This is a genomic window from Scytonema sp. HK-05, from assembly GCF_963872035.1.
GTDB lineage: Bacteria > Cyanobacteriota > Cyanobacteriia > Cyanobacteriales > Nostocaceae > Kalymmatonema.
This window is the reverse complement of record NZ_CAWMYC010000110.1, coordinates 1-57,671: the sequence shown is the minus strand read 5'-3', so window position 1 is coordinate 57,671 and position 57,671 is coordinate 1. Positions and strand designations below refer to the sequence as shown.

Genomic DNA, 57,671 nt, shown 5'->3' with positions numbered 1-57,671 from the left:
CAAGATTAACCTTGTTATCTAAGTATAATGTGGTATAATCACTAAGACAGACTTTATCAATAATCTGCTCTCCAGTAAAGGTTTTCACACATCTTTTGAGCCATATTTTTGCTAAAATGTCAGTATGTCTTTATACTTCTTTTTAAGAAGAAAAAGATTAGGATGATATTAAGAGTTCTATAGTCAAGCATGGTCAGTTGGCGTTGCTTTGTTGCTTATAGCTTTTTAACGACTGTATTTCTATCTGGCTGTGGTGAGTGGGCAAAATCAGCTGGACAAAATAGTAGGCAAGTGATCAAGGAAACTAATGTTGCCCAGTTGATTACAGAAGCAAACGATACTCAAAAGGCAGAAAACTATTTCACTAAAGGGAATAGTTTGTTCAACTTGCATCGCTACGAGGAAGCAATAGCAGCATACGACAAAGCGATATCGGTTAAATCTGAGAGTGCTGAAGCATGGATTAACAGAGGTAATGTATTAACTGCTTTGCAACGGTACCAGGAGGCTTTAGAATCGTACGACGAAGCAATTGCCATCAAAACAGATAAACATGAAGCCTGGTTTAACAAAGGTAATGTCCTAACAAAATTGCAACGCTACCAAGAAGCGATAGTATCTTACGACAAAGCAATTGCCATTAAACCAGACAAGCTTGAAGCTTGGATAAACAAAGGCATAGCCTTAACAAAGTTGCAACGCTATCAGGAAGCTTTAGCATCCTACGATAAGGCGATCGCCATTCAACCAAACAAGCATGAAGCTTACTACAACAAAGCTTGTACCTATGCATTACAGAATAATACAAAATTAGCAGTTGAGAACCTACAAAAGGCGATTCAGCTTTTTCCTGGTAAGTACGACAAGTTAGCAAAAACAGACTCAGATTTTGCCAAAATTCGTAGTCATAAGAAATTTCAGGAATTGATACAATAGTTTCTAACCTTTTAAACTACATTAGGGTGCGTTATGGCAAAGCTAACGCGCCCTAATTCTTGAAAATTTACTTTTTAAAATTGTTAGTGTTACCCTTAGTTCAAGTATAGATTTTAAATATGAAAAAACTGTTAATTACTGGCGCAAGTGGTTTTTTAGGATGGCACCTTTGCCAGATAGCAAAACAAGAATGGGAAGTTTATGGAACCTACTTTTCTCATTATTTGGAAATTCCAGGCATAAAAATGCTGAAAGTTGATTTGACAGATTTTTCAGAACTGAAACAAATATTTGATGCTGTTCAACCAGATGCGGTGATTCATACCGCCGCAATATCCCAACCAAATTTTTGTCAAACTCATCCGGATGAATCACACGCAATCAATGTGACAGCATCCTGCAATATTGCCGGGCTTTGTACGGATTCTTCTATTTCTTGCGCTTTTACATCAACCGACTTGGTTTTTGATGGCTTAAATGCTCCCTATCAAGAAACAGATCCTGTATGTCCTGTTAATATTTATGGTGAGCAAAAAGTCATGGCTGAGGAAGGTATGCTAAAGCGTTATCCCATGACTGCTATCTGCCGTATGCCGTTAATGTTTGGTAAGGAAACACCCACAGCAACAAGCTTTATACAACCATTTATTCAAACTCTTAAAAAGCGAAAAGAATTAAATTTATTTATAGATGAATTTAGGACACCTGTCAGTGGAAAAACTGCAGCAAAAGGGTTGTTATTAGCATTGGAAAAAGTGAACGGACGCATTCACTTAGGAGGGAAAGAAAGAATATCGCGCTATGATTTTGGTCGCTTATTAGTTGAGGTTTTTCAACTTCCCTCCGATGGATTAAAAGCCTGCCGACAAAAAGATGTAAAAATGGCAGCACCTAGACCATCTGATGTTTCTTTAGATAGTTCTAAAGCTTTTTCTTTAGGTTATCATCCTCTATGTTTGCGAGAAGAATTAGAAGATTGCAGAATATTTCGTTAAACCATATCTTGCACATCGCCGCCTAAAGGATTAGAGCCTTGAGCTAGCAACGCGCTCGCATTTGTTGAATACTTACTCTCCCAGTTTCCCAAAAGCCGTATTGCCTTGATTTGGGATGGAGCGAGCTATGATCGTTCGGTTGAATTTCGAGCATACCTAAATTCCGTAAATCAGGGTTTGGATGTTCAGGAGTGGAAAATTACTTGTATTCGCTTTGCCGCAAATGATCCAGAACAAAACCCGGTAGAAGATATTTGGTTGTACGCCAAAAAGTTTGTTAGAGAGTTCTATCATCTGTGTAAATACGAGTGCTGCGGTTAAGAGATTATTTGAACTCATAACTCACCATCAAATCTTCGATTTCCCCAAAATGTTTATGTACGATTGATTTTCACGAATGATTTAGGATTGCTATAGATGTAGCGATACCAAATCCGATCACTCACCCCATTCTAAAGTAATCTCTATATTTGCCGTATTAGAACCCTTTACCAGTAAAGCTGTAAGTTTACCAGATTCAATGCCAATATCTACACCAAACTTTACTCTGGCTCTATCTGGCTTCACCTTGTGTAATGCTTCCGCAATTTCTTTGGTCAACGATTCAATCGCGGTGGTGACTTCCTCAAAAGGTCGCGTTTGAAAATTTATTTTGCGATCGCCTATTTGTGTAGCTTCAACTCTGACACTTGTACCATCAGCAAGTTCTACTGCAATAATTTTGGTTTGGAGTTCCATGTGTGTTTGACTCGATTACTCTGCTTTTATAGCATTCCATCCTTAGTCATAAAAATCATCAAGAATACAAAAAACATACAAGCCGAAGTTCCACTTTGTTACGCAAACGCGAACCTAGGAGATAGCGAAGGTGAAAGAGAGAAGAAAGTAAATAACTCTTATTCTTCAATTTCTCTCATCCTCCTTCTCTTAACCACCTCCGACATTCATTGCTGCTAAAACAGCTTTCTGGGTAACATCTTTGTACACTGTCTCTAAATACTTCATCACCACATCAGCAGCAGTTAAAGAAGTTAAATTTTCCTCTTCTTTTGCTAAGGGAATTGACCCCAACACATCTAAAACTGTTTCGTTTGTTGATGGTACAATGACTACCAAAGAAGACTCCAATGGCTCATTATATTGCCAAAAAGAGTTCATTGTTACAGAAAATTGTTTCTCTGGGGTTGACTCTTGTACCTGAGATGGTTCATCTAGAGACGTTGCATCCAATGTGTTTACATTGCTAGCACTGCGTAACTGACGTAAATCACTAATTATTTGCTCTTTTGTGCGTCCCCGTAATTGAAATAAAACAAATGGGTCTTCACTAAAGCGATCGCCTAACTGATAGTAAATTGCAGCAACATGTTTGCAGGGATTAGCCTTATCAGGACAAGAGCATTTACTGTGAACATCAGACAAGGTAAAAGGAAATAGGGAAAGACCATTACTAGTGAAAACGTCTTCCATATTTTGCGGCATTTCCCCTGCCAATAACTTTGCAGCAAAAATTGACTTTTGCGACATAGTTTCAATCACATAACCCCACTGTTCCTCGCTAAATGGGTCAAGGGACAAGGAAACTTTGTATGGTTCTGGATCCGAACCTTGCACCCTAGCCAAGACTTTTGCGCCTTTAAACTCGATGCTGAGGACATTTCCCTGACGCGCATAGTTTCTCCCACGTTCCAGACGTTTTTTAAAACGATAGGAATCTAACAAATCAAGCCACCGTTGTGACCACCATTCTCGACTCGCTTCAAGGGTGTAACTTGTCATTGTGTTTCCTCATCTGTGACTGCATAAAACCTCACCCCCCTACCCCCCTCTCCGCCAGCAGAGAGGGGGACATTACCTCCCCTGCTTGCTTGCGACAAGTTAGAAGTATTTACTCCCCTCCTCGCTTGCGACAAGTTAGGGCTATTTTCTCCCCTCCTCGCTTGCGGGGAGGGGTAGGGGGTGGGGTTCCTAATCATTCTGCATCCTCATCTATCACTGCACTACGGTCAAGTATTAACAAGTTGCGGAGTTGGTTTGTATCCAGTTCAGTCAACCAATTTTCGCCCGCACCAACAACTTGTTCAGCAAGTTGTTTCTTGCTTTCAATCATGTCGTGAATTTTTTCTTCCAAAGTGCCAGTGCAAACAAATTTATGGACTTGGACATTGCGGGTTTGACCAATCCGAAATACTCTATCTGTTGCTTGATTTTCGACTGCTGGGTTCCACCATCTATCAAAGTGAAAAACGTGATTTGCCCGTGTTAAATTCAGTCCAACACCACCCGCTTTCAGCGACAGAATCATAATTGGTGGTCCTTGGGGATCGTGTTGGAAACGGTCTACCATTTCCTCACGTTGTTTTTTCTGAGTACTGCCATATAAAAACAACGTTTCTCGCCCTATCTGTTTTTCCAGATATGGTTTTAACAGCTTACCCCACTCGGCAAACTGGGTGAAAATTAAAGCGCGATCGCCACCTGCGATCGCTGTCTCCAACATTTCTTGCAACCGTTGCAGTTTTCCAGAATGATGTTGTTCCAATGTGTCTTGCTTCAGATAATGCGATGGGTGGTTGCAAATTTGTTTTAACTTTATCAATAAAGCTAAAATCATTCCCCGGCGTTGTAAACCTTCGGCTTCTTCAATTTCAGCCAGAGACTCTTCCACCACTTTTTGATAAAGTGCTGCTTGATCAGTAGTCAGACCACAAAATACAGTCATTTCTTGCTTTTCTGGCAAGTCTTGAATAATTTCGCGGTCACTTTTCAGGCGGCGCAGAATAAAAGGTTGAACTAATGAACGCAACTGATTTAACGAAGCTGCATCACCATACTTTTCAATTGGTATGGCAAACCGTCGCTGGAAAAATTGCCTATTTCCCAAATACCCTGGATTAAGAAAATCCAAAATAGACCAGAGTTCTTGGAGTCTATTTTCTACTGGTGTTCCTGTCAAAGCAATGCGAAATGTAGATTCTATTTGCCGTACTGCCTGTGACTGCTTTGCCTCCGGATTTTTCACATTTTGCGCTTCATCTAACACAATAACTTGCCAAGAAACGCCCTGCAATGACTTGACATCACGCTGAACTAGGGAGTAACTCGTGATGACTATATCATGCTTATTTGCTGCTTCCAAAAATGCCTTACCTTTGGCCCGTTTGTCCCCGTGATATTGGAAAACTTTCAGTGTTGGAGCAAATTTTTTGACTTCCCGTTCCCAGTTTCCTAACACTGAAGTTGGGCAAACAAGCAAAGTTGGTTTTTCCAGTGTTTCCTGTTCTTTTAGGTGTAGAAGGAAGGCGATGAATTGAATCGTTTTTCCCAATCCCATGTCGTCCGCGAGACAAGCGCCCAAGCCCCAACGTTCCAAAAAGGCAAGCCACGCCACCCCACGTTCTTGATAAGGTCGTAACTGTCCTTGGAAACTGGCCGGTGTAGGCAGAGGTTCGACTGCTTTGTTGTTCGTCAATGTCGTGACTAACTCTTGCAATGCCCCAGACGCCTCAAAGCTGACCACGGGTAATTTTTCAATCGTCTGGGTATCCCCTGTACTGATGCGTAAAGCATCTTCCAAAGAAAGCGCCATTTGGTCTTTGCGAGAAGCAAAAAATGCTTGCGCTGTCTTGATGTCTTGAGGTCGCAATTCCACCCACTCGTTGTTAATTTCTACTAATGGGCTATTCAACGCCACCAGCTTGTCAAATTCTGCTTTGGAAAGAGTCTGCCCACCAATTGCTAATTCCCACTTGAAATTCAACAGACTCTGCAAACCCAAGCGTTCTAGCTTTTTCTTCTGCGTTTGCGCTGTGACTTTTAAACCCAAACGGTTCGCCCATCCTTCACGGTTCGACAAACTGGCAGGCAAAACGACGCCTAAACCGCTATCTTCAAACCGCCACGCCACAGACTTGATAAACTCGTAAGCTTGAACTGGGTTGAGACGGCAAGATTCAGGATATTGGGTTTCTAAGCTGAGTTGAATTGGTGGATACAATCGCGAAGCCAATCCCAAACCCCGCAAAAATGTCTCTTGCGGTTGTTCAATTGTGCGATTTTGATAAACCAATTTTTCCAGAGGATGCTTCCAAATCGTTGTCGCATTTACTAGAAAATTTGGGTCATCAGCTGCTTGGAGGAAATAAGCCAAAGTCCAATCTGTCTCGCCTGACTCCGGGGAACGCAGCACAAAACAGGTACGAAACTGGTTTTTCGCCCCCATTTGGTATTGCAAGGGCATAGTCCAAGCTTTCAGCGCCGCCTCCAGTCGTTCCACCCCAAACGGATCGCTGCTGACTGTGTTTGACGCAGCCGTCAAAGAATGTAACCACTCTCGCACCGCAGACGGTAAAGACGCCATTACTCTAGGTTCTACCAAAGTTTGGGAACCCACCATCACTCGTACTTGGGCATCTATCGTACTGTGAAGAAATCCCAGCAGCAATTCTTGCGGTTCGGGCGGGAGGTTTATATGAGGGTATGAGGAGGATATTGCTTCCTGATCTCCCTCATCTGCCCCACCTCGCCCACCTCCTTGGTAAGTCCGACAAGCCAGTGGCATCAATTGGGAAAATTTTTCCAGGCGAGTTCCGTCTTGGGCGCTGTCTAGAAGTGCTTGCCATTTGGCGACGACGGAATTATCTAGTTGTCGTTGAATGACAGGCAAAAACTTACTACGGGAAATTAAATCTAAACTCCAGCGGGCAACCTGCACCCAAAAGCGTAAATCTCCCCCCAAAAAGCTATTTTCCCCGTTGGGAACATTGAGTGGTAGAGAAGTGAGAAATTTTATTGCCTCTTGAGGGTTGAGACAAAAACCTTCAATCAGCCACGGTTGCAAGTACTGTGCAGTTTCTTCTTCTAAACCTAATGCGGCAGAATGTGCTGGGAATATTGATGCTGCTTCCTCATAAGTATTCTCTAAAATATGAGTTGGTAAGGCAATGATTTGCGAGTGCGTTGGCAAACTTACTTCACCAGCACTGGGAGTTTTGCGTGTTTTGCGATTTCGTAGAGAAGTTGTCTGCAACGTCTCTACATCTTGTTTTTGCAGGCTTCTAGCGATTGAAATATTACGCGAACCCAGCCATTCAACTAATTCTAATGGTGTCATCGCCAATGGATGTGGCAGTATATGTGATGCACCCTTACTAGAATTTGTCCCAAGAGTTCGCCAAGTCTCCCCCCAAATAAATAAACAATTACCCTGATTTTGTGTTAACCAACTACCATGTAAAATTGCCATTTGACAACAACTTAGATTTTCGCTTTTTTAAGGTCTAGAATTCTTTTTTTGCGTTGCTGAACCGCGAGTATAAATTTTGTGTTGCGTAAAGACGAGCCAGGGCTGCAGGAGGAGCCAGCACTGCAGGCGGGTTTCCCGCCGTAGGTGACTGGCGTTGGTTTCCAACTGTCACGGCGACTGGTGAGTCCAGTCCTCTTGGCGCAGCCTGCCCGCAGGGCTTAGGCGGGTCTCCCGCCGTAAGGAACTGGCGTTGGCGCAGCCTCTCCGGAGGAGATACCCGAAGGGCGTCGCAAAGATTGTATTTTTTAGATTTTTGCAGTGGTTTGTTTCATACCTAAATTTAGCAACGCTTTTCTTTTAATATCGCAAATTACTTGTTTTGGTAGATTTTGTATTCTTTAAAATTATTTATAGATATTTATAGACAAGTCTTTCATATAGATAACATTTAGAAAAAACTGAATAAATATTAGTAAAGCTGATTAAGTGCAATACACTAGCCAAAAAATCTTGGATTTTTGTTGTAGAGACGCGAAACTTGCTCGCTCGTCAGGAGACGCTGTTTGGACGTCTTCTCATTAGAGTAGAGCTTTGCAAACGTGTCTTTACATACCAGGTTAGTGTAGGCATATTTGCAACGCTGGTTTCATTGTACAACCTAGACTGCGTAGGCAAAGAATTAAGGAATTCCTAGGCATTGGCGATGTTTTTGAGAAACAATGTAGGGGTATGAGGAATAAGCCTACCGCGCCCGGTACGCCTGTAGGAAAATAAATTTTCCTGCTTCCCCTTACTCGCTTGCCCTCTTATACCTGCCTCAAGAGGCTAGATTTAGGTGCGTAAGTTATAGTTGTTTATCTTTGTATGGAACTGACGTCAGCCATAGAGCATAAATGTTAGGATTGCCACAGAGAGAGAATAGCGTGCATAGAAGGAAAAAAAACTGAATGGGAGAATTTGAGAAGTCAATATCCTTTGACGGACGGGATATTCGACTGAAAGTTGGTCATCTAGCTCCCCAGGCTGGTGGCTCAGTGTTGATAGAATCTGGGGACACAGCAGTTTTAGTGACGGCTACGCGTTCAGAAGCCAGAGAAGGCATTGATTTTCTTCCCTTAACAGTAGATTACGAAGAAAGACTGTATGCGGCAGGTAGAATTCCCGGAGGGATCATGCGGCGGGAAGGTCGTCCGCCAGAAAGAGCAATTCTTACCAGCCGTCTCATTGACCGTCCCCTCCGTCCTTTGTTCCCGTCGTGGTTGCGAGATGACCTGCAAGTCATTGCCTTGACGTTGTCAATGGATGAACTGGTACCACCTGATGTGCTAGCAGTGACTGGTGCTTCGATCGCCACTTTGATCGCTAAGATACCATTTAATGGACCAATGGCGGCAGTGCGTGTGGGTCTTGTGGGAGATGATTTTATCATTAACCCTACCTATGCAGAAATTGAAGCAGGAGACCTGGATCTGATAGTTGCTGGATCACCAGAAGGTGTGATCATGGTGGAAGCAGGTGCCAATCAACTGTCAGAAAGAGACATTATCGAAGCGATTGATTTTGGCTACGAAGCTGTACAGGACTTAATTAAGGCGCAGCAAGATTTGCTCGTAGAAATGGGTCTGGAAATTGTCGTGCAGGAGCCACCAGAGGTAGACCCGACGCTGGAAAATTATATACGCGATCGCGCTGCCGAGGGAATTAAGAAAATTCTGTCGCAATTTGATCTGGACAAAACAGCACGAGATACAGCTTTAGATGCCATAAAGGAGTCAATTCAAACAGCGATCGCCGAACTTCCAGAAGAAGACACCGTTCGCGTTGCCGCATCTGCAAACAGTAAGGCTGTTGGTAATACCTTCAAAGAACTTACCAAAAAGTTCATGCGCCGTCAAATCATCGAAGATAACGTTCGCGTTGACGGTCGCAAGCTTGATGAAGTACGTCCCGTATCTTCTCAAGTCAGCGTCGTGCCTAAGCGAGTCCACGGCAGTGGTTTATTTAACCGGGGACTGACTCAGGTGCTAACCGCTTGTACTCTGGGCACACCGGGAGATGCCCAAACATTAAATGATGACTTGCAACAGGATCAACACAAGCGCTACATGCACCATTACAACTTCCCACCGTTCTCCGTCGGGGAAACCAAACCCTTACGTGCGCCAGGACGACGGGAAATCGGTCACGGGGCGCTTGCAGAAAGAGCTTTATTACCTGTGCTACCCTCAAGAGAACAGTTTCCCTACGTTATTCGGGTGGTATCAGAAGTTCTTTCTTCCAATGGTTCTACCTCAATGGGTTCGGTGTGCGCTTCCACGCTAGCGTTGATGGATGCAGGCGTACCCATTTCCAAACCTGTCAGCGGTGCCGCAATGGGTTTGATTAAGGAAGGCGACGAAGTCCGAGTCCTAACTGACATTCAGGGGATTGAAGACTTTTTGGGTGACATGGACTTCAAAGTCGCCGGGACGGATAAAGGGATTACCGCCCTGCAAATGGATATGAAAATTCCAGGTTTGCCTTTGGATATTATCTCCCAAGCCGTCCACCAAGCTAAAGAAGCACGGTTGCACATTCTGGAGAAAATGCTCCAGACAATTGCTCAACCGCGTGAGGAAATGTCACCTTATGCCCCACGTCTGTTAACCATTAAGATTGATTCAGACATGATTGGTCTGGTCATTGGACCAGGTGGTAAGACGATTAAGGGCATCACTGAGGAAACAGGTGCAAAAATTGACATCGAAGACGATGGAACGGTGACGATTTCTGCCGTGGATGAAAGCAAGGCGAAAAAAGCGCGTAACATCATCCAAGGCATGACACGAAAGCTCAACGAAGGTGATGTCTACGTAGGTCGGGTGACGCGAATCATACCGATTGGTGCGTTTGTGGAATTTTTACCTGGCAAAGAAGGGATGATCCACATTTCGCAACTTGCTGACTATCGTGTTGGCAAAGTTGAGGATGAAGTCGCAGTCGGTGATGAAGTGATTGTCAAAGTCCGCGAAATTGACAACAAAGGCAGGATTAATCTCACCCGCCTAGGTATTCATCCAGAACAGGCGGCTGCAGCGCGAGAAGCTGCGGCTGTGAATCGGTAATATCTAAATCAGGATTTAGATTTACCGATTGTGGATGAATCGCAAATCTAAAATCTAGATAGCCGCACGAGTGAACTTGCGGCTAAATTGCAAATCCAAAATCTAGACAGCCGCACGAGTGAACTTGCGGCTACATGGATCAAGCCCGCTTGCGCGGGCTTTAGAATTTCTCATATATCTTAGCCGTAGGAGTGTCAAGCGAACACCCAAATACTCCCATTGGTCTATTTGAGGTATTTTGAGGAAATGTAAAGCTATAAAAAGTTAGCTTTCATTTTAAACTTGACACACAGCATTGTGAGTGCTAAACGTTTACCAGAAACTACCGCCCATGTGAGGATTACCCGTCAATCCTGGCAACAGGGCTTTCTTGAAGGTGAAGTCAGAGCAGGTGACTTTGAATGGCAGTTCCAATGGCATTTCCGCCAGGGAGAACTGTCTGTCAAGCCTTCTCAAGGGCGAGCTTTAATCAAAGAACCTCTCGGTCGCTTTTTAGAGCAACGAGACTACCAGCTTGAACCGGGAGGAGACTACGCTTTTACTATTCGGGCACAACTGTAAGAAATAAGATAGAAGACACAACAGAGAAGACAGAATGGTTGCTTGAGTCTTCTTTCTTCACTTTTCCCTGTTGTTTCTTCACTCTTGATTCCTAACTACTGATTCAGTTAAACGATTGAGGTATCTTTCAATTAACAGGATAGCTACAATGTCATCTATTGGTCGTGGTGGTTGCCGAAAGCCCTGTGGTATCAGCTTGGCCAATCCTTTAGGAGGATACATTTGCCAGTAGCGATCGCGTGCCTCTAAGCTAGTGTAGCGCTCATCCACTAAAATAACGTTCAGCGGATCTGTTAATTGATCATACAATTGCTGTTTCCAGCGTTTTGCCGTGGTTTGGTCACCCATCACCAGTAAGGAAATGGGAAATTTTTGACGCAGCGACACAATAGCGGCGATCGCCTCACTTGCCGATACGACTTGGTGATGGTACAATTGTCTATCCAGTCCCATCACAGCTAAACCACACTTATCACGACCTGGGTCGAAACCCAAGATAGCTGGTTGAGTTGGCAAGAATTCACGCAAAGTCATAATAAAAAGTTAAAAGTCAAAAGTCAAAAGTCAATAGCTTTTGGACTATAAACGTTTGACTAGAAATTATTAAAAATTAACAATTAGCAACATAGCTCAATAACATTGGTACTTAAGCATTTTTCATTTATCCTTAGTTTTTTAAGTGCTAAAAATAATCTGTCCGTTTTGGATTGCCACTAGTTTAACTTTCAATGGTCCGGCTGTATATGTGTCCTCTGCGGCAATAGCCTTGATATCTATTGGCTGGTTGTACCGTCTCAACTGGGCGATAAAGCGAATGAAAGTCCCATCAATTTGAATACTTTCTAAAATCCCAGCGTTACGGGCACGAAATTGCGAAGCAGAAATGAGCTGTTCCAGCCGTTGCCGTAGTTGATAGGATGTCATGGTGTTGGGATCTGCGCTCGTGGTTGCTATAACCTCACCTCCGGTAAAAACGACTTGATTGCGCGCTGCATCAGCAAAAAATCCAATCTGCTTCTCTCCTTTAACATAATTGCCTGCAGAAAAAATTCGCACTACGTATTCTCGACCATCATCAATCTGCTTGCTCAATTGCTCTACCTGCTCTTGTGTCACTTGGAGCAGCTGCGAATTTGTCGGATTGGTTCCAGGCTGAGTTAATTCGATGCTAGCGTTTCGGTTAGCTTCTTGTAAAAGTTGAATGATTGCCTGACGTGCTGCAACAGGCTGCGAGACACGAACAACGCCTCCGGCAAGAACTTGACCACGAAATAGTGCTAGTTTCCCTAAACGCAGGTCACGGTAAGACTGGTAGTATTTTTCCAGCCTTGCCACTTCCTGTTCCAGAGAGTATTGTTGTGTTTCCAATTCTTGCAGGCGAGATTCCCGTTGAGTAATCACTTGCTCTCGGGCTACAATTTCTGCATTGCGTTTTTGAATGAGTTGATCCAGTGCGGTGATTTTTTTATCACGTTCTTCAATCGCTTGCTGTCGGTTGGCTAGCTCGCGATCGCGTTTCGCAATCGCTGTTTTGGCTTGCTCAATTGCTTTTTTCGCTTCAGCATAAAGTCGTTGGCGTTCTACTTTTCTTTGTTCTATTTCCACCAACAGCTTTTTTTTCTCGTCAGCAACGCTTTGAAGTTCCCCTATGGCTTGTTTATAGCGACTGACTGCTTGATTAAGCTGGTTTTGTGTGCCTTGAAGTTGAGCTTGAGTCTGAGCTTGTTGGCTTATGGTACGGTTCAGTTGAGCTTGTGTTGCCTGTTGTTTGGCGTTTGCTTCCTGCAAGGACTGATTCGTCTGCTGCAAGCGTTCTTCTTGAGCCTTTTGTTCTTTTCGAGCTTGCTCTAGCTCTCCTTTAGTGTCTTCTAGCTGTTTTGCTGTTGTGTTCAGTTGTTCGCGCCTGCGCCTGAGGTCTTTTTGAATATCCTCTAGCTCGAACACTCCTGTGCGCAAACCATCGTCAATAGCAAATAAAATTGCTAGGGTAGATGCCGAGATCAAAGTTCCTGTCAAAATCGTTACCAGTACTGCGGTGTTTTTAGGACGCAGCTTGAACAGTGAGAGCCGCGCTTTGCCAACTCTTGTACCAATGCGATCGCCTACGGTGGCAATCACGCCTCCCACAATTAAAATTGCCAAAATTAGGATGTACCCGGTGGTCATCTTCAGCTACCGACGAAATCCTTCCAGATACAGCCTACTACTTCCAGTCATTATCTGTGGGAAATTGGGAAAAAGGCAACCATTGAGTTCACTCAATTTTCACCTATCCTTATTCCAATCCAAGAAAGGTCTGAGTTTTGAGCCCTAAGTTTTGAGTTCTTTTTTCTGACTTTTTTATCTTACTCATAACTCAGGACTCCCAACTCAAAACTTTTTTAGGTGAATTGCCGACTTAAGGTAACAGGCTTATGAACAGTAATCTTTTTCTTGTGTATGGAAATCATCTTTTTCTCGCGCAAGTCACCTAGTAGCCTAGTGACGGTAACGCGGGTTGAACCAATGGCTTCAGCGATCGCTTGATGAGATAGCTTCAGATCAACTGTGATTCCATCTGCACAAGGAACGCCAAAATCACGACAAAGAATTAACAAAAAACTCACCAACCTAGAACCCATATCTCTGTGAGCGAGTGTTTCTATCATCATTTCTGTCTGTAAAATCCGCGAAGATAGTCCTCGCAGCATTAACATTGACAATTCTGGGTTTTCCTTGAGCGCTTGTTCCACCTGTTCAATTGGTGCTGACAGCAATTCTACAGATGTAAAAGCAACCGCATGGTAAAACCTATCTGACTTGTTTCCTGTCAGCAAGGATAAGACGCCGAAAACACTATTTTCCCGCAGCAGTGCTACGGTTATTTCTTCTCCTGCTTCATACACCCTGGAGAGTTTTACGGCACCTTTTAATAGAAAATACACTCGTTCGGCAGGATCGCCGGGGAAAAAGATGGTTTTATTACGTTCAAATGTTTCCACAACCGGCGGAAACGCTCCGGTTGCCATCTGACGAAAAACATTTGCTAGGGCTTTATCTTGTGTCACTATCATCTCCCTTCCCCTACCCAATGCCGGAAAAACTAAAACCGATTCCCTAAGAATACACCTGAAAAATCAATCACACATTGTCAACGTTTTTGTACTTTCCTATACTTATCATCTTTGCCTTACAGTTATTTGTTCATCATAATACATAATTTTTAGTCTTTAGATCTAGTCCTTTTTAATAGTTAATTACAAAACTTCTTTTCAAAAGTTTTATGAAGTAAAAAAAATAGACATAGTAATTCTATTGAAGGTATGAAAAGGTTCTTGAGAGTAGTATCTGGCAGATAGGGAGAAAAATCCTATTGACTACCTAATACCTACTATCTACTACCTACTTTCAACCAGCTACTGCAAGACGAGACAATCATTAATAACCGCTATATGTTGACCATGTCTTAAAAAATAAGTGTGAATTGTGTTGTATCAAAAGTTTACTGAAAAATCATGTTTGCAAATAGTACCCAAAACAAAGAGAAATTGGTGTCAGATTCTAGTATGCTCAAGCATGAATGTTCACATTAAGAATTTCTATGCTGGATCTCACCGGAAAAAATGCCTTAGTAACGGGAATCGCAAACAACCGCTCGATCGCCTGGGGGATAGCCCAACAACTACACAAAGCAGGAGCTAACCTAGGCATTACATATTTGCCAGATGAGAAAGGCAAAATGGAGAAAAAAGTCGCAGAACTGGTAGAACCGCTAAACCCTAGTTTGTTTCTTCCTTGTAATGTCCAGAACGACGAGGAGATTAAATCTACCTTCGATACGATTAGCGCTAAATGGGGATCTTTAGATATTCTTATCCATTGCCTTGCCTATGCCAACAAAGATGATCTAAGTGGAGATTTTAGCCAAACCTCCCGTTCTGGCTTCAATCTAGCTTTAGAGGTTAGTACCTACTCCCTAGTGCAACTCGCCGGATATGCTAAACCTTTGATGACACAGGGAGGAAGTATCGTCACTCTCACCTACCTAGGAGGTGTACGGGCAATTCCCAACTATAATGTGATGGGAGTTGCCAAAGCAGGGTTGGAAGCGAGTGTGCGATACCTGGCAGCTGAGATGGGTCCTGTAAATATCAGAGTGAATGCCATCTCTGCCGGTCCGATTCGGACTTTAGCCTCTAGTGCTGTAGGAGGCATTTTGGATATGATTCATCATGTGGAGCAGATTGCTCCTCTAAGACGCACCGTCACTCAGCAAGAAGTGGGCAATGCGGCGACTTTCCTATGTAGTGACCTGGCAAGTGGAATCACAGGGCAAGTCCTGTACGTGGATGCAGGATATGAAATCATGGGAATGTAAAGTTAGTATTGCTATTTGTTAACTGATAATCACTATTTGTCTATTTACCATTAGCGATTAGGTGTTAGCAAATGGCTCTGACCCATTACTCTATAGTAAGCATAAGCTAGGTTCTGTATGCAAATAAGCGATGCCTCGGCTAAGGACTCCGTCCTACGCCAAATTCTCCCCTCACACAACGAAGCGCCTCCCAATGGCGCTCGTATTGCCGAAATTAGCCGCACGACAAGCGAAACAGATGTGTATGTCAGAGTTAACCTCGATGGTACAGGTGTTTGCAATGCAGCAACCGGCATTTTCTTTTTAGATCATATGCTGCATCAAATCAGCTCCCACGGATTATTTGATTTGGAGATCAAGGCGACGGGGGATTTGCACATTGATGACCACCATACCAACGAAGATGTAGGTATTACCTTGGGTCAAGCTATTAGCAAGGCACTTGGCGATAAGAAAGGTATTGTCCGCTTTGGTCATTTCTTTGCACCTCTTGATGAAGCACTCATTCAGGTGGCGTTGGATTTTTCTGGACGTCCCCACCTGAGCTACGGCTTGCAAATTCCCACTCAGCGGGTGGGAACTTATGACACCCAGCTAGTACGCGAATTCTTTGTCGCTTTAGTGAACCACAGCCAAATGACACTGCACATTCGCCAATTGGATGGCATGAATTCCCATCACATTATTGAAGCAACGTTTAAGGCATTTGCCAGAGCAATGCGGATGGCAGTAGAAATCGATAAGCGTCGTGCAGGTATGATTCCTAGTTCTAAGGGAATGCTGTGAACAAGCAGGGGAAGCAGGGGGAGATGAGGGAGCACATCCTCCTCATCCCGCTCATCCTCCACAAAGAGGACATTAGTCAATAAGGTGTTATTATTGTCAGTCAACTGGGTAATTTATCATTACATCGTATTTTTGCTGTAGCCCTAAGCACAACATGATGTCTGTTGCAGACGCCCCCGACTCTCAAATAAATACCACAGGCATTCCGCCTGTTGTCCTAACTTCTGAGTTGCGAAAAGTCTATCGTACTGGCTTTTTTTTGAATCAAAAAGTCGTATCCCTCAAAAGCTGTTCTTTGAAAGTTTATAAGGGAGAAACTTTTGGGTTACTCGGACCGAATGGTGCTGGAAAAACGACGCTGTTGAAATTGTTGCTGGGGATTATTCGCCCAACATCAGGACGGGGATTGCTTTTGGGCAGACCATTGGGCGATCGCACTGTTAAAGAACGTATCGGCTACCTCAGCGAAAATCCTTGTTTGTATGACTACCTCACTGCTTGGGAATTTTTACAGCTGGCAGCTGGACTGTTTCAAATTCCTAAAAAAGTGCAACGTCAACGCATTCCTCAACTGTTGGAATTGGTGGGGTTATCCCAAGCAGACGCCCGCAAAAAGCTGCTTCGTCGCTATTCTAAAGGAATGCTACAGCGTGTTGGTATGGCACAGGCACTCATCAATGACCCAGAACTAGTGTTTCTTGATGAACCTATGTCCGGTCTTGACCCTGTGGGGCGTTACCAAATGCGCGAAATTATCGTGACGCTTAAAGCTTCAGGTAAGACGGTTTTTTTTAACAGCCATATTCTTAGTGAAGTTGAGCAACTTTGCGATCGCATCGCTATCCTTGCTCAAGGAGAATTAATTTCCTCTGGTTTCCTTGATGAACTATTAGGAACAAGTAACGTATATCATGTCAAAGGTCAAGGTGGTGATTGGGAAATTCTCAAAAAATGGGTTCCTAATCTAGAGTATCAGCCTAATGGTTCTTGGCTAGGTGAAGTGCAAGGCGATGCTTATGATTTTCTTGCCAGTCTTCGCTTGATGGGAGGGCAACTTATTGCCATGAATTTGTCTCGTCCTTCTTTGGAGGAGTTTTTTGTCCAACAAATCCAAAGACATAACAACTCTCAAAGGATAGTTTGACGGGGATTCTGCTAACCTTTTTTCCTCACCGTCCTCAGTCAGATACTCTTTGCATAACTATTAGACACAACGAATAACGTATACATAAATGGGCAATTCAAAGCTTTATCTGTTTTTACTAATATTTTGATTGTGGTTTGATGCTGTTTATATGCCACTCGAGGTGACTGAAAAATCCTAATTTTCTTATACGTAATATTTGCTAAGGAAGAATATTTTTGTTTATACTACTAGGGGAGTGCAAAATAAATCATATAAACTGTAATGAGAACCACAATATTTTAAAGAGTAGGTAGAATCAAGATTCAACTTTAAATGAACTTTACTAAAAGTTCAAAGACAATAAACAATTATGCTCCTGAAAAAGAAGATTCTTTAAGAAGAGATGATTGTGAGGAACTTGAATAGGTAAGAAGAGTCAAGCTAAAAAAGTTTAGAAAGTACTTTACTAAATAGTAGTCTCAGGTAAATATGGATAATGCAAGGTTAAAATTTATCAGTAAACCATTCGGGGGTGTGGTACTGTTAACTGTTGTTCATATCGCGTTTCCGTGTGTTAGCTTAGCTCAGAATCAAGTCAAACAACCAACGACACAGATAAAAACAAGTCCTCAAAGACAAGCCGTACCAACAACGACGCAAAGAAAAACAACTTCTCAAAGCCAAGCCATACCAGCAACAACAAATACACAAAGACAAGCGGCACCATCAAGAGCTGTACCAGCAGCAACGGGGATAGTAGATACTAACTATACATTAGGCGGCGGCGATCGCATCAGAATCAGCGTATTTGAGGTTCCAGAGTATTCAGGCGAGTACCAAATTCCGCCGGGTGGAGGGATAAACCTACCTCTGATTGGCACCGTGTCCCTGTTAGGGCTAACAACAGAACAATCAGCTGAGATAATAGCTCAAAGATACTCTCGTTTTCTTAAGCGTCCTATTATATCAGTCAATCTTATATCATCCCGTCCGATTAATATTGTTGTTGCTGGAGAGGTGACGCGTCAAGGAGCGTATAGTCTCAGCTTACAAGGAGGTGCAGGTGACAATCCTGGTGTGCAGTACCCCACTGTACTATCAGCACTTACGGCAGCTCAGGGAATCACGCAAGCGGCAGATGAGACAAGAGTGCAGTTAAGGCGCAAGCTAGGACGAGGACCAGAGCAAGTTATTACTGTCAATGTTAAAGAAATTAGACAAACAGGCAGAATCCCCCAGGATCTTACCTTGCGGGATGGAGATACCATCTTTGTACCAACAGCAACCACTATAGACTTGGCAGATGCACGAAATGCATCCGCATCAAGTTTTGCCGCAAACCCCACCACACCCCGTACAGTAGCAGTCACTGGTGAAGTTCTTCGTCCTGGAACCTATCTGATCACTCAAGGTGCCGCAGAAGGGTCAGGCGGCACAAACGGTACGCCTGCCATCACCGGTCTGCCAACTTTAACACGGGCATTGCAGTTAGCTGGGGGAATCACGTCACAAGCTGATATCCGCAATGTCGTGGTACGCCGATCCACAAGAACCGGTACAGAACAAAATATAAAGGTTGACCTGTGGAAACTTGTGGAAAGTGGCGACATAAATCAAGACCTGATTGTGCAGGACGGAGATACAGTTTATTTTCCGACTGCAACCGAAATCAACCGAGCAGAAGCGACTCAATTAGCGACAACAACTTTATCCCCCTCACGCATTCAAGTAAACGTCGTCGGCGAAGTCAAAAGACCAGGACCAATAGACATTCAGCCGAATAGCTCCTTGAACCAAGCAATACTTGCTGCTGGTGGATTTAACGATGCGAGAGCTACCAGGGCTAAGGTAGATTTGGTTCGGCTTAATCCTGATGGATCTGTTACCAAACGTCTCGTAAAAGTGGATTTAACAGCAGGAATTAACGAGCAAACCAATCCCATACTTCGCAATAATGATGTTGTGTTAATCAGCCGGAATGGTCTAGCTAAGACTTCTGATACCATCAACAGTGTAGGAGGACCTCTAGGTACTATCTTGAGTATTATCAGATTTTTCGGAATCGGCTTTTAAGCGTCAACACAATCTGGGGACGCTTGTCAACCCCTTTGCATCCCCAAACTTCCACGAAACTGCACTGCGACCAATAAAGTCATGAGTTATGCGCTACTAATAACAAATGACTCGTGACAAATGACTAATATGCAGTTTCAGCTTGGCAAAAATCAGCGTAAGGCATCGTTGGTACAAAAATTACTATGTGCTTTGACGCTTACTTTGGGATGGGGCGTGGGAATGCCCTCTACTTTGGCAGCCCAAACAGTCACCATCCGCCTAGGTCCATTTCAGCAATCGGTAGCGATCGCAGATTTAGAAAACTTTGCCAAAACTGGGAGACTACCATCCGGGCTGGAAGTTTTGTCATCAATGCTTACGCCTGAAGTGCGAGGATTTCTGACGAAACGTTTGGAAGTCAATCCTGCTTTTGCGGATAAATTTGTTGACGGTCTGATGCGATCGCCAGGAGGTAGAGAGTTTATATCATCCATAGGTGGAGTCATACCAGGCAGTACATCAGAAAGTATCAAGGCAACCCTGAATTTCGCACTACGCCAGGCAAACGGTTTTAACGCACTCAGCTTCTTGCGAGCTTACCCAGGAGAGAATATTACCGTAGATGCCACGAAAGCGATTGGTTTGGCTGTTGATTTTAACCCAAATAACTTACAAAGTCAAGCTTTTGGTCTGTTATTAGAACGAGACTTGTCTGCTGAAAGTAGCATACCTTTTAAAGCAGCATTCAATCCAGCAGCGCTGGGTCCTGAAGCAGTACAGCAGCAGACAATCATCTTGAATGACCGACAGCGTAACCGTACGATTCCTGTAGACATTTATTCGAGTCAGGGAAACGCTGAAAACCCACTCGTTGTCCTTTCCCACGGCTTTGGGGGAAACCGAAGATTTTTGAGCTATTTAGCGCGTCATTTAGCTTCTTATGGCTTGACTGTTGCTGCTGTTGAACATCCTGGTAGCAACGCCAACGCTGTCAGTAGAGCCTCAGATACACAGAATTTGGGACAGCTGCTAAGAGCAACTGAATTTATTGATCGACCAAAAGATGTCAGCTTTACTCTAAATGAACTGGCAAAACTCAATACTCAACCTGGGCAACTTCAAGGAAAGTTAAACACCGAAAAAGTCACTGTTATCGGTCACTCCTTGGGGGGTTACACCGCTTTGGCTTTGGTAGGAGCAGAGGTAGACTTAGAGGAGTTGCGTAAATTCTGTAAAGATTCTTTAAATATCGGCGAAGCTCCTGGTGATTGGTTGCAGTGTGCGGCGGCTTCCTTAGGAGATAGAAAACTGAGGTTACAAGATCAGCGAATCAAGAGTGCGATCGCTCTTAACCCCCTAGTTGGAAACCTCTTTGGCAAAAAAGGTCTGGCTCAAGTCAGCAAGCCAGTCTTAATCTTAACTGGAACCGAAGACGCTCTGACTCCAGCGCTCAAGCATCAGATAGAACCTTTTACCCAACTGCGGGGAGAGAAGTACCTATTAACTGCGATTGGTGGTACTCACTTAAGTATTAGCGATCCAATATACCCAACAAGTGCAGCCACCAGTATTGTTAAAGAACGAATAGGTGAAGAAACCAAATCTTTACGTCAATTAACTCAAGGCGTCAGTTTAGCATTTATCAAGCAATTAACACCAGAAGCGAAAATTTACCAACCTTTTTTAACACCAGCTTATGCTCAATCTCTGTCTACACCTCAGCTACCCTTGCGTCTGGTTTCCGAATTACCAGCAAGTATCAAACGGTGGCTGGAGCCTATGGATAAGTAGTATAGCGATGGAAATTGATTGGCACTTTGTCTGAAAAAATTTCATAATACAGACTCACTGCGCCCAAAAAAGCCCAAAAAACATGGCTAATGCTCTGATTTTCTTGTGGGGTGGACATCTTGTCCGCCCTAAACCAAAGATGGGCGACAGAGTGCGGCACGTACTGCGACATCCATCCCACAAGAATGGTTATAGATGTAGTGTACAACGATTCATTGTGTGGCGATGGTGCAAAGTACGAGGGGCATTGCCTGTACGTTTTCTGGAAACTATGTTTGATATCAGTAGAATAATTATACAAATTGTATTTGCATACCCAACTCCCTTGGTGATTTAACGAATTTGATGGAATTCCCGCAACCAATGCGGTGGGGATGGATAGTCGGGAAATTGCTCGGACATCCATAAAGGATGTACCTGACAATTTCCAAATTTGTCCAGATATTACTTTAATGCTAACTGTATATAGTAGTAAAATAAACAAAACAAGGAGGTGATATTGAGTGCTACACAAAGCTGTACAGGTTCGTTTATATCCATCAAAAGAACAACAGATACAACTAGCTCAGACGTTTGGTTGTGCGCGTTGGTGGTGGAATTATGCTTTGAATAAATCTATTGAAGTTTATACAGAAACAGGGAAAGGACTTGGACAAGTGGCACTCAATGCACTATTGCCAAAACTTAAAAAAGAAAAAGATACGGAATGGTTGGCTGATTGTTATAGCTAGGTTTTGCAGGCTACAACACTCAATCTGACCACAGCATACAAAAATTTTTTTGATAAACGTGCTAGGTTTCCCAAGTTCAAATCCAAACATGGTAAACAGTCAATTCAGTATCCTCAAAACGTCAAAATAGTAGAGGGCAATGTCAAACTTCCAGGTAATATCGGAGTAGTCAAAGCCAAAATACACAGACCGATTTCGGGGAAAATCAAAACTGTTACCGTTAGCAAAACGCCATCGGGGAAATACTTTGCATCTATCCTAACTGAAGTAGAATGTGAAAACCCATCTACAACAGAAGGTAAGATTTATGGCGTTGATTTAGGGTTGAAACACTTTGCTGTTGTCACAGACGGTAAAAAGGTGTCCAAACATGATAATCCTAAGCATCTTGCCAAACACGAGAATAATCTCAAGCGTAAACAACAAAAGCTAGCACGTAAACAAAAGGGAAGTAATTCACGCTACAAATATAGAAAAGTTGTTGCCAAAGTGTACGAACGCCTTAGCAACTCGCGGCAAGATTTTCTACATAAACTTAGTTACAAGTTGGTCAGCTAAGCCTTGCTGTCATAGTAGAGAATCTTCATGTTCTAGGCATGGTTCGTAACCATAACTTGGCGAAAGCAATCTCTGATACTGGGTGGGGAACATTCACCAACTTCTTAGCCTACAAACTAGAACGCAAAGGTGCAAGGTTGGTTGAAATTGATAGGTGGTTCCCTAGTTCCAAGCTCTGTTCTAAGTGTTTTTACCAAGTCAAAGAGATGTCGTTAGACGTAAGGGACTGGACTTGTCCGAACTGTGGCGCTCATCATGACAGAGATGGAAATGCAGCCATCAATATTAGACTAGAGGGTATCAGAATGCTAAAGGCGGAAGGTTCAGCCGTTTGGAGCTGTAGGAGGGGAGGTAAGACCAAAGATGGGGCGAAAGTCGAATCTTCGGCACTCCCCTATGAGTACACAAGCCCCGTCCACCGGGAGCGGCGGGGTAGTTCACTAGCCATGTCCAATCCTAAGTAGCTGTAAATCTTTACATTTCCCAATAGTCTTGCCTGGTACCGCAACTTGTGATATTAACATTACACATTCTGGACATTAGACTGAAGATAGGACATGGTAGTGCCGCGTCCTTACAGTTAATACCGCCAAACGCTAAATAGGAGAATACATGGAACCGATTATTGCTATAGTCTTAGTCCTTATAGGATATGCATTAGGCTCTGCAAAACTTATTAATCAGGGGAATGAAGCCTTAGTTGAACGCTTGGGGCAGTATCATCGGAAACTGAGACCAGGGCTAAACTTCATCGTTCCCTTGCTAGATCAAATTGTGATGGAGGACACAACGCGCGAGCAAGTTTTAGACATTAAGCCGCAGAATGTGATTACCAGAGATAATATCTATCTAGAAGTAGATGGTGTCGTCTATTGGCGCATCAGAAATATAGAGAAAAGCTTTTACGAAATTGACGATCTCCAACAGGGGTTAACAACCTTAACTACAACCACGCTTCGAGAAATCATTGCTCAGAACACCTTGGAGGAAACCAACTCATCCAGAGTGGACATGAACAGAGCCTTATTAGAAGAGTTGAATCGGACAACGGAACAGTGGGGAGTTGAGATTCTGCGGGTAGATATTCAGAGTATTACACCGCCCGAGAGCGTGCGCAGGTCAATGGAAGAGCAGCGGGCAGCTGAAATTAATAGCCGCGCTGCAATTTTAGAAGCAGAAGGGCAGCGACAAGCGGCAATTAAGAAAGCAGAAGGTACAAAAACCTCAATGCAAATAATTTCTGACGCTTTGCGTACCAATCCTGAAAGCAAGGAAATTCTGCGGTATCTTGTGGCTCAAGATTACATCAATGCCAGTTACAGACTTGGTGAAAGCCCAAATGCCAAAGTTGTCTTTGTAGATCCAGGCAAAACTGGCGACATGATGAACGAGTTGGTGAAAGAATCGGCAACGGAGGAAGGTGGTAATGGCAAGAGTACCGAACGTGATTAGGGCTTACGCAAGAACTCTTTGAAACTCTTATCTCTTCGTCTCCTAGCCTACGGCATGCCGCTACGCGTCTACGTTTCTTCATCATTTTGCGTAAGTCCTGGTGGCTCTACTTAGTTTCATGGCAAAACTGACGAAGATTGTCGGAAGATTGCGTCAGCAACCAACGACACATCGTGCATTTCTTTAACATCGTGAACTCGGAGGATATCAGCGCCATTAAAGATAGCAGCACAACACGCCGCCGCCGTTCCCCAGACTCGGGCTTTCGGGTCTGGTTGATTTAAAATACGACCAATAAAACTTTTACGTGATGCTCCTACTAAAATCGGGCAGTTGAGTTGACGCAATTTGGATAAGCGGCGAAAAATTTCTAAATTTTGCTCGTAGTTCTTAGCAAAGCCAATACCTGGATCAATAATTATTTTTCCTTGATCAATACCCGCAGCCACTGCTGCGGCAATTTGTTTTGCCAAAAAACTATAAATTTCTTGTATCAAATTCTGATAGTCTGTGAATTGTGCCATTGTCTGTGGGTTTCCCCGGATATGCATCAATATAATTGGCACACCAATTTTCGCCACAGTGGACAACATTTCTGGGTCAAACGTACCGCCGGAAATGTCATTAACTATATCCGCGCCAACTTCCACAGCAGCCTTAGCAACTGCTGCCCTTGTTGTATCTACAGAAATCGGTACTGCTATCTCTTTTCGTAGAACCTGTACCACTGACAAGACTCGGTCAAGTTCTTCTGCAACAGTGATTTGCTCCGCCCCTGGTCGAGTTGATTGTCCACCGACATCGATAATATCAGCACCACCTGCTATCATTGCTTGCGCCTGTGCTAAAGCAGCAGTGGTTGTATTAAATTTGCCACCATCACTAAAACTGTCAGGCGTGACATTAAGAACGCCCATGAGATATGTTCGCTGTCCCCACTCAAAACAGCGTTCCCGAATTATCAAATTGGGTGTCATAAGATTTGCGCTCTAAACTTGTTCCTAGGCTCAGCCTGGGAACGCTTGACTAGAGGCTCAGCCTCCAGATTTCCGGATGACTTTTGCTACATTTTACATGAGACAGAGCCTCACTGTATGCATTCCCTGGCTGAGCCAGGGAACGAGAAAAAATGTACACAAATCACCGATAATTCACGAGTCTGGCGAAACTTGCAGGTTCCAAACTTGCCCCTCCCACCAGAACGCCATCAATTTCTGGTTGATCCATGATTTCGTCTATATTATTCGGCTTTACTGAACCACCGTATTGAATTGGCACACCAGGATTGCTCAACTGGCTGCGAATTACGCCGATAACCCGATTGGCTTCCTTGGATTCACAAGTGTCGCCAGTGCCGATCGCCCAAATTGGCTCGTAAGCAATCACTAAATTCTCCTGATCTACATCCACTAAGTCTTTTTCTAATTGGGTGATAATAAGTGATTCTGTTTCTCCCGCATCTCGTTGTTGTTTAGTTTCACCTACACATAGAATTGGGGTAAGACCAAACCGTTGAGCAGCTTTGAGGCGCAGGTTGACGGTATAATCCGTTTCCCCAAAGTATTGCCGCCGTTCGCTATGACCGACAATAACATAGCGCACCCCAATTTCCGTGAGCATCAGTCCGGAAATTTCACCGGTATAGGCTCCACTCTCTTGCCAATGGACATTTTGCGCCCCTAATTGTACACGGCTTCCATGCAAATTCTTGGACAAAACGTTTAAATCGGTGAAGGGGACGCATAATACCACTTCTCGGTCTTGGGGGGTTTCGTCCAAGCTGGGCAGAAATCCTTTTAAAAACTCCAGGGATTCTGCCTGGGTTTTGAACATTTTCCAGTTACCGGCAATAACTATTTTTCGCACAGGTGATTTCGTCAAGAACAATATTGCTACTAGATGCATTTTTCAGTTTAGGACTTTTTGTTAGCCATTAGTTAATTGTTAGTTGTCAAAAAGTTTCACTAACCACCTGCCGACCTACTCATTTCCCCGCGTCCCCAATCTGCTGCTAAAAATTACTAGGATGGTAACGGGGTTTATAAAAATTTATCAGCTATAAGTAGCTTAAAGTAACTTAAAATTTAAAATCCAAAATTGATATGACTTCGACATTCCCCGAACCACATCGTAGCGATTTGCCCAACACTGGCGAAAATCCTCTCAATTGGGAGGAAGAACTGGATAGCGCCATTTTCACTTTTGATGATATTCAAGCAGAACTCAACTATAAACACGCACGAACGGCACTACAAAATTTGGTAGCTCATCTTGACCTCACTCAAGAGGAAAAAAACGGGCTTGAGACGGAAATCGCCGATTTGGAAACAATGCTCTCGAAGTTAGAGCGTATGGTGGTGCAAATAGCCGCCTTTGGGATGGTAGGACGGGGTAAATCATCTCTACTCAATGCTTTGGTGGGGCAACCAGTGTTTGAAACAGGTCCCTTGCACGGTGTCACCCGCAATGCTCAAACAGCAAGTTGGAGTATTACTGAAGAAGCAATTGGGGAAACCGAACGTGCTTTACGAGTAACTTTATCGGGAACTGGTCAATCTCAAGTGGAGTTGATAGATACCCCAGGGTTAGACGAGGTAGATGGTGAAACCCGCACCGCATTAGCACAACAGGTGGCAAAACAAGCAGATCTGATTCTGTTTGTGATTTCTGGCGACATGACGAAAGTTGAACACGAAGCCCTTTCCCAGTTACGAGAAGCGGGTAAACCCATCTTGCTAGTGTTTAACAAAGTAGACCAGTATCCAGAAGCAGACCGGATGGCAATATATGAAAAAATCCGGGATGAGAGGGTGCGGGAATTACTTTCACCAGATGAAATTGTCATGGCAGCAGCATCACCGTTGGTGAGGACAATGGTTCATCGTCCTGACGGCACTAGAGGTGTGCAGGTGCGTACAGGTACTGCCCAAGTCGAGGAACTGAAGCTGAAAATTTTGGAAATTCTGCACCGCGAAGGTAAAGCTTTGGTTGCCCTCAATACTATGCTGTATGCTGACAACGTCAACGAACAATTGGTGCAGCGAAAACTAAACATTCGAGACACAAGTGCCAACCAGTTGATTTGGAAAGCGGTGATCACTAAGGCAATGGCGATCGCTCTCAATCCTGTCACAGTTATAGATATTCTCAGTGGTGCAGTCATAGATATCGTTCTTATCCTCGGTTTATCCAAACTTTATGGCATTCCCATGACCGAAGCCGGAGCCGTAAAATTATTACAAACAATTGCCTTCAGTATGGGTGGTATCACTGCTAGCGAACTGTTGGCAAATTTGGGGTTGAGTTCGCTGAAAACATTACTCGGTCTATCTGCACCTGCCACTGGGGGCGTATCTTTGGGTGCTTATGTGTCGGTAGCGCTGACTCAAGCAGGTGTGGCAGGCGTTTCTTGCTATGGTCTTGGGTATGTAACCAAAGCGTATTTAGCTAATGGGGCAACTTGGGGACCAGATGGTCCTAAAGCTGTAATTAGTAAAATTTTGGGAACCCTTGATGAAGCTTCAATTCTTAACCGTATTAAGGATGAATTGCGATTGAAGATAAAAGATAAAACGACAAAATAATGGCTTTAACGATAAGATGCTGCTTTGCTAATTTTCACCAATAGCTAATCTCTTGAATCAATACACAGCTATGCAACCTGATTTACAAGGCTTATATATTACACAAGATGACTTGAAAAAAATAGCTGAACTGAGTCCTAGAGATTTGAAAGCTTATGAAAAATTAAAATATCCTGGTTTTGCACTTGTACCACTTTTAGGCGAGTATGTACAGCAGATATTGTTTTTTGGCTGGGGATTAATTCCTATTGCTTACTTGATTAAGTGGAGATTGTTCCGAGAACATCAGAAAAATATTATTAAAAAAATTGATAATTATAATGCAGTATTAAAAGCAATAGATATTAATGACCAGCTAGAAGCGGCGGGAAACCAAGGAGTGAGTTTAACTGATCGAGAAAAAGCCATAGCCCTACTAAAAACTACAAGAGCCAATTTGATTTGTGCGTTAAAAACAGAACGTATTTTGAGGAAAAATAAGGAATTTATTGCTGTCAATACGGAACTTTTGGAGAGCAACCTCACTGCAATCCAAGCATTACAAGCCAGCCATGAGGCGAGAGAATATGCACGACAACTTGATGAAGCTTTAAAAATTGCACAAGACGTGCAAATAGAAATAAGAAAATTAGAAGAGGATTAAAAGCAATCTCAGACGCTTGCAAGTGCAATTGTACCTTTTATTAAATCTGTCTAGAAATACCAGTGCAGAATTTCTTGCGTCCGATTGCAAAGAGCTTACTAAAGGCACCGCTGCGTGTAGCTCTCGTACTACCTTTTGTGGTACAAATCTCTACTGCTGTAGGGCTAACAGCGTTCTTCTCCTTAAAAAATGGTCAAAAAGCTGTTAATGAGGTTGCTTCGCAGCTGCGGACTGAGATTGTCACTCGGATTCATCAACATATTACTGCTTACATGAAGACACCACAAATTGTTACTCAGATGAACTCCTATTCTGTTGGTTGTGGTGAGTTAAATTTAAAATCTATAAAAAGTCTAGAACGCCATTTTTGGCATCAAATGCAGTTATTTAATTCCTTAAGCCCAATCGCTTTTGCAAGTACCAAGGGAGACATTCATTCGGTCGATCGCCTGAATAATGGTTCACTAGTTATCCGAGTCATAAACCAATCAACAGGTGGTAAATATCATACCTACACTACCGACAGCCAAGGTAATCGCCTTAAGTTAATTCGAGTTAACACAACCTTTGATCCTCGGACTCGCCCCTGGTACACAAAAGCAGTGAAAGCAGGTCAATTTAGCTGGACTGAAATTTATCCGTATTTCTCTTCATCAGGGCTGGCGATTAGTGCAACTCAACCTTTGTATGACGAGGCTGGTAGTTTGTGTGGAGTGACGAATGCAACGCAATCTCTTTCGCAACTCAGTAACTTTTTGCACAGTTTAAAAATTGGTCGTTCAGGACAGACATTTATTATTGAGCGTTCTGGAGACTTGGTAGCAAGTTCAATTGAGCAACCTTTTATCGTAAGTCAAGAGGGAGGAGAGGAGAAAGGTAAACGCTTAAAGGCAATCAAAAGTAGCGATCGCGTCACTCGTCTCACAACACAGTATTTACAACAAAATTTTAGTAATTTTAATAATATTTCTCCTAGCCAGCAGCTCGAATTTGAAATAGATGGCAAGCGGCAATACATACAGATTATGCCTTTTACAGACGGTTATGGGCTTGATTGGGTAATTGTCGTGGTGGTTCCAGAAGCCGATTTTATGGAGCATATTGAAGCCAACACGCGAATCACTGTTTTGCTATGTTTCGCAGCATTGATACTGGCTACAGTGATAGGATTGAAAACTTCTCATTGGATAACGCAACCAATTGTGAGGTTAAGTGAAGCCTCTAGGGAAATCGCTAATGGTAAGTTAGACCAAATTGTTACAGTAGAAGGCATCAAGGAACTCAGAGTTCTTGCTCAGGCGCATAACCAAATGGCGACTCAATTGCAACAGTCATTTGCTCAACTATTAGAAGCTAATAGGCAGCTAGAAGCTGAAATTACGGAGCGTAAGCAGGTGGAGTCGGCGCTGCGCCTTAGTGAAGAGCGATTCCGCTTAGCGCTTGATAACATCCCTGATACATTTGTGATTTATGATGCCGAGCGACGGCTCCAGTTTATCAATGCTTTCGGAGTCAGGCGCAGCGGTTATCCTCAAGAAGCAATTCTTGGTAACACAGATGAAGAATTATTCCCCCCAGAAGTTACAAATAGTTTTCTCCCCATCCTCCGCCAAACTGTTGAGACACGTACCTTGCAAACCGGAGAATGCAAAATTAGTTTGCCTGGTTCTGACCCTTTCACTATAGTTGTCACCTATGTGCCGCTTTTAAACGAACATGGGGAAATTCATCAAATTCTTGGGATTACCCATGATATCACTGAGCGCAAACGGGCAGAGGAACAGTTGCTACAGAATGCGTTTTACGATGTACTAACAGGTCTACCTAACCGAGCTTTGTTTATGAACCGATTAGGAGTTGCACTTGAGCAGAAAAAACGCCATAAGGATTATTTATTTGCCGTCCTATTTTTAGACCTAGATCGATTTAAGTTGATTAATGACAGTCTCGGACACTTACTTGGAGACCAATTTCTACTTGAAATAGCAAAAAGGTTAGAATTGTGCGTACGCTCCACGGATATAGCAGCACGGCTTGGAGGAGATGAATTTACCGTTTTGCTTGACCCAATTGAGAATGTGTCAAATGCCATTCAAGTAGCTGAACGAATTCAACAGGAACTCGCATTACCTTTTAGGCTGAATGGGCATGAAGTGTCCACCACGGCGAGTATTGGCATCGCTTTGAGTTCAGCAGTAGATTATAATCAACCACAAGACGTACTGAGGGATGCTGACACAGCAATGTACCGAGCCAAGGCACTAGGCAAGGCGCGCTATGAGCTGTTCAACTTAGAGATGTATGAAGAAGCTGTAGCTAGATTACAGTTAGAGATTGCTTTGCGCCAAGCGATCGAGCGTCAGGAGTTTCAAGTTTATTATCAACCGATAGTTTCGCTCACCAGTGGCACAATTTCAGGTTTTGAGGCTTTGCTGCGTTGGCAGCATCCAGAGCGTGGTCTAGTATCTCCTACAGATTTTATCCCCATAGCGGAAGAAACAGGACTGATTGTCTCGATTGGTTACTGGGTGCTGCACGAGGCATGCCGTCAGATGCAAGCTTGGCGAATGTGCGATCGCCTACGGCGCAGCGAAGCTGATCGCACCAATTCACTAAACAAAATCAGTGTTAATCTCTCAATCAAGCAGTTTTCCCAACCGGATTTGATTGAGCAAATGGCGCAAATTTTGCACTTGACTGGTCTTGATGCTTGCTATCTTGTGCTAGAGATTACCGAAAGCGTCATCATGGAAAATGACAATGAAGCCACTGTTGCGTTTTCAAAACTTCGAGAGATGGGTATTGAGTTATCAATTGATGACTTTGGTACAGGTTATTCTTCATTAAGTCGTCTGCATAACTTTCCAATTAGTACCTTAAAAATTGACCGTTCTTTCGTCAGCCCGATAGACAAGAATGGCAAGAATTTGGAAATTATTGAGACAATTGTCACACTTGCACACAAACTAGGTGTTGATGTCACCGCGGAAGGGGTAGAGACAAAAGAGCAACTAGCATTCTTAAGAAGGTTGAACTGTGAATATGGTCAAGGATATTTCTTCTCCCATCCATTGGATAGTTCAGCGGCGACAGCATTAATCGTGACAAATCCCCAATGGTAAAGGTTCAATGAGTACATAGTATTAACATATCAAAGAGACGTTACTCGCGCTTTCATAGGAGTATCCATTGCAGCCAGATTTATTAAGCCTGGAAATGACGAAAGGAGAACTGAGACGCCTGATTGGGTTAGACCCAGATAATGTCTTCCGACCTTCTATTATCAAAAATCGCGACAAGCGATTGAGTTTTTTTATGAATGAGATGGTTGTGGCAGTCGCACTGACTCCAATCATTGTCGGGTTAATTTATGGATTTATTATTCTGCCAACAATTGGTTCCTCAATTCTGCTAGGAATCATTTTAGTTATAAGCGTGCCACTTGCTGTCATAGTTGGACGCTGGTTTTGGCAGCGTTTAACCTGTCCCAAAACACTGACAACACTGTTAGATGAAGTTGATCAATATCATGCTGTGATCAAAGCGATAGATATTCATGACCAACTACCAACATCTGAAAACACCGAAACTAGTATAACCGATAGAGAAAAAGTTGTAGCTGCTCTGCAACTTATAAGAGAAGATTTAGTTCGCGCTTTGAAAACAGAACGAATTTTAAGAGATAATAAAAAGTTACAGACTAATAACGAAGAGTTACTTGTCAATAATTTAACAAAATTGCAAAGTCTGCAACTTAGCCCTGTTTCAGGCGAGTATGCTCAACTGCTAAATCAATCATTGCAGATTGCTCTTGATGTGCAAGCACAAATAAGAAAAATACAGTCGTCCCATTGACTTAAAAATGACCAACAAACCAAAAATAATTGTCTTAGATGATGACCCTACGGGTTCTCAAACAGTCCACAGTTGCTTGCTGCTTATGCATTGGGATGTGGACACCTTACGCTTGGGGTTGCAGGATGATTCACCAATTTTCTTTGTGCTAACAAATACAAGAGCGCTACCCCCAGAAAAAGCAGCATCTATTACCAGAGAAGTTTGCCATAACCTGAAACAAGTGATATTTGGAGTAGGGGGAGGAGATGAGGGAGATGCTTCATCCCTACAAGCAGCTAAAAAAGACGGGTTTCTCATTGTCAGTCGTTCTGATTCGACTTTACGAGGACATTACCCAATTGAAACCGATGTCATTGCTGAAGAACTCGGTCCGTTTGATGCTCATTTTCTCGTACCAGCGTTTTTTGAAGGCGGACGTATCACTAAGGACAGCGTGCATTATTTGATGAGTGATGATGCCACCACTCCCGTGCATGAAACCGAGTTTGCCCGTGATTCAGTCTTTGGTTATCATCACAGCTACTTACCTAAATATGTCGAAGAAAAAACACAAGGACGTATCAGTTCTGAGTCGGTAGAAAGATTTTTACTGGCGGATATTCGTGCTGGTAGTCTGCAACGACTGATGAAACTCAGTGGGAACCAGTGCGCTGTTGTCGATGCTGAAACTCAAGCAGATCTCAACCGCTTTGCACAAGATGTGCTTGCAGCAGTCAGTCAGGGAAAACGCTTTTTGTTTCGCAGTGCAGCCAGTATCTTATCGGCTTTAGCAGCGTTACCTCCTCAACCTATTGCCCCAGAAAATATGGCACAGTATGTGCGAGGAGGTAAACCAGGTGCAGTGATTGTTGGTTCCCATGTCAAAAAGACAACTCAGCAGTTAGAGGTGCTGTTGCAACAAGAGGGAACTGTTGGAGTCGAAGTCGATGTCTCGCGGTTAGTTGATGATGTCGCAAATGAATCTGCTACACTGCTAACCGAGGTTTTAGATCATGTTCGTGCGGCACATGATGCTCTTAAAACACCAGTGGTTTACACAAGCCGTAAGGAACTTACTTTTAAGGATGCCGAGACAAGGTTACAGTTTGGGGAAAAAGTTTCAGGCTTATTGATGGATATCGTGCGGGGTTTACCATCAGATATAGGATTCTTAATTAGTAAGGGTGGCATTACTTCCAACGATGTTTTAAGCACTGGTTTGGAACTAACTTCAGCACGTTTACTCGGTCAAATTTTAGCCGGTTGTTCAATGGTGACAACTGCATCAGACCATCCTCAGTTTCCTAATTTGCCAGTGGTGCTGTTTCCAGGGAACGTCGGCGATGCTGATGCGTTGGCAATAGTTTACAAAAGACTAAGTACAAATACAGCATGAGAAATGTAAATTTTTAAGAACGCTGTTGTACACAGGGACTAATCTAGTATAGGTAATTGCTCGTTTTCCGTATTTTGGCAAGTGTTACATGACTTCTGATTCTACTATCCCTGATTTAGAGTCAAAAAAAGCCTTCTCTGATGAGGAGGCAATCTCTGCCCTTTCTGATGTAAAGTCAACTTCACAAGCAGAGGAAAATCCTGTCCTCCCTGAAGCAGAGGTAAATTCTGTTTTGCTTTACTTAAAGTCAGATTCATACCATCCGGATGTTGAGGTAAATTCCTACCATCCCGACATCGAATCAAATTCTTACCATCCCGATGTTGAGGCAAATCCTGTTTTATCCGGTACAGAGTCCAATCCTCACCTTCCAGATGTTCAGTCAAATTCCGCTGTTCCTGATATAGAGTCCAATCCAGCCGTTGTAAATGTAGAATTGACTGAATCACCGTCATTAGAACATACGGTAAATCCCAATATCCAAGTTCAACTCAAAACTCAGGAAGGAAAACTTTTATTAATTTTACCAACAGAATCTCAATTGCCTGCCTCGGAATACAGTTGGACTGAGATTTGGCAACAGATGAAGCTGCGGCTTTTAGCTTGCGATCGCTCTTTTTCACGCAATACAGCCGTGCATCTGATAGCGCAAGATCGCCTGCTGGACACCAGACAGCTTCAAGAACTCGCGGAAAGTTTGAATCAATTTCAAATTCAACTCAAATCGGTTTCTACCAGTCGTCGCCAAACTGCGATCGCTGCTGTCACATCTGGCTATTCTGTAGAACAAGTACCGCGACAAACAACGCTTGGTTCTGAATCCAAACCTGCTTACCCCCCGCTTGCAGAACCTTTGTATCTAGAGAAGACGTTGCGTTCTGGAGAGGAAATTCGCCACCCCGGTCATGTTATTCTCTTAGGGGACTTAAATCCTGGTGGTATCGTAGTTGCAGATGGAGATATTTTAGTTTGGGGTCGTCTACGTGGAATTGCTCATGCAGGTGCCCTTGGAAATCGCGATTGCCTGATTATGGCTTTGCAAATGGAACCAACCCAATTGCGAATTGCTGATGCTGTAGCTAGGGCACCAGAAAACTCCCCGATGCAGTTTCATCCTGAGGTAGCATACATTGCAACCCAAGGAATTCGCATCGCTAGGGTGACTGATTTTTCTAAAATTCAATTAAGCAGGATGAATGCAAGCAAGGATGAAGGATAAAACAAAGGATAAAGAATGAACGATGAAATACCATAATTTTCACTTCATACTTTATACTTGAGCTTTCATTTCATACTTGATACTTTAGCGTTGATTTTATTGTATATTTTCTAATCACTAATCGAGCTCGTTTCTCTCATGACTCGCATTATTGTTACGACCTCCGGCAAAGGAGGGGTGGGGAAAACCACGGTTACGGCAAATTTAGGGATGGCATTAGCCAAAATGGGGCATCAAGTGGCTTTGATTGATGCGGATTTTGGTCTGAGAAATTTGGATTTACTGCTAGGGCTAGAAAACCGCATCGTCTATACGGCGGTTGAAGTCCTGGCTAGAGAGTGTCGCTTAGAACAAGCTTTGGTGAAGGATAAGCGCCAGCCCAATCTCGTCTTGCTACCTGCGGCGCAAAATCGCACCAAAGATGCCGTCACTCCTGACCAAATGAAGTTATTGGTGAATGCACTGGCGCAGAAGTATCAATATGTTTTGGTTGATAGCCCAGCGGGAATTGAAATGGGCTTTAAAAACGCGATCGCCCCAGCAAAAGAAGCCCTGATTGTCACCACTCCAGAAATTGCCTCAGTCCGTGATGCCGATCGCGTCGTTGGCTTACTCGAAGCACAAGGCATTAAACGTATTCATCTCATTATTAACCGTATCAGACCTGCAATGGTACGGGCAAATGATATGATGTCAGTTCAAGATGTTCAGGAACTTCTTGCAATTCCTTTGATTGGGGTCGTCCCTGACGATGAACGGGTTATTGTCTCTACCAATCGCGGCGAACCTTTAGTGTTAGCAGAAAATCCTTCTTTAGCTGCTACAGCTTTTGAGAACATTGCCCGTAGATTGGAAGGGGAAACGGTCGATTTTCTTGAGCTAGATTCATCTGGTGACAACATCTTCGCCCGTCTTAGAAGATTGTTGTGGACAAAAATCATTTAACTTCATCCCGTCTCCTCCCACCGATCTGCAATGATTCTTGAACTTTTAGAACGAATTTTTTTTCGCGGTGCTGACAACAGTCGCACTCAAGTCAAACGTCGTCTGCAATTAGTGATTGCCCATGATCGCGCTGACTTAAGCCCTCAGATGGTGGAAAAGATGCGGCAAGAAATCTTGGAAATTGTGTGTCGTTACGTGGAAGTTGAGACAGATGGCTTAGAATTTACCTTAGAAAGCAATCAACGGACGACAGCTTTAATTGCTAATTTGCCCATCCGTCGAGTCAAAGAAACTCAAGAAGATACACCTGAGGTAGGCAGTAGCGAGAAATCTAAATAGTTTTATAAAGAAGAACTCAGAACTCAGAACTCAGGAGTCAGAATTTTTTATGAATTCTGTACGAGTGGCGAATGAGTCTGTGGTTAAGATCTCGTCCCGTCAGAGGCAAAACCACTATTAAATACTCCTAATTATGAGCAACCGGACAAATGTTATTGCGGTTTTTATAGCGCTTCTCGTTTGGATGAAGTACAGATTTATCTGTGTCCATCTGTGTCCATCTGTGGTTCTTATTTCTTAATGTATTGCACTCAACCCCCGAACCGCTATATTCGCGAGGGCACTTGTGTGCCGGGTTTCCCTGCGCCATTGGAAAGTGGAGGACAGCGCTGTGGCGAGTTTCTTGACCTTAAAACAGTGAACAGTGAACAGTGACGGCAGCGGCCTGGTGGGAGATTTAAACCCGCCCTCCGGGTTCGCCACTTGCTCTACTTGGGGAAACCCCAAGACCGCAGTGGCTCACCACCAACGCTTTCTGTGCTCTTGGTGTGGTGTTTCCCCCGGAGGATGAAACTGATAACCCTTCGGGTATGCCTTCGGCACGTCTATGTCCTATGCCTGCGGCACGCCAAGGGCGAACGGACACGCTACGCGAACGACGAACGGCAGTCGCCGTGAGAGCGGGAGACCCTCCTGCATAGCGCTGGCTCACTGATAACTGATAACTGGTAACTGTTAAAGCAACTGTCCGTTCGGTTATTGAACAAAGACCGAGTAAGTGATAGCCCCAGGATCTAATATGTACGAATCCCAATACTACTCGGATTTTAGGTTCTCGGTGGAATTTTCAGCCCCTGTAGAGACGCTTCAACCAGCGCGTCTCTACAGAGTTTGTCGGTTAAGAAATCAGCTTATCCAAGCAGTATTCGTACGAATCCCTATCAGCGATGGAAATTATCTGTAAGCGACTTGTGGACCTGCCCAAACCTCTTTAACTCTTTGACCATAGGTTACAGCCTGATCTGCATTTGTGGCAGCTACAGTCTTGCCATCATAACCAACTGTTAGCAAGGGCCATTGTTCTTCACCTAATTCGCCAGCACGGAACAATACTTGATCAGGTTGAGTTTTACTCCAGCCTAACAATACAGCAATTTCATGCTTGTTTTCTTCTTGTGAAGGAGTGACACTCTCGGAACGGTTTTGTTCGCGATCCCAAATCACTGCATGATCTGTAGCATCAGAAGTATTCATTGCCCCTTCAAATTTGCGTGCTAAAAAGCGATCGCCCTTTTGTGACCAGCTTACCGGAACTAAAACCGCAATAGTTCCTTGTGCATCACCGTTTGCCGAAGAGACCTGAACTTTTAACAAAGGATCATTCATCGGAGCAGTTGAGGTGACCACGTGTAACCGCTTAGTTTGCCTATCTTCTACAAACAGAACGCTGGTGACCTGGCTGTTGTACATTTGTGGTTTAACTTCTAGTTTCACGCGGCTGTACATTGCATATCTACCATCCGGAGAAATGACAGGCACGCTGCGGTAGTAACGCACTCCAGAACCTGCTTTGGAAGCGATCGCCTCTTGAGTCGCCTGTATCCATACCCACGGAATAGCATGAGGGCTGCCGATTGGGTCTTGCTGTACTGCTTGAGCTTCTTGGGGTGCTTGTTCTACAACCGTTACTGCTGTTGGCTTTCGTTGCGATTCTTTCTGATAGTCAATTTTAGCCGCTTCCAATGTTGCACCAGCAAGCACTTCCCTTGATGCCGAGCCATTATTTACTACCAAGGCTTGAAGTTTAGAGGCTTTTAATCGCTGCACTAAATCATGTTGACTAGCTGCCATCTCGTTCGACGCCGAGTTAGATTCTTTCATCGGTGGCGCTAGTTCAACTGCTACCAATGGATCATTATTAGGCATTTCGACTGAGGCAGAACCATCTTCTTCTACAGCTTCTACAGCCCAGACGTTCATTTTATCTGTTTGTATTTGCGATTGGGGAACCGCAGCTACGGAAAATGGTACAAAGTGAGATTTTTTTGTAGAGGAATTGATTTGCGTTGCTTTTGATACTGAAATGAAATTTGCTTGGTCAACACCAGCCGTTTGCTTTGACACAGACTCAGATTCTGTTGCTACAGAAGGCATTCTAGCTGCTTGTGTTTGTTTTGCTGAACTCGTGTGAGCTGATGCCGCCACTAAGGGCGCAATCAACATCACAAAAATAAAGTACTTAAGGAATGGTTGCACGCGGAACCATCCAGACAACATAAGGTGTTTAAGCATTTGTTGACTCTCTAGAGGGCGGTTGCTGTGCGAGGAGCTGTGCCTATACAGCAATGGGGCAGGCTATTTTATATGTATAACAAGGAACTCCAGTTTTAACGAAAGAATTTACTCAAATTTCGCATACTTTTACAAAAATGAGTATTCTTTAGTACGCATTGTCGCTACAGGCTTTTAGGAGAAGATACGAGTATGGTATTTGAGCCTCACACAGAAATAACTACGTGACAGAAAATGCCGCTACTAATACCCAATCACACCAAAATGCAGGCATAGTTACAAGGATATTCCCTGTATCACTGGAATGACTGCTACAAGAGGCAAGCAATGCTTCTACCACAGCGCAGATACCAATAACGGTACAACTATGGCGTGACTAGAAAAATTTGCAGGCGTTACTTTGCAACTGAGCCGAGTCAAATATTACCACTGACATTTAGTCAATGGAAAATATTCTAAGTTGAACTGCACCAACTGCATAACCAGTTGCAACAAATACAGGAACACACCACTGGTTTGGAAACTCAGCTACAAATGCACCCGTTCCGGGAAATATATCGAAACTAGATGAAATGCGTAGACGCATACACCCGGAAGTGCGGCTTCAACAGAGAGTAGCGGAGCCTGTTCATCCGTCATTGCCAAACACTTAAGCTTGGCTGAAGCAGATGCGGTTAATGCTGGCTAAAATTCCAGCGAGTTCATTATAACTCCACCTAGCGTTTTATTTCACGAAAATGCAACAAATTTGTCACTCTAGCTGTGCTATTTGATTTGTGAGAAATGGACACTTGTGTGGGGGGTTGCCGAAACACTGCCTTGCTGTGGTTCCCCGAGTGTGTACCAATCACCGATAGGGGCACAGCATTGCTCATTGGTGTCAACTTAAACCAAAACCCTTCTAAAATCTCGTTTCCAGGTAGAACCTGGAAATGCGGTTTAAGCGGCTAGTACCGCTCCCTTGGAATTCACGCATTCAAAATTCACGCATTCAAAAAGCTTGAAATACAAGGTTTCTGGATATTTTGAATGGTAGGTTTATTTACGCCATGCTGTACTAGTAACGCAAATAAGCAAGGCAGAGCCTCCCAAAGCTGCATTCCCAGCCTGAGGCTGGGAACGAGGCAATCTCTAAGAGCTTGTTCTATATTGGTTTTCAGCTTCAGTTGACACGTATGAGCATTGCTGTACCTCTACAATCTTGCTGTATTGCATTCAATTCAACAATCATCTACTGCGCATTCTTCGTCCATGCTTTGCATGGGCGGAGTTAGGGAGCCTGCTGGGTTAAGGCATCTGAGGGAGAATCTTGGTTCTGGATATATTGCTTCAGAAAAGGCTATATTCACTTGATGGTATTCGTGCAAGAAGTCTATTGACTCTTCAGTATTATGAAAATCGTATTCTTTGGCACTCCTAGTTTTGCTGTACCGACTCTGGAAAAACTACTGAATCATCCAGAATTTGATGTCTTGGCAGTTGTTACACAGCCGGATAAACGTCGAGGACGCGGAAATCAACTGATACCCTCACCAGTAAAAGTCGTCGCCACCTCTGCTAACTTGCCTGTATGGCAACCTCACCGGGTGAAAAAAGACGCTGAAACTTTAACGAAACTCAAAGAATCAGACGCAGATGTGTTTGTTGTCGTTGCCTATGGGCAAATTCTCTCTCAAGAAATTTTAGATATGCCTAAATTAGGTTGCATTAATGTGCATGGCTCAATTTTACCAAAGTATCGAGGTGCCGCTCCCATTCAGTGGTGTTTGTATAACGGCGAGACTGAAACTGGTATCACCACAATGTTAATGGATGCAGGAATGGATACTGGTGCAATGCTGCTGACGGCTACTACACCGATAAAATTACTTGATAATGCCCATGATTTGGCAGAAAAACTTGCAGTTATGGGTGGAGATTTGTTGGTAGAGACTTTGTTGAAGCTAGAACATCAAGAAATTAAGCCAATTCCTCAAGATAATTCTCAAGCGACTTATGCGCCTTTAATTAAGAAAGAGGATTATCAATTGGATTGGTCAAAGAGTGCCATACAATTACACAATCAAATCAGAGGCTTTTATCCAGACTGTAATGCCAGCTTTCGCAACCAACCGCTGAAAATCACTGCCACTGCTCCCCTTGATGATGCTTACGGTGATGAGCTACCATCTGAAATCAAAGAAATAACTCATAAATTACCTAATTTGTCAACCTTATCAGGTAGCCCAGGGCAAGTTGTAAGCATCGTCAAGGGGATGGGAGCAATTGTCCAAACTGGAGAGGGTTTATTGCTATTGCGAGAAGTTCAAAGTGCTGGCAAACGTCCCCAGTCGGGATGGGACTTTGTTAATGGTTCGCGTTTAGCAGTAGGAGAGGCATTTGAGTAAGGATGAAGTATGAAGGATAAAGGAAAAAAATTCATGACACCCAATGACTTCATTCTTCATTCTTCAGACTTTCTTTTTTCGTAGTAGCGGCAAGTCTGACATGGTCCATCTGGGTTAACCGCGCAACGAATCATTTCTGAACAAGCATTGTAGCGGCAACTGGCATCGCCGATTACCCAGCGCCCTCCTACAAGACTTTTTTCACTTGGTCGTGTAGCAGATTGTACATATAAAGCAATTTTTTGCAAAAGGTAACGCCCTGCCTTAAGTTGATAGCGGTGGCGGCGCTCTAAAACTGCGTAGGTTTTCCCTTCAAGATCAAGGTAATTTCCGGGTTGTGGTGTCCAGTCAAGTTGAACACTGCCGAGGGACTGACGCGAGTTCGTCAGAATCACCTCGGTTGGTAAAGAATTTGGTTCCATAAACTTTTGTAATGTGATTTACATTAATAGGATGGTAGCGCACCTGCCTGTGCGAACTCACGTAATTTATGTTAGAGTTAGTGATTTGCTAATATTTTGTAAAAAAGAGCTTTTTGTAAGTACACATTTATACAGCCTCTACTGTTTTCTCTGGTTTTCTAGCAGTCGCTTGGAACCTCACCCCCCAACCCCCTCTGCGCCAAGCAGAGAGGGGGAGTATTTTTCTTTCCTTCCCTGGTGGAAGTGTTAGGGGTGGGGTCAAGAAGATTATGTACTTCTTAATATAAGTTTACACTTTTAAAATAGCCCTGATGCCTTTCCCTGCACTACCTACGAGTAAGCCATAATAGATTTCAAAACGAGGTATGCAAAAACATGAGCTTGGAATTAGTGGCAGGCATCATCGCACCTTGGTTGGGAGAGTGGATGACAGTCAAAATAGCCGAGGCGGTGCTTGGCGGAGTCAACACTCAGTTAAAACAACAAGATTTAGATAAAGCTTTGAAAACTTGTGTCGCAAAAGCCGATGACCAAGTGAAACTGTTTTGGCGTTGTGAACCAAGATATATTCCTAAATTTCTAGATAGCGTCTTTAAAGATGCGGTAGAAGAGTTACAAAAACCATTCAAAAATCAAGGAACTCCCCAAGTAGACTATTTTCTTGAGGTTTTTAAGAAGTCATTAGAAGAACATCCTAAAATAAAACAAAATATTAATGAATCTCTTATTAAACCTTGGCTTGATATCTTTGTTAAAAATTATTTTGAAGTCACGAATGCCTATTTAAGGTTTAAAATAACTAAAGAAGCCTATCTCAAGCAGATAGCAAATTACTTTGATGATGTCAAGTTTGCAGGTATTGCTGTTGAAGGACAAGAGGTAGATAAATCTGCTCAGTTACCACAAATTTTTGTGATGCCTGATGTGGTAGAAGACATGAGAGAGCGAAATTTGACAGATGAAAAAGATTTCGTATTCTTAGATGCGAATTTAGAAGCATCAGGCATCAGCAAACGTCAAGCAGAATTACTGCAACAGCAAAGACAAATAGGAAGACTTGAAAAAAGCACTGGGAAAAACTTTTCAGCACAAAAATTGTTGACTGAAAGCACATCTCAAAAATTTGTCCTTTTGGGCGCACCGGGTTCTGGTAAGACAACTTTGTTGAGTTATTTTGCTGTAATGCTTGCGCAGAAACAACCAGAAATTCTTGGTTTAGCAGCAGAGACAGATTTACTGCCAATTATCATTAAAATTCGGGATTTAGCCAAACGTGCAGAGCATCTGAGTATTTTAGATTATATTAGACAGTTCGCTACCGGCAATTTACAGGTTAAAGAACTGCCAACAGGTTTTTTTGAGTATTGGCTGGATGATGGACGAGCGTTAATTTTACTTGATGGTTTAGATGAGGTTGCAAACAAGGCAAAGCGGGATGAAATAGTCAATCAGATTGAAGCTTTCTTGAGTCAATATCCGCAAAATAGAACAATCATTACATCTCGTCCAGCAGGGTATAAGAGGGCCTTTTTCCGCGCAGAAGAGTTTCCCCGTTATGCGCTGGAGTCGTTTGACGATACCAAAATTGAAATATTTGTCAAAAAGTGGTACGAAAGCCGCTTTGAAGATCCAGAAGAATCACAAAGTCGGCAGGAAAGTTTACGTCAGGCTTTAGCAGAACAAAAGCGCATCAAAGAATTAGCCCGCAACCCACTGCTACTTACTATTATTGCCCTGATTCATCGCTATGAAGCGTATCTGCCCAGACAGCGACACAAACTTTATGACCGTGCAGTGAAGACTTTATTAACGAATTGGGATGCTGGTAAGGAACTTAATTATAAATTGCCTTGTGAATATCTCCATCACGATGATATTGAACGGTTGATGCAACAACTAGCTTACTGGATTCATACTCAAGGGGGTACGGGGGATAAAGAAGGCGGTACGCTGATTGATAAAGAGGAACTGATTAAGCAATTAAAGCAATTCATCGCTGAAGAAAAATCTATTAAACCACATCAAGCAGAAAAAGAAGCAGAACGCTTTGTAGCACATATTCAGGAACGTGCAGGTTTATTGAATGAACAAGGGCAAGACTGTTACGCCTTTGTACATAAGACATTTCAGGAATATTTGGCAGCACAGGAAATTAAGGATAGACAGGAAGGCGATGGTGATGAGGTGGTGTTGGAGCATATTGAAAAATATCTCCATAACCCCCACTGGCGTGAAGTGTTGCTGTTACTCATCGCTCAACAACACCGGAAGAAAACTGCAAAATTCCTCAACCATATTCTGGAGCAAGATACGCTTTATGAACAATGGGTGCACCGTAACCTTTTCTTTGCTGCCAGTTGTTTAGCAGAAGATTTAGAAGTGCAAGATGAAAGTGTAGCGCAACAGATTTTGCAGCAATTAGTTAACCTGGAAATTAGTGACGATGGGCGGGTGGGTGCAAAAATCCGCGAGCAGGTTTTTAAAAGCTTTTCCAGTTTGAATGAAAGTAGGTTTGAAGCGCAAGCACTGCAACTGTTGAAAGATTCAGCGCAACACATTGATGAAAAGCGGTTGCAAAAATATCGTGTAGCTTTGGGGGAAAAAGAAGAAGTTATAAAAATACTCATAGCGCGACTGGCGGATGAGGATTCTTCGGTGCGTCGGAATGCAGCAGATGCCTTGGGCAAGTTGGGCAATGCTTCAGAGCAGGTGGTGAATGCACTCCTGGGACGACTGGCGGATGAGGATTCTTGGGTGCGTGGGAATGCAGCATCTGCCTTGGGCAAGTTGGGCAATGCTTCAGAGCAGGTGGTGAATGCACTCCTGGGACGACTGGCGGATGAGGATTCTTGGGTGCGTGGGAATGCAGCAGCTGCCTTGGGCAAGTTGGGCAATGCTTCAGAGCAGGTGGTGAATGCACTCCTGGGACGACTGGCGGATGAGGATTCTTGGGTGCGTGGGTATGCAGCAGATGCCTTGGGCAAGTTGGGCAATGCTTCAGAGCAGGTGGTGAATGCACTCCTGGGACGACTCGCGGATAAGGATTCTTCGGTGCGTGGGTATGCAGCATCTGCCTTGGGCAACTTGGGCAATGCTTCAGAGCAGGTGGTGAATGCACTCCTGGGACGACTGGCGGATAAGGATTCTTCGGTGCGTGTGTTTGCAGCATCTGCCTTGGGCAACTTGGGCAATGCTTCAGAGCAGGTGGTGAATGCACTCCTGGGACGACTCGCGGATGAGGATTCTTCGGTGCGTGTGTTTGCAGCATCTGCCTTGGGCAACTTGGGCAAAAACTCCGGCGATGTTGCTACTACTGTCGTCGAATGGGTTTCGCAGCACCAAGATTCAGAATATGTAGGCAGTGGAATTGATGTGTTGTGGGAATTGGTGGCAACGGATGGGTAGGGTTGATCAGTTATATAGCGCTTCTCACTTCGTTGTTATACGCTCGGAACCCCACCCCGGCTTTGGCTTACGCCAAAACCGCCCCTCCCCGCGCGCGGGGAGGGGTTAGGGGTGAGGTCAAAGCGTACTGCATCCAAACGAAAACCGCTATCTATGTTACAATCCGCTATCAAGTGATTTTGTCAACAAGTGAAAGGCGATCGCCCTTTTATCGGTGAGAGTGCGATCGCGCAAAGTACACCATTCCAAGAGGCGATCGCTTTTCTCAAACCTTGAAAAACTCATCAAAACAGGCACACGGAAAATTCTTCTACTTGACACTCCTCGACCTAAAGGTACGAGGATTCTTGCTTCATCCGTCCTCCCTAGATATCCGAATGCAAGCATTCAAATATCCCCGTTTGGATACGTCCACAAGCGCACACGGACTGCCCGACCGTGTTTAAAAGGATTTATTCAATTTTTTTTATTTCTCATTCCCACAGTATGTCGCACGTAGCTGAGCATTGTGGATGGCGAGCTACCAACATTGGCTATCTAGGCGTATTACCGCATTGCCATATACATTCTGGCATACTTGACACAATTCCTCAATAAAGCCGTCCTTCTAGGACGGCGCTTTAAACCCAATTTTTTGGTAAAGTTTTGTTGCTTGTTTTAAAGAGTGCGATCGCGCATTTGATTATCGCGGTTTTCAGTTACATACACTACACGTAGGGGCAGAGCATTGCTGTGCCCCTACAAACAACTCTATTGAAAACGGCTATCATCCAAAACTTTACTAATATTATTTACATTAATTAATACTTTGTTAAAAATCTAAGTCATTGAAAGTGCATTGTGATTTCTGGAAAAGGCTGTCAACAAATAGGTATTATATTGAATGCCCCCAATGGTTTTTCTTATTGACTTTTGATTCATACATCTCTATAATCCAACGAAAAATTTGGAAATAGGTGGAGTACAACCGATTGAAACAGGTGTAAATCGTAGATGTTATGCAAAACTCAAAATTAAAAAGGCTGAAATCTAGTTCCAGGAAAGATTTAGGTAACTTTACACCTGTTATTTAAAGACTCAAAAGCTTTACGGCAATTTAAAGGTGCTTATTACATTCTTTGAAGTTATGTAGCCTTTTAATTACGGACGATAAGCCACTGCGGTAAACTAAGCCTTGATTATAATTCTTTCGCACCAGAAGAATACTCTGAAAGGAGATTTTTTTCAATGTCTCATACCGTAAAAATCTACGATACCTGCATCGGCTGCACACAATGCGTCCGCGCATGCCCCACTGACGTACTGGAGATGGTTCCTTGGGATGGCTGCAAAGCCCAACAAATTGCCTCTTCACCCCGTACAGAAGACTGCGTGGGCTGCAAGCGGTGTGAAACAGCTTGTCCTACCGACTTTTTAAGCATCCGGGTTTACTTGGGATCTGAAACGACTCGCAGTATGGGTCTGGCTTACTAATTTTTCCTTCGGATCGCAGTTAATTATCTCGATAGCAAGCGCTTTTAGGATTGCAGGCTGGGCATTTTCTACCATTTATCCCAATGGTGGGTAATGTCCAGCCTGCACAATTATTACCTTAATCTAAAAGTTTGAAATAAATTGCAACATTGAGCAAGAAAGAACTCTGAACTCAAGAGCCAGAAAACAGACATGCAGTGTTCTCCAAGATTGCATCTCCTAGCCCGCTAGTGCGGGCTTTCTTCGTGTAGTGGGGACTTTCGTTGTTAGGGCAAAGTTGTTCTTCTGTGCCAAAATACTACCTTTGTGTTAGCAACTATACTGGGTTTATTAATTCTATAAAGAAAGTGGTGTGATCCATGTGCGGGATTGTTGGCTATATTGGCACTCAAACGGCAACAGAAATTTTGCTATCCGGGCTGGAAAAACTAGAGTATCGCGGCTACGATTCAGCGGGAATCGCCACGATCTGGGAAGGTGAAGTTAATTGTGTCCGGGCAAAAGGCAAACTTCACAACCTGCGTTCTAAGCTAGAACAAGTAGAAACCCACGCTCAAATTGGTATTGGTCACACTCGCTGGGCAACTCATGGTAAGCCAGAAGAGTACAATGCCCATCCACATATGGATGCAGCTATGCGAATAGCAGTGGTTGTAAATGGGATTATTGAAAACTACAGTGAGTTGCGCGAGGAACTGAAACAGAAAGGATACCAGTTTCGCTCAGATACAGATGTTGAAGTTATTCCCCACCTGATAGCTGAGTTTTTCAAGCACTCCCCCGCTTCTGTTGTTCCTTTTTCCCCCTCTCTCTTCCTTGAGGCTGTTCGCCATACTGTTAATAAACTCAGAGGGGCGTTTGCGATCGCACTGATCAGTGCTGACTACCCCGACGAACTCATCGTCGTTCGACAACAAGCACCCATAGTCATTGGTTTTGGGCAAGGGGAATTTTTCTGCGCCTCCGACACACCAGCGATTATTGCTTACACCCGTGCGGTATTACCCCTAGACAACGGAGAATTAGCACGTCTGACACCTTTGGGTGTTGAGATTTACAACTTTGCTGGTGAAAGGTTGAAGAAACAGCCCCGCCTGCTCAACTTGAATCCCATGATGGTGGAAAAGCAGGGATTCAAGCACTTCATGCTCAAGGAAATCTACGAGCAACCGGGAGTTGTACGAGCTTGTTTAGATGCTTACTTCAATCCTGATTGGAATGTAGGTGATTCTACCAATTCTCCGGTGAAGCTTGGTTTATCGGCGGATATTTACGGTGACTTAGAACAAATTCAAATCATCGCCTGTGGTACCAGTTGGCACGCCGGAGTCGTAGGGCAATACTTACTCCAACAGCTGGCGGGAATTCCTACGCAGGTGCATTACGCTTCGGAGTTTCGCTATGCACCGCCACCCCTGACACCTAATACGCTAACGATTGGCGTGACTCAATCAGGTGAAACAGCTGATACGCTAGCAGCTTTGACGATGGAAAAAGAACGTCGCCAGGGTAAAGAACCTAAGTATCAGGCGCGGCTGCTGGGGATTACCAATCGCCCAGAAAGCACCCTAGGTCAAATGATATTTCATATTATCAATACTTTGGCGGGAATTGAAATTGGAGTCGCGGCGACGAAAACTTTTATCGCCCAACTGATGGCGTTTTACGCTTTGGCTTTGGATTTAGCGTATCTTCGTCAGACTATTCCGCCAACAAGATTACAGGAGATTATTAACGGGTTGCGGCAAATTCCAGGTGAAATTGAAGCAACTTTGGAAAAACAAGAGCATTATATAGAGCAGTTGGCTCATGAGTTTGCAGAAACTAAAGATTTCATCTTTTTGGGAAGGGGAATTAATTACCCCATAGCCTTAGAAGGAGCGTTGAAATTAAAGGAAATCAGTTATATTCATGCAGAGGGATATCCCGCTGGCGAAATGAAGCATGGACCTATTGCTTTGTTGGATGCAAAAGTGCCAGTCGTGGCGATCGCTATGCCTGGAAGTGTCTACGAAAAAGTCATTTCTAACGCCCAAGAGGCAAAAGCCCGTGATTCTCGGTTAATTGGTGTGACTCCAGTTAACGATGGGGAAGCAGCGGAAATCTTTAACGATCTTATCCCGGTATCAAAAGTCGATGAATTGCTTTCTCCAATTCTCACGGTGATTCCTCTGCAATTGCTGGCTTATCATATTGCGGCGCGTCGTGGTTTGGATGTCGATCAGCCAAGGAATTTGGCGAAGTCTGTAACGGTGGAATAATATAATTTCAGGTGACATACTCCCACACCGAATCATAGATTACGGTGTGGGCTTCTCAGACAATCCGGCTATTGCGCGCGGAGGCTCTGAGCTTTAAGAACGGAATGCCCTACCGCTCTATTTCTTATATTTATCGCTGCATTGTGGTCACGACCGAGGCTCAGACCACACTGGCAAGAATGCCATCTTTCATGCAGCTTTTTAGGAACTTTTGCACCACAACTAGAGCAATCTTGAGACGTGTTCTTAGGATTTACAGCTATTACTAGCAAACCAGCATTTTCGGCTTTGTTTGTAAGTATTGATAGGAAGCTTGACCATCCAGCATCATGCATAGATTTAGCTAGCCGCGTTCTTGAAAGTCCTTTAACGTTGAGGTCTTCATGAACAACAACGTCATATTTTGATAGCAGTTGTTTTGCTGTTTTGAAATGGAAATCTTTACGTTTGTCAGCAACTTTCTTATGCTGTTTAGCCAGTTGCTTAACAGATTTATGTCTACGGTTGCTGCCTTTTTTACGACGCGATACCCGCTTTTGAATAACTCGCAGACGTTTTTGAGCTTTGCGGTAGTGTTGAGGAATTCCAACAGGTTCACCATCAGAAGTTGTTAAAAACTCCTTTAAACCCATATCAATTCCTGTTATTGATTCGGGATTAATATCTGGTTTAACAGTAGGAATTGTTGCATCTTCAAGACTAACGGTACAATAGTAACCATCAGCCTTCTTAGTAACAGACGCAGTTTTTACCTTGAATCCATCAGGTATCGGACGATGCAAAACAATCTTAATTTGACCTAGTTTTGGTAGGTTGATTAAGTTACTTTGAATGCAATCATCTTTCATTTGTGGATAGGTAAAAGTCCGGTAACGGTCGCGAGATTTAAAGCGAGGTCTACCGCTTCTATTACCGTTGCTATCTCCACTTAAAAAACGGTCAAATGTTAACTTAACGCGACTACATACATCCTGCAAAACCTGTGAATGAATATCACCATAATGAGGATGAGTCTTTTTGAGGTTTGGTAGAGTTTTCTTTTGACTGTAATAATCTGGGTTGTCGCGTAATTCTGGAATATGACAAACAAGAGGACAAGCGTTGATTTGGCAACGATTTTGCTCATACCAATCAAATCTGTCAGCCAACAAGTAGTTATATTGAGCGCAAAGCATGGACAGCCATCTGTCTATACTTGCTGTTTGTTTCTTGGTTGGTCGTAGTTTGTATTGATATGCAGTCCTCATTTGTTTATCACCTCCTTCTTGCAGCTATGATAACATAAATGCAAAGGCGTTGTGTAGGCAGTTATGAAGAATAAAGCATTAAATTTGAGGATATCAGAACGCAGATTAAATAAGTTGCGGCTATATTCAGCTTGGAAAGACAAGACTATGACCCAAATACTTGAAGACTTCATTGACTCGTTACCGACTCCAGAGATAGGCAATTCCTCATCGACCAACGAGCGATAGTGAACTGCGTTCACTATCGCTCGTTGGTCAATTCGTCCGCAGCCCGGAATTCATCCCAACACGCTCCCTGAGTACAGGTACAGTGTGGGGCTTCTTCCGCTTCAAGCTAAAAAAGATTTTGTGGAGGAATAAAAAAGTCGTATAACAAATAAAAAAGTTATACAATATATAAAAAAGTTGTATAATTTACCGGTAGCTGCATACAGAAGCATCTACAGGAGTTTTTATGGCTAGACGTAAGCAAGATTGGACGCAAGCCAAGTTTGAGTGTTACTGTAAGGAAGATCCTGGTCAGGGTAGTGGGAAAGACTATCAGCCCTGGATAAAGTCAGTGGCGGTTCCCGCTTAATGGAGCGCTTCCAAGACACTGCCAATTTATTGACCGTTATAAAAACTTGCCGTCGCCAAGGACGTTCTGTCATTGAATTTTTTGAGCGAGCTATAAAAGCAATGGTCAATTCTAATATGCAAGCACCATCTTTAATACCTTAACTTTAGACCTGAATCCTTACAAAATAACTAAATAGTCATGGGGTTTAAAGTATCAGCCGCAACAATTGTCAACTCGTATTAAAAATATTGGGAATCGATAAATATGAGTTTATCACGTCAACAGCGTAAACAACTAGAACTCGCTTTAATCAGTGCTTTTCCAAGTATATCATTGCTTGAACGGCTGTTATATTTTGAATTAGACAAAAACCTAAAGGAAATTACTAGAGACAGCAGCTTACAAAACATTGTTTTCAACATAATACAAACAGCAGAATCTCAGGGATGGCTTGAAGAACTCATTCGTGTTTCATATAACGAGAATTCTGGAAATCCGCTTTTACAAGCAATTGCACAAGAATTATTCGCAGGGGAAACACCCCAAACTTCATCGCTTAATACACCCCAACACCGGAAAATTTTACTATTAGCAGCGCTTTCCCAGGACTTGCGTTTAGATAAAGAAATTCGAAAAGTAGAAGAAACTATCAAACGGGCAGTCCGACGAGATTTATTTGAAATAAAAATTAGAACTGCTGTACGTCCTCAAGATATTCGCAGAGCGCTCGCAGAAGAACGTCCTCAAATTGTGCATTTCTGTGGACATGGCATGGAGGATGGTAGTTTAGTATTAGAGGATGATTTTGGAAACCATAAACCTGTATTACCAACAGGACTAGCAGCATTGTTTAGGCTGCATAGTGATTATGTTAAGTGTGTGTTACTGAATGCTTGTTATTCAGCCTCTCCAGGACAAGCAATTAGCAAACATATTAATTATGTAATTGGCATGAACCAGCCAATTGAGGACAGAGCAGCGATTGTATTCGCTCAAGGATTTTATGATGGGCTGGGATATGAGAATGTAGATAATCTGGATGTGATTCAAAGAGCATTTAACGAAGGGCTCGTTGCAATTGAATTAGAAAACCTTTTACAGGATGCAATACCAATTTTGTGGAATTTGGGTACTGCTCAAGAATTATTAATATTAACAAGTTACAGTCTTTTTGAGGAAGGAAAAGTAAGTATTAAAGGACTTCAATCAATTTTGAGGCAAGTTCCAGAATCAATTTCAACAGCAGGTCTTGTTGATGATGCTATAGAAATAAACAGTACAGATCCTGATAGTGCTGAATATGGCAAGTATATCGTTCCATTTTATAAAAAGGTAAAACAAATTCAATCACAGATTCACAAGGAAACCTCTCTTAATTCATCATTGAAAATTGTTGCAAATTCTTTAGAAAAATCTATTAAAAATATTAAATGGCACAGTTTTTTCTCTGTAATACCTAAACCTAGATTTGGGCTAAAGCACAATGAAAGGCAACAACTAAAATTTGTTGTTACTAACATTACTAGTACCGAGATACCAGATATAGAGATGAATATACAGTCATCTGCTGAAATAGAAATTCAAGAAAATAATACATATAAAACATACAAAGCAGGTGAAGAATATGAATTTCTTTACTTCGTGAAACCACTTGTAGCGAAACAAATAGCAATCAGCTATAAAATTAATGGTAATTTTGGTAAACCTATTTATGTTTCGTCCAACCGGACAAATCCATTTGTTCCAGGTCAACCCGCTTTTAGCGCACATTTTGTTGGTCGCGAGACTGAATTACAACATATACGTGAGGAAATTTATAAGCAACATTTTTTAATTTTTGGTCCACGTCGGATTGGAAAAACCTCTGTTTTGTATCAGTTAAAGGAGGAATTAGCGGAAAGCTACCTACCAATATATATCTCTTTACAGAAATTTAATACAACAGATGGTAATTTACTTTTCGACCAACTTGTCAAGGATATTATGTGTGAATTAGCCGAACGAAAACAATTTTTCGTTCAAGATTCAGAGACGACTGATGATAGGCTTAAGAAGCTAAAAAATAGTCTTAAAGATGAAAGACTATTACTTCTTATAGATGAAATGGATGTAGGAAAAGAAGTAAATGATTTTTCTATTTTCTTAGAACGAATGCGGGCTATGATGCAACAAGAATCTTCAATCCGTGTTGTATTTTCTTCTGGTCCATTTATAACAAAAGATTTAGTTAATTACAGATCTCCACTTTACAATATGGTAAAGCACATTTCCTTAAATCGCTTCACACCGCAAGCTTCAGAGAAATTACTTCGTTTAGCAGAAGATCAAGACATCAGATTTGAAGATGGAATAATCCAAGAATGTCTCCACTGGACTGGCAACCTCCCTTCATATCTACAAATCTTAGGTGATAAGATATATCATAATCTTAAAGACAAAGATATTTCTGATAGAAAGGTATCACAACCAATTTTAGCTGAAATTAAGCATTTAATGAAATATGATCCTATTGAACGGAAGCGCATGTGGGATATGTTAAGTTGTATAGAAAAAGCAATTCTTGCTTTTCACGCCCATAACAAATTAGCAGATATAGCTCAAATTAAAAAAGACATTGAACAAATATCTGGTAGAGATTTTCCTTTTTCTGATATTAGAGAAGGATTAGAAAATCTTGTTGGATATGGTTTTTTGAAAGATAACGGGGGTAAATATGAAGTAACAGCGGAACTAATTCAAGAATGGCTAATTAGTATTTTATCTTACCCAGAAGAGATACAAGATATTTTTAATAATTATAGCAATGATATTGAATGAGCATCAAAAAAGATTAATACTCGAATATTTTAATCCTGCTAAACCTGTTACAACACCAACAAACCTTAAGGGAAGAGAACAAGAACTTAAGGAAGGTATAGATTATCTCCTTAGCGGAGACTGTATTATTATCCAAGGTTCTAGAAGAACCGGGAAAACTTCACTTCTACATTGTCTTCGCGCACTATGTTTAGAACGAAATCAACGTTGTGCATACATCTCTTTTCAGAGTATTGAAAACTATGATAGTAAAACGTTTGTACATCATCTAATTCTGGAACTATTCTCTGCGTTAAAAGTAGAAAACATTAATTCTGAAGAATGTAGATTACATACTTCTCTCAAAAAATTAGGGCGAGCTATTGAAACAAAATTCGAGGAGAATCCGTACATTGTTGTATTTATTGATGAGTTCCAAGCTACACAAGAACTAACACCAACAGAGAGAACTATCTTTTATAATCAACTTCGGAATGTGATTGATGAACGCGCTATTCATCCTGAGCTAAACAAGTTTGTCTTTGTAATTTCAACATCTCAGAGTCTTTCAGAACTCAGTAAAGGTACATCATCCACTTTGGCATCGGCGTTTACAAAAACTTTTATATTACGTAATATCTCGAGGAGTAGTTGTAAAGAATTAATACAACAACCGTTCAGTAATATTATAAAAATTGAAGATGAGATTATTCGTCTTATTACTGAAGAGACTTGTGGAAATCCATATATTTTAAAACTATGGATATATACGACTTTGATAGCTAATTCTTCAGTATTCTTTTCAAATTCAACAACATATAATATTCAAGAATTATTTGAAATTCAATTAAAAACCTTAGTTGAAGATTTATCTCATCCTCATTTCACAATGTTAACAAATGGTTTGAATAATGTTGAACTAGAGATTTTGTATGAGATAAATAAGTATACAAAAATGAGTGTGAAAAATATTTATAATGGATATTTAACCAATGGAAAAACAATAGATATCCCTTCTATAAGAGAAGCATTAAAAAAAATTGAAAATCTACAAATAATTTATAAAGACAATAATTATGAAATTTGTTTTTCTAACAAAATATATGAAAAATGGTTTACTTTCTTTTTTAAAGACTATAACGAAAAATCTCCATCCAATAAGGAAGCTGATAGTTCACTGGCACTTATAATGAAAGGTGGTGGTGTTAAAGGATTAGCTTATGTTGGTGCATTGAAAGAACTTCTTAGAGAATCTTATAATTTTAATTGGTTTATTGGTACTTCAGCAGGAGCAATTGCTGCTGTTTTACTTGGAGCTGGGTTCACTTTAGATGAACTCACACGTCTGCTTTCTGAAAAAAATTACCGTGATTTCCTTGATGCAAAATGGTATCAGTGGCCAACAAATTTTATTTTTTATGGAGGACTCTTTCCAGGTGTTAAATTTACGGATTGGATTGATAAACTCTTAGCAGAAAAGCTTAACAGCCCAGGACCTGTTAAGCTTTGTGATCTGCCTTACCGAGTGACAATATATGCTAGCCGTAGGGGTAAGGATGCACTTGTATTTGATTCCTACAATCCTGAGTCTAAAAATACACCTGCTGCATACGCTGTTCGTTGTAGTATGTCAATTCCTTTTATTTTTGTGCCTCAAAGAGAGGCCGGTTTAAGAGTGTTTGATGGTGGTATGCAAAACAATTATCCAGTAAGAATTTTGCTAGGTGATAATCCAGGTTTAAAGTTTGTAGGTCTTTACTTAGGTGCTGAGCATTACGAAGGGCAAGGAAAGGAAGGATGGGTAGTTAGTGATTTACTGTCGATTTGGACGGAATCTTCTGATGTTGAAGCGCTCAGATTATACCAAACTCAAACCGTTATAATTGATCCGCGACCAATCTCAACTGTAGATTTTGGTCTTGCCGACCACGAAAAGAAATTTTTACTAAAAACAGGACGCCTAGCAGCTCTTAAATTTCTACGTAAGCGAGGTCTAATAAAAAACGACAATGAAGTTGAATCGGAACAAGAACAGGTAAGACTGGAGCGCGATACACTCACCATTAGACGAAGGAAACAACGGCAACAACGTATAATCATAGTAGTGGCTATACTCTTGATAATAGTAATATTTATAGTGTGGAATTTCCTGACTCACTAAACTCCGTCATTTTGAAAACTTATAATAGAAGCTAACCCTATTTTGTCACTCTCGGAAAACAATAATCGAAGCCAAATTCTGAGATTTTGATTTAATGAAGGTTTGAGGCTTTATTTTCGCTCCAGAAACTAAAATTTATAGACAAAAAGTGGAAATTAAAGCCCTGTAACCGTTTGGGCGATTGGGTTCTCCCAAAGTGACAAAACAGGGTGGAAGAACTTACTCCGATTGTTTTGAACTAGGTTGCGCTTCTATTGACCTAGAAGGAATTCCCGAGTCACAAACCCCTGTACTCAAAGCCAGACGACGTTACTATCAAACACAACCACAAACCAATTTCGAGAGTGTAGCGTCTGCAAAATCTTCTGCTAGGGATGATTTTAGGAGCGATGATTTCAAGGTTGGACAAAATCGCTCTGTTTCTATTGGAGGTAGTGTCACTGGTAGCGCAATTCTTTCAGGCGATCGCAACGTTGCCAATATACAATTTCAGCCAGTGAGTTTACCTGCGCCTGAAAGTGTTGATATTCGAGCGGAACTCAATGCGCTGCATGAAGCACTGGCAAAGCTGGAAAGTCCGGATCGTCGCAAGATTGAGAATGCCTTTGCTGATGCCTCAGAAGAGGTAAACAAGCCCAAGCCGGATAAAGATGAGGTGGGGAAGGCATTAGACCGAGCGCTTGATTATGCCAAGAAAGCTGAGGGATTTGCTTCTGTGGTTGAAAAACTTAAACCTCACTTAATCAAAACAACGGCTTGGTTAGGAGAGAACTGGCATAAGCTACTAAGTATCGTTGGTTTGGGAATTTAACAGGAGTGCATTGATATTGGAGCAAAATTGATGAGTGACAGCACTTTTGGGGGAGAAAATCGCAGCATTGCAATTGAACGAGATGCACTCAGCAGTGCGATTATTTCAGGGGATGGCAATAGGGTTGTCATTTACCAATATCACACCGCTCAACAAATTCAATCAGAATTATTGCCTGTTGAAACTAACATTGGTCCCAATCCTTACAAAGGTCTGTTGGCGTTTGATGAAGAGGATGCGGAGCGCTATTTTGGTCGGGAAGCGCAGATTTCGCGACTGTGGAATGTGTTTCGCACTCTTCACGAGGATGTATCTCAAATCCGCTTGCTCCCCATTTTAGGACCATCGGGAAGTGGTAAGTCTTCTCTAGCACGCGCCGGATTAATTCCAGAACTAGCGCGGCGACCCCTTCCGGGAAAAAAGCAGGCGCAGGTGACGATACTGGTGCCTGGGGCGCATCCCTTGGAAGCTTTAGCTGGGGTTTTGGCGCGGGTGGCGACACAGGACCTTACCCCCGTGGCGAAGACACGGGAGTTTGTTGATGAATTGCAGCGCATTAATAAGACAGGTGCATACGATGGTTTGCGGCGCATCGCTGATATGCTGCCTCAAATTGCCCAATCTTCCTTAGTAGTGCTGGTGGATCAGTTTGAGGAGGTCTACTCGCTGTGCAAAAATGCTGATGAACGCAAGGCTTTTATTGAAAATTTAGTTGATGCTGCTGCTGACCACTCTGCCCGTGTTTCTGTGATTGTAACCTTACGCAGTGACTTTCTCGGCGAAACCCAAAGGCATCCTGTGCTGAATCAACTTGTTGCTCAACTCGGCTTAATTATCCCAGCAATGACTGCTGATGAACTGCAGCAAGCTATAGCCAAGCCAGCAGAACTGGCGGGTCATCCTTTAGATGAGGCGACGGTGAATTTATTAGTTCAGGAAGCCCAAGGACGAGAGGGAGCATTGCCCTTGCTTCAGTTTGCTCTCACAAGAATTTGGGAAGGGTTAACCCAAGGAATTGAACCTGCTGTAACGCTGAAACAAATCGGTGGAGTTGGCGGTGCGCTGGCTGGGGAAGCTCAACGGATTTTTGACAACCTCAGTCCTGAAGAAAAAGAAATTGCCCGACGCATTTTTCTGGGATTGGTACAGTTGGGAGAAGGGGCAAAGGACACCCGCCGCCGTGCTGCGTTTGCAGGGCTTGTCTCACACAAAGACAGTCCAGAGCAAGTCAAACAAGTGATTGGCAAATTTGCCGCCCGTGATGTGCGCTTAATTACCCTCTCCTCTGTTCCAGAAGCAGGCGAAACAGCGGAAGTGACTCATGAAGCGCTGTTTGAGCACTGGCGTCAGTTGGATCAATGGTTGGACAGCAGTCGCAGTGACATACGCTTTGGGCGTCGCTTAGAGGAAGCTGCAAAAGCTTGGGATGAACATGAGCGCAAAGAGGGAAGTCTTTGGCGTCCTCCTGATTTGGATTTGCTGCAGCGTTATCACCAGCGAGCGGGTAACGACATGACACCGCTGCAATTAGAATTTTTCTATGCCTCCGTGGATGCAGAAGAGGCAAGGAAGCAAGCCGCTATTAAAGCGGAGAAAGAACAAAAACGGCAACGACAACTTTGGATTGGGGCGTTAAGTACAGGTTTTGTATTCACAACAACAATAGCATGCTTTGCTATTTACCAGTGGCAAGGCTCAGAAAGAGGGCGAATAGAACAAACTGCTTTAGCAGCCAAAAGTTTGTTATCAGCAGATCCCTTAACAAGTTTGGTAACAGCAATTAATCTTGTAGGACAAAGTCGCTCACCTTTGTTTAGTTTCCCCAATCAATCATTACCCTCATCAGTACAAGACAGCTTATTCAGTGCAGTCCAAAATAGTAGAGAGAAAAATATTTTCAGAATTCATAACAGTTCCGTAAACTTAGTAGCAATAAGTACAGACGGTCAGACAATTGTCAGTGGTGGTGATGATGGCAAAGTGCGGTTGTGGGATAGCAAGGGCAAGCAAGTCACTGAATGGAGAGGTCATCAGGGTGACGTAAATTCAGTAGTAATAAGTACAGATAAACGGACAATTGTCAGTGGTGGTGATGATGGCAAAGTGCGGTTGTGGGATAGCAAGGGCAAGCAACTCGCTGAATTGAGAGGTCATGATCATTCGGTAACATCAATAGCAATCAGCACAGATAAGCAGACAATTTTGATACTCCCCACGGCTAAAAGCCGGGGGATTCTTGAAGAGTCCACAAACGAAC

Annotated in this window: 44 protein-coding genes and 2 pseudogenes; 31 read left to right on the top strand and 15 right to left on the bottom strand. The window is 42.9% G+C overall.

Annotated elements, in window-relative coordinates; translation table 11 throughout:
• The first annotated feature begins 189 nt into the window (after window positions 1–189).
• Together AACT52_RS21455 and AACT52_RS21450 are read left to right on the top strand one after the other, a co-directional pair.
• Window positions 190–936: a tetratricopeptide repeat protein gene (locus AACT52_RS21455; protein WP_073633278.1), complete on the top strand. Its 747-nt coding sequence runs from the start codon at window positions 190–192 to the stop codon at window positions 934–936.
• A 119-nt stretch (window positions 937–1,055) separates the two neighbouring features.
• Window positions 1,056–1,931 carry an SDR family oxidoreductase gene (locus AACT52_RS21450; protein ID WP_073633277.1) on the top strand — a complete coding sequence of 292 codons (876 nt, stop codon included), beginning with the start codon at window positions 1,056–1,058 and terminating at the stop codon, window positions 1,929–1,931.
• Between the two features lie 156 nt (window positions 1,932–2,087).
• Here AACT52_RS21450 and AACT52_RS21445 read toward each other — a convergent pair whose 3' ends face one another.
• The 4 genes from AACT52_RS21445 to AACT52_RS21430 all read right to left on the bottom strand — a co-directional run bounded on the left by AACT52_RS21445 (window position 2,088) and on the right by AACT52_RS21430 (window position 7,176).
• Window positions 2,088–2,270 (bottom strand): hypothetical protein, encoded by a 183-nt coding sequence (locus tag AACT52_RS21445; protein WP_233154040.1) that lies wholly within the window; start codon window positions 2,268–2,270, stop codon window positions 2,088–2,090.
• Window positions 2,271–2,369: 99 nt separating this feature from the next.
• The gene (locus AACT52_RS21440; RefSeq protein WP_073633275.1) at window positions 2,370–2,669 is read right to left on the bottom strand and encodes a CU044_2847 family protein; all 300 of its coding nucleotides are present in this window, start codon (window positions 2,667–2,669) and stop codon (window positions 2,370–2,372) included.
• A 189-nt stretch (window positions 2,670–2,858) separates the two neighbouring features.
• Complete coding sequence (locus tag AACT52_RS21435; protein WP_073633274.1) at window positions 2,859–3,710, bottom strand: SWIM zinc finger family protein; 852 nt, start codon at window positions 3,708–3,710, stop codon at window positions 2,859–2,861.
• A gap of 193 nt (window positions 3,711–3,903) precedes the next feature.
• Window positions 3,904–7,176, bottom strand: a complete 3,273-nt coding sequence (locus AACT52_RS21430; RefSeq protein WP_073633272.1) for a DEAD/DEAH box helicase — start codon at window positions 7,174–7,176, stop codon at window positions 3,904–3,906.
• A 947-nt stretch (window positions 7,177–8,123) separates the two neighbouring features.
• On the opposite strand from AACT52_RS21430, the gene AACT52_RS21425 reads away from it, so the two are divergent.
• The gene (locus tag AACT52_RS21425) at window positions 8,124–10,280 is read left to right on the top strand and encodes a polyribonucleotide nucleotidyltransferase (RefSeq protein ID WP_073633271.1); all 2,157 of its coding nucleotides are present in this window, start codon (window positions 8,124–8,126) and stop codon (window positions 10,278–10,280) included.
• Window positions 10,281–10,577: 297 nt separating this feature from the next.
• Window positions 10,578–10,841, top strand: a complete 264-nt coding sequence (locus AACT52_RS21420; RefSeq protein ID WP_073633270.1) for a DUF3146 family protein — start codon at window positions 10,578–10,580, stop codon at window positions 10,839–10,841.
• A 78-nt stretch (window positions 10,842–10,919) separates the two neighbouring features.
• Here AACT52_RS21420 and AACT52_RS21415 read toward each other — a convergent pair whose 3' ends face one another.
• The 3 genes from AACT52_RS21415 to ntcA form a co-directional block, all read right to left on the bottom strand.
• Complete coding sequence (locus tag AACT52_RS21415; protein ID WP_073633269.1) at window positions 10,920–11,375, bottom strand: pre-16S rRNA-processing nuclease YqgF; 456 nt, start codon at window positions 11,373–11,375, stop codon at window positions 10,920–10,922.
• A gap of 141 nt (window positions 11,376–11,516) precedes the next feature.
• Window positions 11,517–13,007 carry a DUF3084 domain-containing protein gene (locus tag AACT52_RS21410; RefSeq protein ID WP_073633268.1) on the bottom strand — a complete coding sequence of 497 codons (1,491 nt, stop codon included), beginning with the start codon at window positions 13,005–13,007 and terminating at the stop codon, window positions 11,517–11,519.
• Window positions 13,008–13,222: 215 nt separating this feature from the next.
• Window positions 13,223–13,894 carry a global nitrogen regulator NtcA gene (gene ntcA / locus AACT52_RS21405; RefSeq protein ID WP_041034146.1) on the bottom strand — a complete coding sequence of 224 codons (672 nt, stop codon included), beginning with the start codon at window positions 13,892–13,894 and terminating at the stop codon, window positions 13,223–13,225.
• Between the two features lie 527 nt (window positions 13,895–14,421).
• Here ntcA and fabI point away from each other — a divergent pair.
• From fabI to AACT52_RS21365, 8 genes and pseudogenes are all read left to right on the top strand, one after another.
• Window positions 14,422–15,198 carry an enoyl-ACP reductase FabI gene (fabI, locus tag AACT52_RS21400; RefSeq protein WP_073633267.1) on the top strand — a complete coding sequence of 259 codons (777 nt, stop codon included), beginning with the start codon at window positions 14,422–14,424 and terminating at the stop codon, window positions 15,196–15,198.
• Between the two features lie 117 nt (window positions 15,199–15,315).
• Window positions 15,316–15,984 carry an imidazoleglycerol-phosphate dehydratase HisB gene (hisB, locus tag AACT52_RS21395; protein WP_073633266.1) on the top strand — a complete coding sequence of 223 codons (669 nt, stop codon included), beginning with the start codon at window positions 15,316–15,318 and terminating at the stop codon, window positions 15,982–15,984.
• 154 nt (window positions 15,985–16,138) lie between these two features.
• Window positions 16,139–17,128, top strand: a complete 990-nt coding sequence (locus tag AACT52_RS21390) for an ABC transporter ATP-binding protein (protein WP_073633265.1) — start codon at window positions 16,139–16,141, stop codon at window positions 17,126–17,128.
• A gap of 471 nt (window positions 17,129–17,599) precedes the next feature.
• Window positions 17,600–19,183: an SLBB domain-containing protein gene (locus AACT52_RS21385; RefSeq protein WP_073633264.1), complete on the top strand. Its 1,584-nt coding sequence runs from the start codon at window positions 17,600–17,602 to the stop codon at window positions 19,181–19,183.
• A 129-nt stretch (window positions 19,184–19,312) separates the two neighbouring features.
• Window positions 19,313–20,956, top strand: a complete 1,644-nt coding sequence (locus tag AACT52_RS21380) for an alpha/beta hydrolase (RefSeq protein WP_083630469.1) — start codon at window positions 19,313–19,315, stop codon at window positions 20,954–20,956.
• An 82-nt stretch (window positions 20,957–21,038) separates the two neighbouring features.
• On the top strand, window positions 21,039–21,293 hold the full coding sequence (locus tag AACT52_RS21375; RefSeq protein ID WP_143172844.1) for a hypothetical protein: 255 nt from the start codon (window positions 21,039–21,041) through the stop codon (window positions 21,291–21,293).
• A gap of 166 nt (window positions 21,294–21,459) precedes the next feature.
• A pseudogene (locus AACT52_RS21370) lies at window positions 21,460–22,689 on the top strand (RNA-guided endonuclease TnpB family protein).
• 168 nt (window positions 22,690–22,857) lie between these two features.
• On the top strand, window positions 22,858–23,697 hold the full coding sequence (locus AACT52_RS21365) for an SPFH domain-containing protein (protein WP_073633263.1): 840 nt from the start codon (window positions 22,858–22,860) through the stop codon (window positions 23,695–23,697).
• 116 nt (window positions 23,698–23,813) lie between these two features.
• Here AACT52_RS21365 and folP read toward each other — a convergent pair whose 3' ends face one another.
• Window positions 23,814–24,674 (bottom strand): dihydropteroate synthase, encoded by an 861-nt coding sequence (gene folP / locus AACT52_RS21360; RefSeq protein WP_073633262.1) that lies wholly within the window; start codon window positions 24,672–24,674, stop codon window positions 23,814–23,816.
• 163 nt (window positions 24,675–24,837) lie between these two features.
• Complete coding sequence (gene tpiA, locus AACT52_RS21355) at window positions 24,838–25,563, bottom strand: triose-phosphate isomerase (protein ID WP_073633307.1); 726 nt, start codon at window positions 25,561–25,563, stop codon at window positions 24,838–24,840.
• Between the two features lie 236 nt (window positions 25,564–25,799).
• Here tpiA and AACT52_RS21350 point away from each other — a divergent pair, with 236 nt between their 5' ends.
• The 8 genes from AACT52_RS21350 (at window position 25,800) to minE (ending at window position 35,660) form a co-directional block, all read left to right on the top strand.
• A complete protein-coding gene (locus tag AACT52_RS21350) occupies window positions 25,800–27,281 on the top strand; it encodes a GTP-binding protein (protein WP_073633261.1) in 1,482 nt (493 codons plus the stop codon).
• A gap of 70 nt (window positions 27,282–27,351) precedes the next feature.
• The gene (locus AACT52_RS21345; RefSeq protein ID WP_073633260.1) at window positions 27,352–27,924 is read left to right on the top strand and encodes a hypothetical protein; all 573 of its coding nucleotides are present in this window, start codon (window positions 27,352–27,354) and stop codon (window positions 27,922–27,924) included.
• A 62-nt stretch (window positions 27,925–27,986) separates the two neighbouring features.
• Window positions 27,987–31,046 carry a bifunctional diguanylate cyclase/phosphodiesterase gene (locus tag AACT52_RS21340; RefSeq protein ID WP_083630463.1) on the top strand — a complete coding sequence of 1,020 codons (3,060 nt, stop codon included), beginning with the start codon at window positions 27,987–27,989 and terminating at the stop codon, window positions 31,044–31,046.
• A gap of 67 nt (window positions 31,047–31,113) precedes the next feature.
• A complete protein-coding gene (locus AACT52_RS21335; protein WP_073633259.1) occupies window positions 31,114–31,779 on the top strand; it encodes a hypothetical protein in 666 nt (221 codons plus the stop codon).
• Between the two features lie 7 nt (window positions 31,780–31,786).
• On the top strand, window positions 31,787–33,157 hold the full coding sequence (locus AACT52_RS21330) for a four-carbon acid sugar kinase family protein (RefSeq protein ID WP_073633258.1): 1,371 nt from the start codon (window positions 31,787–31,789) through the stop codon (window positions 33,155–33,157).
• A gap of 88 nt (window positions 33,158–33,245) precedes the next feature.
• Window positions 33,246–34,376, top strand: a complete 1,131-nt coding sequence (minC, locus tag AACT52_RS21325) for a septum site-determining protein MinC (protein WP_073633257.1) — start codon at window positions 33,246–33,248, stop codon at window positions 34,374–34,376.
• Window positions 34,377–34,514: 138 nt separating this feature from the next.
• On the top strand, window positions 34,515–35,321 hold the full coding sequence (gene minD / locus AACT52_RS21320) for a septum site-determining protein MinD (RefSeq protein WP_073633256.1): 807 nt from the start codon (window positions 34,515–34,517) through the stop codon (window positions 35,319–35,321).
• Between the two features lie 30 nt (window positions 35,322–35,351).
• Entirely contained in the window at window positions 35,352–35,660 is a 309-nt protein-coding gene (gene minE / locus AACT52_RS21315) for a cell division topological specificity factor MinE (RefSeq protein ID WP_073633255.1), read from the top strand.
• 397 nt (window positions 35,661–36,057) lie between these two features.
• Here minE and AACT52_RS21310 read toward each other — a convergent pair whose 3' ends face one another.
• From AACT52_RS21310 to AACT52_RS21300, 3 genes are all read right to left on the bottom strand, one after another.
• Complete coding sequence (locus AACT52_RS21310; protein WP_143172843.1) at window positions 36,058–36,312, bottom strand: hypothetical protein; 255 nt, start codon at window positions 36,310–36,312, stop codon at window positions 36,058–36,060.
• A gap of 242 nt (window positions 36,313–36,554) precedes the next feature.
• Complete coding sequence (locus tag AACT52_RS21305; protein ID WP_073633254.1) at window positions 36,555–37,892, bottom strand: hypothetical protein; 1,338 nt, start codon at window positions 37,890–37,892, stop codon at window positions 36,555–36,557.
• A gap of 436 nt (window positions 37,893–38,328) precedes the next feature.
• A complete protein-coding gene (locus AACT52_RS21300; protein ID WP_158054722.1) occupies window positions 38,329–38,478 on the bottom strand; it encodes a hypothetical protein in 150 nt (49 codons plus the stop codon).
• Window positions 38,479–39,283: 805 nt separating this feature from the next.
• Here AACT52_RS21300 and fmt point away from each other — a divergent pair.
• Complete coding sequence (gene fmt / locus AACT52_RS21295; protein WP_073633253.1) at window positions 39,284–40,279, top strand: methionyl-tRNA formyltransferase; 996 nt, start codon at window positions 39,284–39,286, stop codon at window positions 40,277–40,279.
• Between the two features lie 56 nt (window positions 40,280–40,335).
• On the opposite strand, the gene AACT52_RS21290 is transcribed toward fmt, so the two are convergent.
• On the bottom strand, window positions 40,336–40,701 hold the full coding sequence (locus AACT52_RS21290) for a DUF6464 family protein (RefSeq protein WP_198940972.1): 366 nt from the start codon (window positions 40,699–40,701) through the stop codon (window positions 40,336–40,338).
• 375 nt (window positions 40,702–41,076) lie between these two features.
• Between AACT52_RS21290 and AACT52_RS21285 the strand changes: the two genes are divergently transcribed.
• Window positions 41,077–44,106 (top strand): sister chromatid cohesion protein PDS5, encoded by a 3,030-nt coding sequence (locus tag AACT52_RS21285; RefSeq protein ID WP_073633251.1) that lies wholly within the window; start codon window positions 41,077–41,079, stop codon window positions 44,104–44,106.
• Between the two features lie 156 nt (window positions 44,107–44,262).
• On the opposite strand, the gene AACT52_RS21280 is transcribed toward AACT52_RS21285, so the two are convergent.
• Window positions 44,263–44,493 (bottom strand): hypothetical protein, encoded by a 231-nt coding sequence (locus tag AACT52_RS21280; protein ID WP_143172842.1) that lies wholly within the window; start codon window positions 44,491–44,493, stop codon window positions 44,263–44,265.
• Between the two features lie 840 nt (window positions 44,494–45,333).
• Between AACT52_RS21280 and psaC the strand changes: the two genes are divergently transcribed.
• Both psaC and glmS read left to right on the top strand, forming a co-directional pair.
• Window positions 45,334–45,579, top strand: coding sequence for a photosystem I iron-sulfur center protein PsaC (gene psaC, locus AACT52_RS21275; RefSeq protein WP_071838288.1), 246 nt, complete (start codon window positions 45,334–45,336; stop codon window positions 45,577–45,579).
• A 359-nt stretch (window positions 45,580–45,938) separates the two neighbouring features.
• Window positions 45,939–47,840: a glutamine--fructose-6-phosphate transaminase (isomerizing) gene (gene glmS / locus AACT52_RS21270; RefSeq protein ID WP_073633250.1), complete on the top strand. Its 1,902-nt coding sequence runs from the start codon at window positions 45,939–45,941 to the stop codon at window positions 47,838–47,840.
• Window positions 47,841–47,908: 68 nt separating this feature from the next.
• On the opposite strand, the gene AACT52_RS21265 is transcribed toward glmS, so the two are convergent.
• A complete protein-coding gene (locus AACT52_RS21265; protein ID WP_143172841.1) occupies window positions 47,909–49,087 on the bottom strand; it encodes an RNA-guided endonuclease InsQ/TnpB family protein in 1,179 nt (392 codons plus the stop codon).
• 63 nt (window positions 49,088–49,150) lie between these two features.
• Between AACT52_RS21265 and AACT52_RS21260 the strand changes: the two genes are divergently transcribed.
• From AACT52_RS21260 to AACT52_RS21230, 7 genes and pseudogenes are all read left to right on the top strand, one after another.
• On the top strand, window positions 49,151–49,315 hold the full coding sequence (locus AACT52_RS21260; RefSeq protein ID WP_198940971.1) for a hypothetical protein: 165 nt from the start codon (window positions 49,151–49,153) through the stop codon (window positions 49,313–49,315).
• Between the two features lie 226 nt (window positions 49,316–49,541).
• A complete protein-coding gene (locus AACT52_RS21255) occupies window positions 49,542–49,664 on the top strand; it encodes a hypothetical protein (RefSeq protein WP_272937114.1) in 123 nt (40 codons plus the stop codon).
• Window positions 49,640–49,807 (top strand): annotated as a pseudogene (locus tag AACT52_RS21250) (IS66 family transposase); the annotation flags it as partial. The gene AACT52_RS21255 and the pseudogene AACT52_RS21250, both read left to right, overlap by 25 nt.
• A gap of 103 nt (window positions 49,808–49,910) precedes the next feature.
• Window positions 49,911–52,463, top strand: a complete 2,553-nt coding sequence (locus AACT52_RS21245) for an effector-associated domain EAD1-containing protein (protein WP_073633249.1) — start codon at window positions 49,911–49,913, stop codon at window positions 52,461–52,463.
• Window positions 52,450–54,603 carry a patatin-like phospholipase family protein gene (locus AACT52_RS21240; protein WP_073633248.1) on the top strand — a complete coding sequence of 718 codons (2,154 nt, stop codon included), beginning with the start codon at window positions 52,450–52,452 and terminating at the stop codon, window positions 54,601–54,603. The genes AACT52_RS21245 and AACT52_RS21240 overlap by 14 nt, the downstream gene beginning before the upstream one ends.
• A gap of 196 nt (window positions 54,604–54,799) precedes the next feature.
• Window positions 54,800–55,414, top strand: a complete 615-nt coding sequence (locus AACT52_RS21235; RefSeq protein WP_233154039.1) for a hypothetical protein — start codon at window positions 54,800–54,802, stop codon at window positions 55,412–55,414.
• Between the two features lie 30 nt (window positions 55,415–55,444).
• Window positions 55,445–57,671: NACHT and WD repeat domain-containing protein (locus AACT52_RS21230; protein ID WP_073633247.1), on the top strand; the 2,227-nt coding region annotated here is incomplete at its 3' end.

Coding starts and splice junctions, on each gene's coding strand:
- AACT52_RS21260 (WP_198940971.1), top strand. CDS start 49,151: ATGAAGAATAAAGCATTAAATTTGAGGATATCAGAACGCAGATTAAAT.
- AACT52_RS21365 (WP_073633263.1), top strand. CDS start 22,858: ATGGAACCGATTATTGCTATAGTCTTAGTCCTTATAGGATATGCATTA.
- hisB (WP_073633266.1), top strand. CDS start 15,316: ATGCAAATAAGCGATGCCTCGGCTAAGGACTCCGTCCTACGCCAAATT.
- AACT52_RS21455 (WP_073633278.1), top strand. CDS start 190: ATGGTCAGTTGGCGTTGCTTTGTTGCTTATAGCTTTTTAACGACTGTA.
- AACT52_RS21265 (WP_143172841.1), bottom strand. CDS start 49,087: ATGAGGACTGCATATCAATACAAACTACGACCAACCAAGAAACAAACA.
- AACT52_RS21330 (WP_073633258.1), top strand. CDS start 31,787: ATGACCAACAAACCAAAAATAATTGTCTTAGATGATGACCCTACGGGT.
- AACT52_RS21245 (WP_073633249.1), top strand. CDS start 49,911: ATGAGTTTATCACGTCAACAGCGTAAACAACTAGAACTCGCTTTAATC.
- AACT52_RS21450 (WP_073633277.1), top strand. CDS start 1,056: ATGAAAAAACTGTTAATTACTGGCGCAAGTGGTTTTTTAGGATGGCAC.
- fmt (WP_073633253.1), top strand. CDS start 39,284: ATGAAAATCGTATTCTTTGGCACTCCTAGTTTTGCTGTACCGACTCTG.
- AACT52_RS21300 (WP_158054722.1), bottom strand. CDS start 38,478: ATGCGTCTACGCATTTCATCTAGTTTCGATATATTTCCCGGAACGGGT.
- minD (WP_073633256.1), top strand. CDS start 34,515: ATGACTCGCATTATTGTTACGACCTCCGGCAAAGGAGGGGTGGGGAAA.
- AACT52_RS21430 (WP_073633272.1), bottom strand. CDS start 7,176: ATGGCAATTTTACATGGTAGTTGGTTAACACAAAATCAGGGTAATTGT.
- AACT52_RS21280 (WP_143172842.1), bottom strand. CDS start 44,493: ATGCTTGCATTCGGATATCTAGGGAGGACGGATGAAGCAAGAATCCTC.
- AACT52_RS21385 (WP_073633264.1), top strand. CDS start 17,600: ATGGATAATGCAAGGTTAAAATTTATCAGTAAACCATTCGGGGGTGTG.
- AACT52_RS21255 (WP_272937114.1), top strand. CDS start 49,542: ATGGCTAGACGTAAGCAAGATTGGACGCAAGCCAAGTTTGAGTGTTAC.
- AACT52_RS21305 (WP_073633254.1), bottom strand. CDS start 37,892: ATGCTTAAACACCTTATGTTGTCTGGATGGTTCCGCGTGCAACCATTC.
- AACT52_RS21345 (WP_073633260.1), top strand. CDS start 27,352: ATGCAACCTGATTTACAAGGCTTATATATTACACAAGATGACTTGAAA.
- AACT52_RS21390 (WP_073633265.1), top strand. CDS start 16,139: ATGATGTCTGTTGCAGACGCCCCCGACTCTCAAATAAATACCACAGGC.
- AACT52_RS21375 (WP_143172844.1), top strand. CDS start 21,039: ATGGCTAATGCTCTGATTTTCTTGTGGGGTGGACATCTTGTCCGCCCT.
- glmS (WP_073633250.1), top strand. CDS start 45,939: ATGTGCGGGATTGTTGGCTATATTGGCACTCAAACGGCAACAGAAATT.
- AACT52_RS21435 (WP_073633274.1), bottom strand. CDS start 3,710: ATGACAAGTTACACCCTTGAAGCGAGTCGAGAATGGTGGTCACAACGG.
- AACT52_RS21440 (WP_073633275.1), bottom strand. CDS start 2,669: ATGGAACTCCAAACCAAAATTATTGCAGTAGAACTTGCTGATGGTACA.
- AACT52_RS21445 (WP_233154040.1), bottom strand. CDS start 2,270: ATGAGTTCAAATAATCTCTTAACCGCAGCACTCGTATTTACACAGATG.
- folP (WP_073633262.1), bottom strand. CDS start 24,674: ATGACACCCAATTTGATAATTCGGGAACGCTGTTTTGAGTGGGGACAG.
- fabI (WP_073633267.1), top strand. CDS start 14,422: ATGCTGGATCTCACCGGAAAAAATGCCTTAGTAACGGGAATCGCAAAC.
- AACT52_RS21290 (WP_198940972.1), bottom strand. CDS start 40,701: ATGGAACCAAATTCTTTACCAACCGAGGTGATTCTGACGAACTCGCGT.
- minE (WP_073633255.1), top strand. CDS start 35,352: ATGATTCTTGAACTTTTAGAACGAATTTTTTTTCGCGGTGCTGACAAC.
- AACT52_RS21415 (WP_073633269.1), bottom strand. CDS start 11,375: ATGACTTTGCGTGAATTCTTGCCAACTCAACCAGCTATCTTGGGTTTC.
- AACT52_RS21380 (WP_083630469.1), top strand. CDS start 19,313: ATGCAGTTTCAGCTTGGCAAAAATCAGCGTAAGGCATCGTTGGTACAA.
- psaC (WP_071838288.1), top strand. CDS start 45,334: ATGTCTCATACCGTAAAAATCTACGATACCTGCATCGGCTGCACACAA.
- AACT52_RS21425 (WP_073633271.1), top strand. CDS start 8,124: ATGGGAGAATTTGAGAAGTCAATATCCTTTGACGGACGGGATATTCGA.
- AACT52_RS21410 (WP_073633268.1), bottom strand. CDS start 13,007: ATGACCACCGGGTACATCCTAATTTTGGCAATTTTAATTGTGGGAGGC.
- AACT52_RS21285 (WP_073633251.1), top strand. CDS start 41,077: ATGAGCTTGGAATTAGTGGCAGGCATCATCGCACCTTGGTTGGGAGAG.
- minC (WP_073633257.1), top strand. CDS start 33,246: ATGACTTCTGATTCTACTATCCCTGATTTAGAGTCAAAAAAAGCCTTC.
- AACT52_RS21350 (WP_073633261.1), top strand. CDS start 25,800: ATGACTTCGACATTCCCCGAACCACATCGTAGCGATTTGCCCAACACT.
- AACT52_RS21240 (WP_073633248.1), top strand. CDS start 52,450: ATGATATTGAATGAGCATCAAAAAAGATTAATACTCGAATATTTTAAT.
- ntcA (WP_041034146.1), bottom strand. CDS start 13,894: ATGATAGTGACACAAGATAAAGCCCTAGCAAATGTTTTTCGTCAGATG.